The following is a 51,217-nucleotide window of genomic DNA, read 5'->3' as shown; positions in this document are numbered from 1 at the left end:
CCATGAATCTTATAAATATCGACCCACTTATTTACAACACTCTTATGTATTTTGAAAACTTTACCAGTTGATTTGAAACCACCATCGTTAAGATAGTGATGCACAACTTTAAGTTTAAATTCTTGGGAATATTTAGCCATAGAAAAGCACCCTTCAAATTAGACTAAGTGTCCAACTTTCGGGGTGCAGTTCATTTGGTGACTTTTTTATGTTTCTGAATCTGTTGTTTTTATTCCTGACGAATCCAGATTTGAGTACGACCCAAAGCAGAAACACCAATATAGCCACGCAGTTGTAGTCGTTTTCCGTTTGGACTTAACTTGGCTTTCATGCTGTAAATTTTTCCACTTAAAGGATCAATAATTTTACCGCCTTTATAGTCCAGATCTTTATCATGTTGCAGTCCAGTTAAGACATCCATGCCCAAAATTGGTTTATTGGTATATGGTGCTGGACAGTTTACGCAATTTTCTTTTGGGGTATAACCAGGTCGTGGCGTAACTTTAATAATTTTGCCAATATACGCCCCATTTGAATCTTTACGAATTTCGATAAGTGCTTTAGATGATCCTGTTTTATCATCAATATTTTGCCATATCCCCGAAATGTCTTGTGCAAAAACCAAACTACTAAACCCTGATAATAAGACTGCCGCGACTAACTTAAGCTTTCGCATCTTTTAAATTCCTTTTCTGCGTAACCAGATAACTTTTTATGCCATAAATGACAACTACTCCAATATTAGGTGTAATTTAGTCTCTATTCAATGCTTATTTTTACTGCATAAGTTATATATTTTTCATGAAAAGTATAAAAGTTGGCAGCCAAATTGCAGTGAATACACCATTGATTGCCATTCCAAAAGCGGCATAACGACCTGCAACAGCACCACGTTGCCATGCTTGAGCTGTCCCAATAGCATGTGCTGCCAAGCCGAGAGCTAAACCTGATGCACGTTCATCGTTAATATGACGCAGAATAAGAGGGGAAAATGCTGCTCCAATCACACCTGATAAAATGACGATTAAAGTCACTAAAGTCAGTGGGGCGTGCAGTAAGGTTGCAATATTTAAAGCAATCGGAGTTGTGACTGCACGGGTGGCAAAAGCCAAAATAGTGGGTTCGGACATGTGCAGTAAATAGGCAAGCCCCATGGGTAAAGCAACTGCACTGGTGCTAGCAAAAATCAAAATTCCAACCATGGATTTGAGTGGTAAATCGTCATAGCGCATGGCTGCTAGTGGAATCGCAAGCGCCACCGTAACATAGCCCAATAAATGGCTAAATAAATTATTTACAGTGGTCATGTATTGCTCGTAAGGCATGCCTACAATAGACAAAATCGCCACTACAATACACATACCAAATACCAATAACGGTACTTGTGGCAGACGCTTATTTAAGGGTTTTGCACAAAGATAAGCGACTAATGTGATCAAAAAGCCATAAAGAACGGTTAACATATTTTGATCTCCCTAAAGCCAGTGTTTGGCCATTTTGGCGTAAATCCAGAGTGGAATCAGGGTGCTGATCACCAGTACTAATAAAAATAAGGGAATTTCCTTACCCATATGCACGAGCATCATCAATGAACCCGCACAAATGGGTAAAAAGGCAAATCCACTTTCTTTCATGATTTTATTGTTGGTATCGACCAGACGATTTGGAACTTTTTTAAATTTTCGCCAGATAAAAAGTACAATCAGAAGACTAATCAGTCCTGTCAAATTACCTAATTCAGGATGGTTAAAAACCCCCATAATCAAGACAGAGCCTTCTCGAAATACAATAATCAGCGCAATAGTTGCTAACCATGCCAACCAGTCGATCTGTTTTAACCTATCCATGTTGCTCGTCTATTTATCATTTGAATAATCACGTTTTAACCGATCTAGGATTTGATTTCAAATTCTTCGAGTGGTCGTTTAAATTGGCTGGCGCGTTCACCCAAAATTTCTTCAAGCGGTAAATGTGCTTGGCGAATCAATTGTTCAAGTTTATGAGGTGCGATGGAAACCTTTAAATGCAGCTTGCCCGCATCATCATAATGCTCACTTTGAATCACATTTAGCGCATAAAGTTGGGTGCGTAATTTGCCATAAGCAGGTTTTAAATGAAGTTCAAACTCTTGTAGTTGACCCATTAAACATTCTTGTACTGCTTGTTTAAGTAAGTCTAATCCTTGTCCTGAATGTGCAGATACATAAACCCGATCAGGTAAATGAGGTTCAGCATAAATAATTTTGGACTCATCACCACTTAGGTCAATTTTGTTATACACCCTTAAAACAAGTGCATCTGCTCCAATTTCTTTGAGTACACCTTCGACCGCTTCAATTTGTTCATGCATATCGGGACTATGGCTATCAATGACATGCAGTAATAGTGTGGCTTCAAGAGTTTCTTCTAGCGTGGCTTTAAACGATTCAACCAGATCATGTTGCAAGTCACGAACAAAACCGACTGTATCTGCCAGTACTACTGTACCAATCCCATTCCATTGTAAACGGCGTAATGTTGGATCAAGCGTTGCAAATAATTGATCTGCGGCATAAACATCACTGTTAGCCAAGATATTAAAGAGTGATGATTTACCAGCGTTGGTATAGCCAACAAGTGACACGGTAGGAATAGCGGCTTTTTGTCGTGCTGCGCGGCCTTGTATACGGGTTTGCTGTACTTTAACCAATTTATCTTTTAGTTGGGTAATACGTACTTTAATTAAACGACGATCAGTTTCAAGTTGGGTTTCACCAGGTCCTTTGAGTCCAATCCCGCCTTTTTGTTGCTCAAAGCCTGCTGCCCAACCGCGTATCAGACGAGTAGATAAATATTTGAGCTGTGCGAGTTCGACTTGTAATTTCCCTTCATGTGTACGAGCGCGTTGTGCAAAAATATCCAGAATCAACCCTGTGCGGTCTATAACCCGACATTTCATGATCTTTTCCAGATTGCGCTCTTGTGCAGGAGAAAGTGAATGATCAAAAATCACCAGTTCAGCTTCTAGACTCTCTACGAGTTGAGTAATTTCTTCGGCTTTGCCTGAGCCAATAAAAAACTTAGGATCAGGTCTATTACGCTGAACGGTGATGTGTTGAAGCAAGGTAGCCCCTGCGGATTGGGCAAGCAGGCGAAACTCCTCAATATCTAGATCGTCTAGCATATTGACAGCTACACTGACCAGAATGACACGTTCCCTTTGTTGTACTTGTCCTGAATGTTCCACAGATGACTAAACTCGTTTAATTAAAATGTCATGCTAAGATAACCCGAGCAGTCATTTGAATCTAGTTTTATAGCCGAAATGACTAGATTAAAAGATGCAATAGCTAGATCAAATTGCGAAAGACTTGGGCAGTTAGAATCATGGCACCTGCATATAAAATTGAACAACCCAAAATTTGAGCTAAAGTTATTGCTATTGACGCTATAGAATATTGATGGTGTTTCACTGGAGTAGTATGCATGGCATGGCTCCTTTTAATCTTTAATTTCGATAAACAAATAATAATCAATCGCAATAATAAATAGAAATTGAATTTTTAAATGTTCTTGTTCGGTTTTTATCATCAATGCAAGCTGATCAAGTTCAGTATAAAATGGGATGAATTTGCAATTTAAACAAAAATGATATTTTTATGGCTCAATCCAAACCTATGTCCTCAACGAACTTAAATCCTGTAGAAAAAGTTTTTTTATATAGTAAAAAAATGGCGACAGGTTTAGGTGTGATCGGTGAAGGCTTTTATCTGGTCTATCGTCATCGACTGTATAAAAATCCAAATAATCCACTTAATACGCGCTATGTTCAGTATTTTTGTCGTCAATTGTGCAAAGTTTTTAATATTGATGTTGAAGTACACGGCACAATTCCACGTAACCCATCATTATGGGTGAGTAATCATATTTCATGGCTAGATGTCGCAGTATTAGGTTCTGGCGCACGGGTTTTCTTTTTGGCTAAAGCAGAAATTGAAAACTGGCCTGTATTAGGCAAATTGGCAAAGGGCGGCGGTACATTATTTATTAAGCGTGGTTCAGGAGATTCGATTCGGATTCGGGAACAAATCGCGGATTTTCTAAGAAAAGACATTCCAGTTTTATTTTTTCCAGAAGCGACAACGACCGATGGGAAAAGTATCAAACGAGTGCATGGGCGTATTTTAGGTGCTGCGATTGAAGCGCAACGTCCTGTGCAAGTATGTTTAATTTGCTATGTCAATCTACAAGGTGAGCTAGACACCGTTGCGCCATTTATTGGTGAAATGACCTTTGCTGAACATATGCAACAGGTGTTGGAAATGCCGAAAGTGACGGCGCATTTGTTGACTTTACCTGAAATTGAAGTGGCGGGTCATACGGTCACTAGCTTAACAGCAGAGGTTCAGAGAAAAATGGAACAAGGGCTAAAAGAGCTGCACACGAAAGTACTGACTCCTAAATAAGCTGATTATGTATTGAAGGATGTATAGGATTGTTTAAATCACATAAATCCTTCAAGTGGTAGCCAGGATATTATTTTGACGCCTGCACGTTGCCACCATTTCATGCGTGGTTCTTTTTTATAAATTTTAGTGCTAGTTGGAGTCTGACGATACCAATTGATATTGTGATTGGCATCTAGCACTAGTTTATAAGCATAATGCGTCAGTTGTTGGTCCATAGTTTGGTGAATGCTTTTTGCCAAAGTCGGACTATTTAAAACGACTCCAATTTCAGTATTTAAATAGGCTGAACGTGGATCGAAATTAAAAGAACCAATAAACACTTGTTTTTGATCAAGTGTCATCATTTTTGCATGCAGACTTGAATTACTTAAGCCTTTCAGACTAATTTTGGCTTCTTTTGCCAGTTCTTTGGTATTTTTATTTAAATCTTCTTCATCTAAGCTTGGTAAAAATTCATAAAGTTGTACACCATTTTCCAGCAATTCCTTACGGTATTTGCCATAAAAGGCATGCACCACAGAAACATCATTGGCTTTAAAAGAATTGGTGAGTACTCGAACTTGTACGCCATTTTGTGCCAGTTCACTTAAATGTTTTGCACCTTGTTTTTCTGGAACAAAATAAGCGGAAACTAAATCAATATTTTCTTCTGGCTTCTCCAGATTTTTGATCAACTGGAAATTGAGGTGTTGTTCTTTTTTTGCTTTAGCGCGAATTTTATCTGGAGAGTCCTTTACAACCTTAGCCTGAACCCAATCAAATTGAATATTGCTATTGAACCATTGATCAAAGGCATGTGAACGTGCAGCTAGATCAAGATAGTTTTGAACATTCGCCAATTCATAGTGATCATCTAACTGTTGTTTCAACTCTGGATAACGTAAATAATGAGTTTTGGTGTTGACGATATTGATGACAGAGTAGGCATACTTATCATTCCAGTAATCGTCAAAAGAGTGAACAATGTCATCGACAGCAGATCCAACCAACATGACATCGACATCGGAAAATTGATAATTATCACTACTATTATAATATTGGTTGGTCATATTACGACCACCAATCAATGCGATCTGATCATCGGCAATGAAGCTTTTATTATGCATACGACGATTGATACGTTTTAAATCCAGTACCATATCAATTGCGCGAAACTTACGAAAACGATAAGGATTAAAGAGTTTAACTTCAATATTTTGATGTTGCGACAATGCCAGTAAAACACCTTCCATTTGTTTTGCATTGTTATCATCAATCAACAAACGTACTTTTACGCCCCGATCTGCAGCTCGAATAATGGCATGTAAAGCCAAAGCGCCAACGCGGTCGTTGTCCCAAATATAGTATTGCAGGTCTAGGCTTTTCTCTGCTTTATCAATCAACTTTAAACGTGCAGTAAGTGCTTCGAGAGGATCATAAAGTAAGTGATAACCTGTAAGTCCAGGATTTTGCTGACGTAAAGGTTGTACTACTTTGGCAAGCGTGGTTTGTGATGTATCCACTTGGCTTGCCAACTGGATGACTTCAGGGCCAGCTTTGGGGAGTGTACTACAGCCGCTCAAGTTCAATACCAGCATATAGCCGATGCCGAGCAAAAAGTGTCTGCTCATCTGCTTTTTTCCAGCGAAATTAGGGTATTGTGTAGATAAGCGGAATGTTTTTACCATAGTGTATGCATACAATAATGTGGCCTAGAGTATAATTCTTGACTAGCCAAAGATAAACAACTGAAACAAAATCGCCATCCTGATGAGCCTTTCAGTGTTTAAGATGCTATTTAAGATCAATTGAGAATAGCTATGTGGGATTTTAATTCGATTATTTTTTATTTCTATCTGATTTTTGTTGTTCTTGCAATATGGGCGATTTCGCAAGCTTGGCGTAGTCAAGCTTGCACTGAAACGATTCATCCGTTTAAAGCCTTTGTACATTTACTGGTTTTCTATTTATCTTATTTACTTTTCCCTTTAATTGTTTTTAGTGTTTATGCGGGATGGTCAGGTTACTTTTCTTTGCATCAAAGTATTTTCATCTTTCTATTAAGTACATTTCTGATTTATGCACGTTTTATCGAACCGCATCTGGTGCATGTGCGGCAGCATCAGTATCGTTTAAATCCAGATCAACCTTTTACAAAATCTGTCAAAGTAGCTTTGATTGCTGATTTACATGTAGGTTTATATTCTGGTCATGAGCGTCAATTACGTATTATTGTAGAGAAGCTGAATGAGGTAGAACCTGATATTGTAGTGGTTGCAGGGGATTGGACCTATGAGCCTGAACATAAACTTGCTGAAGAATTAGCCGTATTACGTCAAATAAAAGCGCCTGTTTATTCTGTACCCGGAAATCATGATGAACAATATCCTGGACCGCCAATTCAAGAATTACTGAAACATGCGCTAGATGTGAATGATGTCATTGACATAGAAGGAAAAATTGTTGAGTTTGATGAATTTCGTTTGATTGGAATTGGGGACTTATGGGCAGGTAAAACGGATATGCGTTTTATGCCTGAATTACCACAAGATAAACCGTGGCTGATTTTATCGCATAACCCAGATACGGTAGATATGGTACCCGAATTACCTCTGCGTCCTTTAATGCTTTCAGGGCATACGCATGGAGGGCAAGTTGAACTTCCATGGATTACCAATTACATCATGAAAAAAGTTTCGATTTTGGGGCATAAGAAAGGGTTTTATGAGCATGATCATGCTGATGTTTTTGTGACTGTGGGGACAGGAATGGTGGGAATTCCATTTCGGTTTCGAGTACCGCCCACAATTGATATTATTGAGTTGATTTAAAGTCGTCCCATGTATTTTGATAGCTGTAAATCTGGGAATTCATCTTTAGATTAGAGTTTAATATTTTTATTAATAACACTCTTTTAAAGGTGAGAACAAATCAACCTTATTTAGAGGAGACGTAGATGTATATTAAAAAAAAACGACCTATCATTAGGTCGTTTTTTACATGTATTTATTGTGGGTTAAGCTGTTCTATAGGCGAACCGCCTAAGGCTTGCATCAAAGTAACATAAGCATTGTATTGATTCTGCTTAGTATTGACCAGACTCAAACGTGCAGAACGTGTAGTTTCCTGTTGATCCAACAAGTTTTTTAATGCGACTGCGCCGTTACGATAACGTACATCAGTTAAACGCTCGGCTTTTTCTGCAAGCGCCAAATTGCGTTGTTGTAACTGAACTTGTTTATCTAATTCGGTGCGTGCCGAAAGTGAATTTTCAACATCGGCAAATGCCTGATACAAAGTCTGACGATATTGAATAATGGCTTTTTCATAATCCAACTGACTAATTGCAATATTCTTTTTCATATCATTATATTGCAAAAAAGGTAAGCTCAAACTAGCACCTAGAGTCAGGGCAGGGTTTTTGATTAACTCAGTCAAAGAGGTACTACTCGAACCCAGATTTCCAGTTAAATTTATAGAGGGATAATAACTTGCAGTGGTAGCATCTTTGGTTGCTAGACTTTCACGCAGGCGCAGTTCTGACGCTCTTAAATCAGGGCGGCGCGATAATATATCCGCAGGTAAGCCTGCTGCAATCTGCGGTAAGCTGACTTGTGGCAGACGTTGGGGTTCTTGCAAATTTAACTGTTGTACAGGAATATGAAGTAACACAGCGATGGCAGTACGCGTTTCGACCAGACTTTGCTGAATTTGACTTAAATTGGCTTTTTGACTTTGTACTGATTGCTCGGCTTGAGTCAGATCTAAACCTGAAACAGCACCAGCTTTATACTGGCTATTCACTAAACTATACAGTTTCTCAGAAGTTGCCAGACTTTGTTTTGCCGTTGCCAGACTTTCATTCAGATAAGCCAGTTGCCAGTAGAGTTTTGCGGTTGTTCCAATCAAGGTTTGGGCGGTCGCCTGTAAATCTTGTTCAGTGGCTAAAGCTTCCCATTTTGAGGCTTCAGTCTGACGTGCCAATTTACCAAATAAATCTAGTTCATAACTGACACCTGCACTTAAAGATAAACCTTGTGAGCTGTCATCACCAGAGTTGAGATCAATTCGATGTCCCGCCGAGACCCCTGAACTTACTCGTGGGCCTTGTTGATCGGCTGCTAAACCTGCTTTTAAACGCGCCTGTTGGATTGCAATTCCTGCAACAGCCAAGTCAGTATTTTTAGCAATGACTTGATCTACCAATTGATTCAATTGTGGATCACCAAACAATGCCCACCAATGATCTGCATAGCGGTCAAAAGTTGTATTTTTAGCAGTTTGATCATATTGGAACTGTTGTGGCGTTTGCACGGTCGGTGTCTGATATGGCGTTTTAACAACAGCAGCACAACCGACGAGGGTAGATGAAGCAATGATGAGAGCACATAACGGGGTTAATTTAGATAATGACATAATGCTTCCTATTATTCTCGTGCCAACGCTGCAACAGGGTCGAGTTTTGCGGCATTCTTTGCAGGTAAAAATCCAAAAACCACACCAATAAGCGTAGAACATACAAATGCGGCAATAATAGATGTGGTCGAATATGCAACTGCAAAGTTCCCCGCAGCGACTTTATTAATCAGTTGTCCTAAACCAAGTGATAAAAGCACGCCAAGTACACCGCCAATTAAGCACACCAAAATTGCTTCAATTAAAAACTGCTGCAAAATATCACTTTGTCGCGCACCAACCGCCATCCGAACCCCGATTTCCTGAGTACGTTCTGTCACGGATACCAGCATAATATTCATCACGCCGATCCCCCCGACCACCAGTGAAATCACGGCAATCGCAGACACAAGCAAGGTCATGGTGCTGGTAGTTTTTTCAATGGTTTGGCGGATACTGTCACTGTTCATGGTGAAAATATCTTGTTGACCATGTCTTAAGGTCAATAAGTTCACAATGGCATTTTCCGCTGCACTGGTTGAGTATTGATCATTAATCCGAACAATGATATTGCGCACATTGGCTTGACCTAACATACGACTCATGACTGTGGTATAGGGCATATACACGTTTAGCGTATCATCTGAGCCCATTGCACTGGTCTGCGGTTCTACAATTCCAATAATACGTGCAGGCACACTTCCAAGTAAGACAACTTGTCCAATTGGATTGCTTCCATCGGCAAAAAATTGTTTTTGAGTATTGGTATCAATCACAACATCCTGAGTGCGTTCATGCACGCTACGTCCATCAAAACTTTGACCATCTTTAAAGATTAAGCCTTTTACATCAAAATAGTCATTACCTACGCCGTTAATGGTCGCATTGGCTTCATTTTCCTGATAACGAATTGTTTTTGAGGTGCTAACCATCGGTGTAACAGCACTGACATAGGGCTGTGTCGCCAAGGCATCTGCATCGGCAGGAACCAATGTTTTAAAGCTTGCTGTCTTAGAGTTATCACCAAAACCACGGCCCTGAAAGACAGTAATGGTATTGGTTCCAAGACTGCTAATATTTTCCAGAATCTGCTTTTGCGAGCCATTACCCAGAGCTACAACCGTGACCACCGAAGCAATCCCGATGATAATGCCAAGCATGGTTAAAAATGTACGCATTCGATGCGCGTTCATGGACAGTAAAGCCATTTGGAATGCTTCAGAAAGTCGATCTAGTACAGAACGTAAAGCCGAAACACTTTTGCCTTTGGCTTGTTTATTGGCAAGCGCAGGAGCGGCATCTGGGTCTGTATTGAGTTCACTTTCATATTCTGGGGTATTGGCACGGTCTGCAATGATCTCGCCATCACTGATTTCAATGATTCGGGTGGCATTTTTAGCGACCTGCATATCATGAGTAACGATGATAACCGTATGACCCGCAGCATTGAGCTCTCTTAGAATCCGCATCACCTCGACACCGCTATGCGAGTCGAGTGCGCCTGTTGGCTCATCGGCCAGAATAACATCACCACCATTCATGAGCGCACGAGCAATGGAAACCCTTTGCTGCTGACCGCCAGATAATTGACTTGGGCGATTTTGAGTCTTGCTTGCCAAGCCCAATTCTGTCAATAAAGCACTCGCTCGTTGCTTGCGCTCTGCGGGATTTACCCCTGCATAGATGGCAGGGACTTCGACATTACCTTCGGCGGTTAAATCACTTAGTAGATGATAACGTTGGAAAATAAAGCCAAAATATTCGCGACGTAATTTTGCTAAATCATCAGGTTCTAGTTTGCCTGTTTCCTGACCATTGACTTTATAACTACCACTGGTCGGACGATCCAGACAGCCCAGAATATTCATCAGGGTTGATTTGCCAGAGCCTGATTGACCAACAATGGCAACTAATTCACCCTCATAAATTGTGAGGTTAATGTCTTTTAAGATTTGAACGGTGCTATCGCCAGCGGGGAACTCTCGTACCAGATTGCTGACTTCAAGCAAAGCTTGTTGAGTCATGCTTACATTCCCATTGGTCCACGACGACGATTACCACTATTGGCAGAAGCGGCTGAAGTATCAGAGCTATCGGCAATAATGACCTGATCACCTTGTTTTAAACCTGCAAGGACTTGTGCATTGACACGGTTATTAATGCCAACTAGCACTTGCTTCGGTTGAGCAGAACCATCTGCTTGTAAAATACGAACAACGCTTAAACTGGCTTTACCATCTGCAACTGCCTGTTTTTGTTCCGCGTTTAAATTTAGGCGTTCAAAACTTGGGGTGTTTTTGTCTTTATCACGTTGTTTATGTTCTGCATTTGGTGTTGAAGCTCCCGCAGTTTGAGTGTGAGCTGTACGATTTTGTGCGCCTGCTGGTCGACTAGATAATGCAGAAGATGGCACCAATAAAGCATTTTTTACTGAATCCAGTACGATATAGACTTGTGCCGTCATATCAATACGTAATTTGCCATCTTCATTGGGTACATCAAATAAAGCATTATAGTAAATCGCACTGCTGCTGCTTGAGCTTGAAGAACTGGATGAGTTACTTGATTCTGTTGCAATAGAATCAGGTGCTGGCTCAATTTGACGTAACGTTGCATAGCGTTTTTTATCATCACCCAATGTCGTGAAATAGACCTGCTGACCTTTTTCGACTTTCATAATGTCTGCTTCACTGACCTGAGCTTTGATGGTCATATTTTGCAATTTTGCAATTTTGACAATAGTTGGTGCAGACTGATTGGCGTTTACGGTTTGACCTTCTTCCGTCACAATCGCAACCACCGTACCATCAGTCGGCGCGACAATTTGAGTATAACCAATATTCGTCTGCGCCGTTGAGCGAGTGACTTTGGCAGATTCAATTTGAGCATCGAGAGCTTTAATTTGAGCTAGGGCCGTTTTATATGCAGCTTCAGCGGATTCTAACTCTGCTTTTGAAGTGGCATCCTGTGCATACATCTGTTGTTGACGACGAAATTCCAGTTGTTTCTCATTTAAATTTGCTTCTTGCTGTAAACGTTGCGCTTCTAAGTTCTTAATATTCGCATCGGCAGTTTTTAAGCTGTTTTCCTGAGTGGTCGAGTCAATTTGTGCAATGAGTTGACCTTGTTTGACTTCATCTCCCAATTGCACATACATTTTTTTGACCTGACCAGACACCTGCGCACCCACACTAATCAGGCGTGTGGCATCCAGTGTTCCTGTCGCCAAAACTGTATTTTCCAGATCGCCGCGAGAAACTGTTTCGGTAATGTATTGGGGCTGCTGTTGTTTTGGTTTGAGGAAAGTCCAAGCGAGTGCAGCGACAATGGCGACACAAACCAACGCAATCATTATTTTAGACGCTTTTATTTTTGGCATAGCAATATCAGGAGATTGTAATAACTTGCGCCTAGTATAGAAGTGAATTAAGGATAAAACGTGAATATTTTTATTGATTTAATGCAATAAAGCGAAGCGGTGTTAATGTGAAAACAATGTTTTTCCACAGAGCTCAGCAATACCCTGCTGAATGAGATGTTCAGGATTTTCTTTAGACATCCCTTTAATCGCAGCATCAATCTGCAGAAGCATCGTTGGCCAGCTTAAAAATTGTTGCGGATTTAAACGACGCAGTGCTTGTTGATAATGAGCAACTTTGGTTTTCCAAATTCCTAGTTGTAGCGCATTTTGAGGCTGTTCAAATAGTTGCATCAAGAGCCGCATTTCTTTACTTAGCGTCCATAAAATCAAACTATGTGGCTCGCCAGAAGCAACTAGATACTGAAAAATTTTAATGGATTGTGCCAGATTGCCTTCAAGTAAAGCATCACTTAAATCATAGGTGGTGTAACGTGATTGATCCTGCAAACAGGCATAGAGCTGTTCAATCTGAATGAGTGAGTGATCTGGAAAAGTATCATTTACCCGCATTAAGCTATTTTTGGCAGCCAATAAATTATGTTCATGATGCTGCATGAGCCATGCCCAAGCATCCCGATCAAGTTGAATCCCCAATTTTTCAGCTTCAACCGTTAAAATACGTTGACGATCCTGAGGATACGCAGCAGTTAAAGGAACGACAACGCCATTGGCTTCTACAGTCTGAAAAAATGCGGACTTTAAGCTTGAACTATCTTGTTTGGGTAAAATAATCAGTAAAAGATTGGACTCATTATGTTGTAAATAACTTTTGAGTTGTTTAAGCCCATTTGCATCAGGTTTGATATTGCCATGTACTTCAATGGCAAGTTGTTGTGAAAATAAGGAAAGGCTATTTAAAGCATTAAAAACAGTTTTCCAGTCATTTACACTACTGATGTCATAACGCTGACGTTCAATTTCTTGTTGTTGCCAACATTTACGGAATACATCGAGCAGGTTCTGTTCAAGTAAAGGTTCCTGCCCATGCAAAATCCATGCACCACGTGCTTCGGCAGCACGTTTTAATGCTTGTAAATAATCTAGTTTCATAATCGATCAACACAAAGATACATTTAGTTGGATGTACTCTGTGGCGTGACTTTAGGTAAACGGTTGGCAGAAATCTGACGCGCAATCTGTTGTGCTATATCATCAATGACAATATCGTCCAAATAGCTTTCTTCCTGATTTTCCGTATTTACGGTGGCCAAGTCATATTGATAACTACGTGCAGCGGTTAAAGTACGTGGCTCAGTAATCGGGTTGCCTTGATGATCTTCAATTTGGAAGGTAACGGTCAAACGTAATAAAACTTCGGTCAGTTTTCCATTTAATAACTGACGGCGAGGTGTATATTCAAGTACACGCAAAGTATACGCATCACTGGCATTACTCAGTTGTACGCCGCTTGCAGCCAAATAAACACTGAGTTGTTTTTCTAGTTCATCTGTTTTTTTAGGTAAAGCAAGATTTAACTTCTGATAAGCGAGAGGTGCGGCAGTCGGATTGGTTCCTTTTAAATAAAAACCACCACAGCCAACCAAGCCTGCACTTAGACCTAAAGTTAATACAACAGTTGCAACACGTTGAACTAAATGCATGGTTTATCCTCATGTATTCCAAAATATTTGGAATATTTAATTTTTTAAAATTCACGACATTTTAGAATCAAAGCCCATTGAATGACAACGGGCTTTGTTTGGGTTTTGTTTATTGCATTTAGTCCCCCTCTTTTTAAAGAGGGGTTAGGGGAGATTTTTCCATAAAATCTCTCCAAACCTCCCTTTTAGAAAGGGAGACTTAAAAGCTTTTTAAACCACTAAATTTACCAACTTATTTGGCACAACAATTTCTTTTTTGGTTGGACCAGTTAAAAATTGTTGAACTTCTGGTAATGCTTTGGCTTGCGCCAATAACTCATCTTTTGAGATATCGACGGAAACTTCTAACTTACCACGTAATTTCCCATTGACTTGTACCACAATGGTTTGCGTGTTTCGAGTCAATGCTGACTCATCAAGTACAGGAAATGTAACCTGAACTAAATCAAGACCAAATTGGCTCAATAAGGTCTGACTTAAATGTGGTGCAAATGGTGCAAGCAAGGTCAGAAGTGTAGTAATCGCTTCACCTAATACCGCAGAATCATTATCGTTTTGTGCTTCAAACTTATTGCTGGCATTCAGTAATTCCATCAATGCTGCAATAGCGGTGTTGAAGGCATGACGACGTTCAATATCATCACCCACTTTCTGAATCGTTTCATGGGTTTTACGACGTAAATCCTGAGCATCCTTAGACAGATTGGTTGTATCAATCGCCGTTGCCTGATGACCTTGTTCAAGAAAACCAGCAGCTAAACGCCAAACTCGTTTCAGGAAGCGGTTTGCACCTTCAACACCCGCATCTGACCATTCTAATGATTGATCTGGTGGGGCAGCAAACATCATAAATACGCGAGCGGTATCGGCACCGTATTGGTCAATAATCGCTTGTGGGTCAATGCCGTTATTTTTCGACTTAGACATTTTTTCTTGTCCGCCGACAACGACTTCCTGACCATCACCTGAATATTTCGCAGAAAGGATACGTCCTTTTTCATCTTTTTCTAAGATAATGTCAGCAGGATTAAACCAAGTTTTCTTGCCATTTTCAGCTTCACGATAAAAGGTATCAGCTAAGACCATACCTTGTGTTAACAAGTTAGTGAATGGTTCGTTACCTTGTACCACACCTTCATCACGCATCAATTTATGGAAGAAACGTGCATAAAGTAAATGCAGAATGGCATGTTCTACACCACCAATATATTGGTTGACTGGTAGCCAATTTTGCGCGGCTTCAGGTTTGACCATACCACCTGTAAAGTCAGGTGATGCATAACGTGCATAATACCAAGATGATTCTACGAAAGTGTCTAGTGTGTCTGTTTCTCGACGAGCATTACCGCCACAGCTTGGACATTTGGTTTCATAAAATTCAGGCATTTTATTGAGTGGATTTCCCGAACCATCTGGAACAACATCGGTTGGCAATACCACGGGCAATTGATCTTCTGGAACAGGGACTTGACCGCATTTTTCACAGTTGATCATTGGAATTGGGCAACCCCAATACCGTTGACGAGAAACACCCCAGTCACGTAAGCGGAATTGGACTTTAGCATTTGCTAAAGTTTGTGGTTCCAGTTTTGCAAGGAAAGCATCAAATGCCGCCTGAAAATCTAAACCATCAAATTCACCAGAATTGACAAGTTTACCTTCTTTTGAACCGTACCATTCTTGCCACTCAGAAGCAGAGTAATCAGTATCATCTGTACCTTTGGCATCAATCACTTGTTTAATTGGTAAGTTAAATTTATTCGCAAATTCAAAATCACGTTCGTCATGTGCAGGAACTGCCATCACAGCGCCTGAACCGTATGACATTAAGACATAGTTTGCGATCCACACAGGAACAGCTTCACCAGTGACAGGATGCTTTACAAAAAGCCCTGTTGCCATGCCTTTCTTTTCAGCAGTGGCTAAATCGGCTTCAGCAACAGATCCCATACGGCATTCTTCGATAAATGCGGCAAGGGTAGAATTATTTTCGGCTGCTTTCATTGCCATTGGGTGCTCTGCTGCAATCGCAACATAGGTCACACCCATTAAAGTATCAGGACGAGTGGTATAAACCGTTAAACCATCTGCATCTGCGGAAGGGAAGGTAATGTCCATCCCTGTTGAACGACCAATCCAGTTACGTTGCATGGTCAAGACTTGTTGTGGCCAACCATCCTTTAATGTATCTAAGTCGTCTAATAATTCTTGTGCATAATCCGTAATGCGGAAGTAATACATTGGAATATCACGTTTTTCGACCAATGCACCTGAACGCCAACCACGACCATTTTCAACTTGTTCGTTGGCTAAAACCGTTTGATCAACTGGATCCCAGTTTACAGTTGATAATTTACGGTAGATCAAACCTTTTTTATAAAGCTGAACGAATAACCATTGTTCCCAGTGATAATATTCAGGGGTACAAGTTGCAAATTCACGATCCCAATCCACAGACAAGCCCAATTTTTTCAATTGGTCACGCATATAAGCGATATTTTCAAAAGTCCATTTTGCAGGGGCAACTTTGTGTGCAATTGCCGCATTTTCAGCAGGTAGACCAAAGGCATCCCAGCCCATGGGTTGTAAAACAGTTTCACCTTTTAAACGGTGAAAACGGCTAATTACATCGCCAATTGTATAGTTACGCACATGCCCCATGTGCAGTTTGCCACTTGGATAAGGGAACATCGAGAGGATATATCGATGTTTACCTTCAACAGTGTCTGCAACTTTAAATGCCTTGCGAGTTTCCCAGTCTTGTTGAACTTGAGCTTCGATAGCACTGGCTTGATATTCGGGGTCAATGTGAGATGTAGTCATAAACGTATTAAGGACAACAATATAAAGTTAAAAAATATTGCTGCACAGCATAGCGCAAAATCAGAAAAAAAGCGCATATTGTGCAAGGGATTTTCTGCGCAATATAAAAACAGGCTCAGAATTTATCAGGGCCTGTGGTCAATTTTATATCTTGGTTGAATGTTTAAACTGCACGATTTGCCGTTGGTGCAACACTAGGAGCAGTTTGTTCGGTTTTTGGTGTAATGACTTGCGGTGTATTTGTATTAGGCGCTGATGACTGATTTTTACTATTGTTTTCTGTGTTTTTTTGATTTTGTTCATTGTTTTGAACAGGGTGTTGTGAATGTCCATAGGTTTTCACCTGCCCCTGTTTTTTTGAACCTTTCGGAGGTGGTGTAGTGGTGTAGTGGGTCGAGCCTTTACTATCTACCCACTTATAATATTGTTCTGCATGGTTCTGAGTGGTAAAAAGCATCAAGCTTGCCATAATTGCGCTTTGTGCTAAAAAAAATACTTTAGGACGATACAATACTTGCTGGGTCATAGCCTGAATATCCATTAACAACAACCTGATTTTCATAAAGAAAAAGGCAGTAAATAAAGTTGAATGATGATGCTGTAAATTATACTCTTTAAAGTGCGTCAATTGAATAAAAATGAAAAGAGGAAATACGATAAATGGCATCAATAAATCGATTAAAACCAGACTAATTTGGTTTAAAAATATACACACAAAAAATAAACGGCAAAAAGCGTACATTTCGCCTTGACTTTAATAGTTGAAACATAAAAAATGTTCGCTTTAGTTTTATATGCTTTTATTCGATCACCCTTCGAATAAATGTCATGGTTTGTAATGGACATTCTCTCTAGCCGAGAGGGTGTATTTTGCTCAAGATCTGTTTATCCCAACAGTTCTTTAATGAAGCTGAGACAACTTATACGGTTATCAGTTTAGAAATTTTTCCTATTACAGCAAAAACTTGCAAGTATGTGTGCTATAACAGTGCAGAAAGTAAATGAATGACACACTATTTATGTCTCCCATAAATGGTGCAAAAAGACTAGGGTGAATCACGTTGGAACTTTTATCTGGTGGTGAAATGCTCGTTCGCGCGCTTGCGGATGAGGGCGTTGAACACGTTTTTGGATATCCAGGCGGCGCAGTTTTACATATTTATGATGCGCTTTTTCAACAAGACAAAATTAATCATTACCTTGTACGTCATGAACAAGCCGCAGGTCACATGGCCGATGCTTATTCGCGCGTAACAGGTAAAACAGGCGTAGTACTGGTCACTTCAGGCCCAGGCGCAACCAATACCGTCACTCCAATTGCAACAGCTTATATGGACTCAATCCCAATGGTGATTTTGTCTGGTCAGGTTGCTAGCCATTTAATTGGAGAAGATGCATTTCAGGAAACAGATATGGTCGGTATTTCCCGTCCTATCGTAAAACATAGTTTTCAGGTGCGTCATGCCAGTGAAATTCCTGGCATTATTAAAAAAGCATTTTATATTGCATCGTCTGGTCGTCCTGGCCCAGTTGTAATTGATATTCCAAAGGACGCAACCAATCCTGCTGAAAAATTTGCTTATGAATATCCTGAAAAAGTGAAGATGCGTTCATATCAGCCGCCTTCACGTGGTCATTCAGGACAAATTCGTAAAGCGATTGATGAACTCATCTCAGCAAAACGCCCCATGATTTATACGGGTGGTGGGGTCGTTCAAGGCAATGCTTCTGCTTTACTTACCGAATTGGCACATCTTTTGGGTTATCCAGTGACCAACACCCTTATGGGGTTGGGCGGCTTCCCAGGCAATGATGAACAGTTTGTGGGTATGCTCGGAATGCATGGTACTTATGAAGCCAATATGGCAATGCATAATGCCGATGTGATTTTGGCAATTGGTGCGCGTTTTGATGACCGTGTAACCAATAACCCAGCTAAATTCTGCCAAAACGCTAAAGTCATTCATATTGATGTTGATCCAGCGACAATTTCGAAAACGATTATGGCGCACATTCCTATTGTGGGTGCTGTTGAGCCAGTTCTTCAGGAAATGTTAGCGCAGCTTAAACAAATGAATGTGTCTAAGCCAAATCCAGAAGATATTGCTGCTTGGTGGTCACAAATTAATGAATGGCGTAAAGTTCATGGCTTACGTTATGAAGCGGGTCAAAATGGTGTAATGAAACCACAACAAGTGGTTGAAGCATTGGACCGTGTTACCAATAGTGAAGCGATTATTACCTCTGACGTAGGTCAGCATCAGATGTTTGGTGCGTTGTATTATAAATACAAGCGTCCACGTCAATGGATCAATTCTGGTGGTTTGGGCACGATGGGCGTGGGCTTGCCATATGCAATGGCCGCGAAACTCGCATTCCCAGACCAGCAAGTGGTTTGTATTACGGGTGAAGCATCTATTCAGATGTGTATTCAAGAGTTATCAACCTGTAAGCAATATGGCTTGAATGTCAAAATTCTGTGCCTGAATAACCGTGCTTTGGGTATGGTAAAACAATGGCAGGATATGAATTACGAAGGTCGTCATTCAAGTTCTTATGTTGAATCATTACCTGACTTTGCTAAATTGATGGAAGCGTATGGTCATGTGGGAATTACCATTGAACATGCAGATGAACTTGAGTCCAAGTTAGCCGAAGCGATGGCAATCAATGATAAATGTGTATTCATCAATGTCATGGTAGACCGTACTGAACATGTTTATCCAATGTTAATTGCTGGTCAGTCTATGCAAGATATGTGGTTAGGCAAAGGGGAGCGTACATAATGAGACATATTATTTCTGTACTCGTTGAAAACGAAGCAGGTGCGCTTTCTCGCTTGGTGGGTTTATTTAGCCAACGTGGTTATAACATTGAAACGCTAAATGTAGCACCCACTGAAGATGAAACCTTATCTCGTCTGACTTTGACGACATACGGTGATGATCACAAGATTGAGCAAATTACCAAACAACTGAATAAACTGGTTGAAGTGGTTAAAGTGGTCGATCTTTCAGAAGGTTCACACATTGAACGTGAATTAATGTTGATCAAAGTTAAAGCGTTAGGTGCTGCGCGTGCTGAAATTAAACGTACAGCAGACATCTTCCGTGCTCAAATCGTGGATGTCACACCAACGACTTATACCATTCAAATTGCAGGAACAACTGATAAATTAGATGGTTTTATCGATGCGCTAGCAGAGAATACAATTTTGGAAGTTGTTCGTTCAGGTGTATCTGGTATCGCACGTGGCGAAAAAGTATTAAGTATTTAATGGCATCCTCAATTCTTTATATGAAAGAATTGAGGGCTTAAAAGATCTGTCCTTGTAAAACAAGGGAAATGAAAAAATTTTAGTGGAGACAACAGATGCAAATTTTTTACGATAAAGACTGTGATTTATCTATCATCCAAGGCAAAAAAGTAGCAATCATTGGTTACGGTTCACAAGGCCATGCTCATGCGCTTAACCTAAAAGATTCTGGCGTTGATGTTACTGTTGGTTTACGTGCGGGTTCTACTTCATGGAAAAAAGCTGAAAATGCAGGCTTGAAAGTTTCTGAAGTTCCAGCAGCAGTTGCTCAAGCTGATTTGGTCATGATCTTGACTCCAGATGAATTCCAGTCACAACTTTATCGTGATGTGATTGAACCAAACATCAAAGAAGGTGCAACTTTAGCTTTTGCACATGGTTTCTCTGTTCTTTATAACCAAGTTGTTCCACGTAAAGACCTAGACGTCATCATGGTTGCACCTAAAGCACCTGGTCATACAGTTCGTTCAGAATTCCAACGTGGTTCAGGTGTTCCTGACTTAATCGCAATCCATCAAGACGCTTCTGGTAATGCGCGTAATGTTGCACTTTCTTATGCTTCAGGCGTAGGTGGTGGTCGTACAGGTATTATCGAAACTTCTTTCCGTGAAGAAACTGAAACTGACTTGTTCGGTGAACAAGCAGTTCTTTGTGGTGGTGCGGTTGAACTGGTGAAAATGGGCTTTGAAACTTTAGTGGAAGCGGGTTATTCACCAGAAATGGCATACTTCGAATGTTTGCACGAACTTAAATTGATCGTTGATTTGATGTTCGAAGGCGGTATTGCGGACATGAACTATTCAGTATCAAACAATGCTGAATATGGTGAATATGTGACTGGTGTTGAAGTTATTAATGACCAATCACGTGAAGCGATGCGCAATGCACTGAAGCGTATTCAGTCTGGTGAATATGCGAAAATGTTCATTCAGGAAGGCGCTTTGAATTATCCATCAATGACTGCTCGCCGTCGTCAAAATGCGGCACATGGTATTGAAGTGACTGGTTCTAAATTACGTGCGATGATGCCTTGGATTCAAGCGAATAAAATCGTAGACAAAGAAAAGAACTAAGGCTACCGTACCTTGAACAAAAATGGGAAGCGCTGCTTCCCATTTTTGTTCAGATAACGAGAATAACTAATTTCTTTCTTTATTACGTGAAAACCCTGCAATTTAAAGGGTTTTTCTTGATCACAGGTTTTATGGAAACCCGTGATTTAATTCATAAAAACATCTGAATGTGTGTTTTTATTCTGTTGATTTTTAAGATAAAAAAAACTTGACCTTCGTCATGATAGTGGTATTGTTTAAGGACGTCAAAAACTTGATACGTAGAAGGTCTAGATGAGCAGGAAAAAAGCTGTTTATTTAACTTTCAAAATAAAAACAAGTATCTAATAACCATGGAAATTTTGTATGGTACACGTTGATTATGACTATACCTTTGTATTTGGTTCAGTTCTAGTCGCTATTATAGTGTGCTATGTTGCTATTTCTATGGAACAACTGATTTTTAAAGATACTTACAAGCATTTTGAAAAATTAATTCTGACTTCTAGTAGCCTTATTTTAGGTTTTGCTATTTGGTCTATGCACTTTGTAGGCATGTTTGCCTGCCATTTACCTGAAGGTTATTCTTTTGATTTGGGTTTAACTATATTTTCCTACGTAATTGCTGCTGCTGCTTCGCTGTTTGCACTTTGGTTAACCTCACGTCCAACTTTACCATTAGCACGTTTAGTGATTGGTTCTGTGCTGATGGGGTTAGGTATTTCGGGTATGCACTATACGGGAATGATGGGAATCGTCATTGAAAAGCATCAATTGGTTTATGATCCTTTAATCGTTGTATTTTCGGTGCTCATTGCTGTAAGTGGTTCAGGCTTGGCTTTTTTTCTAATTTTTAAATATAAGAATGCGATTGGACGAAAATCAGGTTTAAAACTTGCAATTGCAATCACGATGGCTCTCAGTATTGTAGGTATGCATTATACAGGAATGGCGGCAACGACATTTATTCCAAGTCATACTAACCATATTATGGTTGGTTATGAGGCAGGTCAGGGTTTGCTTTTATTCACGATTATTTTTGTGACGAGCTTAATTTTGGTGGCTGGCTTTTGTGTTGCTGTACTAGAACTTAGACTTGAAGAACGCAATCATGCATTATCTCAATTAAATAAAGAACTTGCTGGGCTAGCGACTAAAGATAATTTAACGAAATTGCCTAATCGTCTGTTTTTGGTTGATTATGCTCAGGTTATATTTGCCCAACATCGTTTACGAGATCAAAAAATTGCATTTTTGTATTTAGATCTTGATCGTTTTAAATCGGTTAATGATGCTTTTGGACATCATGTTGGGGATCAGCTTTTGATTCAAATGGCGAATCGAGTACATCGCTATGTGAATGAACGATCAAAGTTCTTGCGTATTGGCGGAGATGAATTTTTACTGATCATCGAAAATACAACGGTGGCCGAAGCAACAAAACTTGCCGAAGACATCTTACAACAGGTTCAAGAAACTTATCTGATCACGGGTAAAGAAATTAATTTATCCGCTAGTGTCGGAATTGCAATGTATCCTGAACATGGTGCAAATTTACAGGATTTATTGATTAATGCTGATGCAGCAATGCTTATCTCTAAAGAACAGGGGCGTAATACCAGTACTTTCTTTAATTACTCCAGTGTGCAAGATGAAGCAAAAAGTCAGTCAAAATTAATTAATGATTTGTATAAGGCTGTGGAAGATCAGCAGTTTGTCTTATTTTATCAACCAAAATTTACGATTAATCAAAAAATTTGTGGGGTTGAAGCTTTAATCCGTTGGCAACATCCGACATTAGGTTTGTTAACACCACATATGTTTATTGATGGTGCTGAGAAAACGGGTTTAATTGTGCCAATGGGATATTGGGCACTCGAGCAAGCCTGTAAGCAAATCGAGGAGTGGGTGAAGAATAAAGTTCCTTTTTATCCGATTGCTGTGAATCTTTCTGCGATTCAGTTTGAAAATAAGAAGTTATTCTCTACGCTCGAAAACCTTATAGAAAAATATAATATTCAGCCTGATCATTTAATTATAGAAATTACAGAATCAACTGCCATGCGTCATATTGATATGAGTATTCGTACTTTTGAACGCTTACGCGAGTTAGGGATTCGTATCGCGATTGATGATTTTGGTACAGGACATTCTAGTTTTCTATATTTAAAAGATTTACCTGTAGACGAACTTAAAATTGATCGTGGTTTTATTATTAATCTAGAAACAGGCTCTAAAGAAGAAATTATTTTAGAAAGTATTATTCAGCTTGCGACCAAGTTGGGACTATGTGTGACCGCAGAAGGTGTGGAAACGCCTCAACAAGCTGAAATTTTAAGCCGTTTAGGTTGTCATCAACTACAGGGATATTTATTGGGAACGCCTGTTTCTGTAGATCGTCTGGTTATTTATAAAGAAAATCATCATTTTGCCTAAGTTTGATTCTGTCTAATCAAAATCAACTGAATAACTTCATCTGTTTAAAGTTCGCTATTTAAAAGTCATCAAGTTCTATTTTGGAACTTAATTATGTATAGTATTTAGATCTGCTGATTTTGAGGATGAAGGCTCATTTCAATGCAGCAAGATTTATGATTTTAATTATTTGAAAAGATGCTCAGGAGAGAATTGATCATGGATATTAAAAAAATGACAGGTTTTGAAATTATGCAGGCTTTTGCTAAGGGTTTGTTTCCAGCCCCAGGTATTGCTAAAACCATACCAATGCAACCCCTAGAGGTTGAGCATGGTCGGATTGTATTTGAAGCGATTGCAGATGAGCGGCATACCAACCCTTTGGGCGGTGTACATGGGGGGGTTGCTGCGACAGTACTTGATTCAGTGACAGGTTGCGCCACGCATACCGTGTTAGCTGCTGGAGAGGCCTATGGTACGACAGATTTGGCGATTAAAATGTGTCGTCCAATGCCATTTAATACAAAACTCATTGCCGAAGGGAAGGTGATTAATATTGGAAAAAACTTGGTAATTTCTGAAGGCTATTTACGTGATGAGAACGGTAAGCTATATGCTCATGCTACAGCAACAAATATGATTATCCGTGCTAAAGAAGCGTAATTCTGGGCAGTCATATTGGAAAATGATAAACAGACGGGAGAAGGAATTTCCAACTTTGATCAATACAGGATATGATCAATTTGTCTAAATTTAAATTGGGTAAATCCGATGTAAGAGAGCCATAACACATTAATTGGGTTGGTCAGTATGATGGGATTGGTGATTCATATAAGGATCACCTCGATTTCATCAGCAGAAATAAATGTGACGATTTATCCTTTTACTATTTCTGCTACAATTGCGCCAATTTTAGCTTTCCTACATCTGCGTAATAAATATTGTTATCGCAAAGATGTTCAATATGAAGATTTATACATGTTTAAAGATCAATTAGCGCAAGAAGTGAATGCGCGTAGAACCTTTGCCATTATTTCCCACCCCGATGCGGGTAAAACCACCATGACAGAAAAACTATTGTTATGGGGTAAGGCAATTCAGGTTGCAGGTATGGTGAAAAGCCGTAAATCTGACCGTGCTGCGACATCTGACTGGATGGAAATGGAAAAAGAACGTGGGATTTCCATCACCACGTCAGTGATGCAGTTCCCTTATAAAAAACATACTATCAATTTGCTAGATACACCGGGACATGAAGATTTCTCGGAAGATACCTACCGTACTTTGACTGCGGTTGACTCAGCACTTATGGTGATCGATGGTGCAAAAGGGGTTGAGGAACGTACCATCAAGTTGATGGAAGTCTGTCGTATGCGTGATACGCCGATCATTTCTTTTGTCAACAAAATGGATCGTGAAATTCGTGAGCCATTAGAGCTTCTGGATGAAATCGAGAATGTTTTGAATATTCGCTGTGTTCCTATTACATGGCCTTTGGGCATGGGACGCGACTTTGCAGGTGTTTATAATCTTCTTGAAAACAAATTATATGTTTACAAGGCAGGTTTTGGTTCAACCATTACCGATATCGAAGTGCGTGATGGTTATGATCATGCTGATATTCGTGAAAAAGTGGGTGAACTGGCTTGGGCTTCATTTGAAGAATCACTGGAATTGGTGCAAATGGCCAATGAGCCTTTAGATCGTGATTTGTTCCTACAAGGTAAACAAACGCCTGTGCTTTTTGGTACAGCGTTAGGTAATTTTGCCGTTGATCATGTGCTGGATACATTTATTCAGTGGGCGCCAGAACCTAAAGCGCATCCAACACAGGAACGTACGGTTGAAGCCACAGAAGAAGGTTTTAGTGGTTTTGTCTTTAAAATTCAGGCCAATATGGATCCGAAACATCGTGACCGAATTGCCTTTATGCGTATTTGCTCAGGCAAATATGAAAAAGGTTTAAAGATGAATCATGTGCGTATTGGAAAAGAAGTGCGAATTTCTGATGCATTAACCTTTCTTGCTGGCGAACGTGAACATCTTGAAGAAGCGTGGCCAGGCGATATTATTGGTTTGCATAATCATGGCACGATTCAGATTGGCGATACCTTTACCAGTGGGGAAAAACTACATTTTACTGGAATTCCGCACTTTGCTCCTGAAATGTTCCGCCGTGTCCGTTTGCGTGACCCACTTAAATCTAAACAGCTACAAAAGGGTTTAAAAGAGTTATCGGAAGAAGGGGCAACGCAAGTATTTATGCCGCAAAATAGCAATGACTTGATTGTTGGTGCGGTGGGTGTACTTCAGTTCGATGTGGTGGCATATCGCTTAAAAGAAGAATACAAAGTCGATTGTATTTATGAGCCTGTTAACATTAATACAGTGCGTTGGATTTACTGTGATGATGATAAAAAACTCAATGACTTCAAGAAAAAAGCCCATGATCAATTGTCACTAGATGGTGGTGGTCATTTGACTTATTTAGCGCCAAGTCGTGTTAATCTGCAAATTATGCAGGAGCGTTGGCCTGATATTGAGTTCCGTAATACACGCGAACACTAAATTGCATTGAACAGCTTCTTTCGAGAAGCTGTTTTTTATTTTAAAGTAGACGCTTTGATTGGTTTGGGATAAGCATCATGCAGATGACGAAGCAGTTCTTGATTTTCGGTTTAATCGGGACATTGTCCATGCTCGGTGCTTGCACAAAAAATAAAAATGATCCGTCATCTGAGCAGGAAAAAACTGCAATTTCACAGCAAAAAGCAGAAGTTTTACCTTATCTCGATATTCGGGAAAGTAAAGCAAAGTATGCTTTGCCATTTTGTGAAAAGAAAAACTGTATTGATATTGATATACAAAGTATTCAAACCAAAGATACTTGGCTCAATGGCTGGATTGAGCAAAAATTGGCTTATGTCGTGCAGGCACAAATCGGTCAAAATCAAAAGATAAATCTGCAAAAGGCCATAAATGCTTATATCGCCAAGTCGGATGAGTGGCAGGATCAATATTCGCGTAATCAGGCCTATACATTACATATGACGACGCGTGTCGCATCGCAGCGTAATGAATATGTATTATTGCAAGTTGGCCTAAACTCAAAACAAGAAGAAGTTACCGTCAAAGATCGTTATTATTTTTTTGTGGCAAATCGAAAATTGCAAAAAGACGTTAATATTTTGGATATTTTGCAGAAAAATCAGCAAAGTAATATGAATCAGATTGTGCAGGATAATTATCAGAAATGGTTAAAACAGCAGTCTGCTGAAGTACAAGCCGAAGCACCAACAAAACTTTATTGGGGGCAGGCAGATTGGTTTTTTGATAGTGAAGGTATTGGGCTGCATTACCGTGCCAATCAAATTAGCAAGCAAGCAGGTCAATTCGATATTTATTTATCGACCGCGCAAACCAAAGCATTGTTACAACCCGAGATTTATCACAAAATGTTTTAATGTGTATTGAAATTTACATATGACTGGTCAAGCATGATCAAGTTACATTAGCATGAATTGAAAATTATTTTGTCAGGCAATTAAGATGTTGCAATCTAAACTCGCTATGTTTCCGTCTCCACAAAAAAAACAATCTACTGCAAAACTTACTTTGGCAGTTGCGGTCTGTGCGTTACTGCTGACTGCCTGTCAGCCTAAGTCTAAACCTGAGGACGCTGACCAGAAACAGAACGCGGTATCTGAGGTACAGCCGCAGGCTTTAGTACTTGATGGAGCACCAGTTCGTTTAAAGGTGAATTTACCTGATTGTTCTGGAAATAGTTGCCCTGAGTTTGTGGTAGAGCGGTTACAGAGTAATTTCCCATTTATTGATCAAATAATTGATCAGGAAATTTTAAAAAACTTAAACCAAATTTTAGAAATTTCAAAAATTAATCAAAATGAGCAAGCAACATCAGCCCCTGCAATTGCTCAACCAAAATCAGATGCGACAGCAGCAAGCTCAGAGCCTGTCTCCGAGCAGCAAAAAATGCAGCATCAAGTTGAACCTTACGTGCAGTCTTTTGTCGAACTGGATAAAGAACTCAAAGCATTGAGTGCCAATCACCAGATTAATATTATGATTAAGCCTTCGATTTTAAAATCACAGGAACCAATAGTGACTGTAGTTTTAAACACCAGTAGTTATTTGGGGGGAGCGCATGGTTCTTCGGCACAGCAATATTATAATTTTGATCTGAAGCAGCAAAAACAGGTACAGCTCAATGATTTGTTATTGCCGAATCAGAGAAAGGCACTTGAAGCTAAAGCACATGAGGCTTTCAAGGCATGGGTGATGGATTCTAAACTTGCCGATAATGTGAATGATTATGAACAGGCGTGGAAGTTTAAACTTTCAGACAACTTTTTGTTGGGTGAACAAGGTCTAATTCTACAATACGGTGAATATGAAATTGGCCCTTATTCGACAGGTTTACCACGTTTAGTGATCCCATATGATCAACTTGGCGGAATTTTAAAACCTGAGTATTTGCCTAAAGTTCAGGCTGCTTCTGAACCTGTTTCTCATTCATAGAGTGATGTGATGCGCTTTCCACTATTCGATACTCATACCCATTTTGATGTGCCAGATTTTGATTCTGATCGAATTGAATTGGCACAGCAGGCAAAAATAGTCGGGGTGGAGAGACTCATTTTAATTGGATTTTCCGAGTCCAGATTTTCAGATTTGATTCGTACTCAACATGAATTAAATCAGTTGCAGCATGCTCCTATCAGTTATCTGGCTCCAGGTCTGCATCCTTTTTATATTGAGCAGCATGTGTCAGAGCATCTTGAGCGATTAGAGCAGATTTTAAAACAGGAATCCTGTGTCGCCGTGGGTGAAATAGGATTGGATACTTTCTTATCACAGCATAAACAGCCCGAAATTTATCAGAAACAAAAAGACTTTTTTTCCCACCAGCTTGAGTTGGCACGGCAATATGATAAGCCCGTTTTGCTGCATATTCGAAAAGCACATGCAGATGTGTTACACATTTTAAAACAGCAACACTTTAAGTTGGGCGGTATCGCGCATGCTTTTAGTGGTGGTGTTGAAGAAGCCCAAGCTTTTATTCAACTTGGATTCAAATTGGGTATTACGGGGCAGATTACCAATCCAAATGCAAAAAAATTGCATCGCGTCGTTGCAGAGGTTGGCATTGAACATTTGGTTCTGGAAACGGATTGTCCAGATATGACGCCATTGTGTTGTCAACAATCGAGCGAACATCGGACACGAAACACGCCTGTCAATTTGCCTTATGTATTGCAGGGTTTAGCGGCAAGTTTAACCATAGATGAAGAAACAGTGGCCCAAAAAGTATGGGAAAATTCACTTAAAGCACTTCAGCTCACCCAATAAAAAAACAGCTACATTCAAAAGTATAACCAAAAGAAAACACTCCGACTTTAAAAGTGGCATACATTAAAAGAAGCCAATGAAACTTTAAAAGAACATAGCCAAACCGGAGGATAGCCGCATGGCCAGCTATAGCAAAATCAATAGTTTTAATGCTTTAAAAACACTCAATGTCGGTTCAGCTCAATATCAGATTTTTAGTTTGCAACAAGCGAGCCCGAAGCTTGGTGATATTCATAAGCTTCCTAAATCTCTAAAAGTATTATTAGAAAATCTTTTGCGTTTTGAAGATGATAAAACAGTCAGTCCAACACATATCAATGCGTTAGTTGAATGGCAAAAAACCAAAACATCAGATCAGGAAATTCAATATCGTCCTGCACGTGTGTTGATGCAGGATTTTACAGGTGTGCCTGCCGTAGTCGATTTGGCAGCAATGCGTGCAGCTATGGCTCGGGCAGGCGGAGATCCTGAGAAAATTAATCCACTTTCTCCTGTTGATCTGGTCATTGACCATTCTGTAATGGTCGATCATTTTGCCAATGATCATGCTTTTGAAGAAAATGTCGAAATTGAAATGCAGCGTAATGGTGAGCGTTATCAGTTTTTACGTTGGGGACAGTCTGCATTTAACAACTTTAGTGTAGTGCCGCCTGGAACCGGGATTTGCCATCAGGTCAATCTGGAGTATCTGGCTCAGGCGGTTTGGACCGGTGAAGAACATGACCAAACCTTTGCTTTTCCCGATACTTTGGTTGGAACAGATTCGCACACTACCATGATCAATGGCTTGGGCGTATTGGGTTGGGGTGTCGGTGGGATCGAGGCTGAAGCTGCAATGTTAGGCCAGCCGATTTCAATGCTGATTCCAGAAGTGATCGGATTTAAACTGACAGGAAAATTAAAAGAAGGGATTACCGCAACAGATTTAGTGCTAACAATTACCCAAATGCTTCGTCAAAAAGGCGTCGTGGGTAAATTTGTTGAATTTTATGGTGATGGTCTAGCGGACTTACCCTTGGCAGATCGGGCAACGATTGCAAACATGGCGCCTGAATATGGTGCGACATGTGGTTTTTTCCCGATTGATGATATTACCCTTGAATACATGCGTTTAACAGGACGTAAAGCTGATCGTATTGCGTTGGTCGAAGCCTATAGCAAAGAACAGGGTTTATGGCGTAATGCAGGTGATGAGCCAGTCTTTACCGATACTTTAACGTTGGATATGGCAACGGTCGAAGCCAGTTTGGCAGGGCCAAAACGTCCACAGGATCGCGTGGTATTGGCCAAAGTACCTGAAACTTTCCAGTCAGTGATGGATTTGACTTTAAAAGCAGCTAAACCTGAAAAAGAACGTCTGGAAAATGAAGGTGGTGGCGGTACTGCTGTTGATGCACAGCAATCAAATTTTGAGCATGAAACAGCACATTGTGTGATTGATGGTGAGCGTTATGAACTCGATCATGGTGATGTGGTCATTTCAGCGATTACTTCATGTACCAATACTTCTAACCCAAGTGTCATGTTGGCAGCAGGATTACTGGCTAAAAAAGCCATCGAAAAAGGTCTACAACGTAAACCGTGGGTAAAAAGCTCTCTGGCTCCGGGTTCTAAGGTCGTCACGGATTATCTGGCTGCTGCGGGTGTGACCCCATATCTGGATGAATTAGGTTATAACCTTGTTGGTTATGGTTGTACTACTTGTATTGGTAACTCTGGTCCATTACCAGATCCGATTGAGGCCGCGATCCAGAAATATGATTTAAATGTCGCCTCTGTCTTGTCTGGCAACCGCAACTTTGAAGGCCGTGTACACCCTTTGGTCAAAACCAACTGGTTGGCATCACCACCATTAGTGGTCGCTTATGGTTTGGCTGGAACAATTCGTAAAGATTTGACCTCTGAACCCATTGGACAGGGGAAAAATGGCGAAGATGTTTACTTAAAAGATATCTGGCCAAGTAGTGCAGAAATTGCAGAAGTCTTGCAAAAAGTGAACACAGACATGTTCCATAAGGAATACGCAGCTGTATTTGAGGGCGATGAGAGTTGGAAATCCATTCAGATTCCGAAAAGTAAAACTTATGAGTGGGAAGATGATTCGACGTATATCCGTCATCCACCGTTTTTTGAGGGTATTGATCAGCCACCAGAATCAATCACTAATATTGATTCAGCACGGATTTTAGCCGTATTGGGCGATTCAGTCACAACTGATCATATTTCTCCTGCGGGAAATATCAAAAAAGACAGCCCAGCGGGACGTTACTTACAGGAACATGGAATTGAGCCTAAAGACTTTAACTCTTATGGTTCGCGTCGTGGTAATCATGAAGTAATGATGCGGGGTACATTTGCCAATATCCGTATTAAAAATGAAATGCTTGGTGGTGAAGAAGGTGGTAATACCATTTATATTCCAACAGGTGAAAAATTGGCGATTTATGATGCAGCGATGCGATATAAACAAGATCAAACACCACTGGTCATTGTTGCAGGTAAAGAGTACGGCACAGGCTCATCACGTGACTGGGCTGCAAAAGGCACCAATCTTTTGGGTGTGAAAGCAGTCATTGCGGAAAGTTTTGAGCGTATTCACCGTTCAAATCTGGTGGGTATGGGCGTGCTGCCACTTCAGTTCGTAGATGGACAAAATCGACAAGCATTGAATCTTACAGGTAAAGAAGAGTTATCGATTTCTGGACTTTCGGATGATATTCAACCGCATCAAACACTGGATATCACGGTGAAACGTGAGGATGGCTCAACCGATCAGTTTAAAGTGTTATGCCGTATCGATACTTTAAATGAAGTTGAATACTTTAAGGCAGGTGGTATTTTGCATTATGTGTTGCGTAATTTGATTGCTGCTTAGCGGCTTTTCATTCAATAATATTTTTGAAAAAGTCTCATTGTATTGAGGCTTTTTTATTGCGCTTATTTTCAGAATGTTTTAAATGTGAAATCTCATTATTTTTATAAAGAATGATTTCATGGATAAAGACTTAGCGTTTTTACAAGTTCAAACAAAATTAGGTTACGATTTCTCTGGCGATATAAAAATTGGAGGTAAATATAGCTCTTTGATTGAACACAATGGATTGGTATTTATTAGCGGACAAATTCCAAGAGTAGGAGATATAGTACACGTTTGTGGGAAAGTTGGATTAGATGTTGATGTGTCACAAGCACAATTTGCCGCAAGAATTAGCACTATGCGTGCGTTGGCAATTTTAAAACAGCACTATGTAACATTGAATGTGATTGAAAAAGTTTTACAAATGAATGTATTTGTTCATTCAACTGCTGAATTTATACAGCAAAGTGAGGTATCTGATGGGGCTTCTGAAATCCTATACGAAATCTTAGGATGCGAAACAGGACAACACACGCGTTCATCAGTCAGTGTGTATCAGCTTCCCAAAAATGCTTCTGTTGAAATCAACTTTGTTTTTGCCATAAAGACATAATTAAAGATGAATGGAAATCATCTATTTTTATTGAAATCTTCGAGATTTATTTTTAAAGAAGACAAGGTAGAATAGGTTCTTTGTTTTTATGTTTATGATTTAAGATGACCGATCTTCAAGCCGATGAATATGACCGCCGTTTCGCAGGCGTTGCCAAGATATATGGTGATGATGCATTTACTCATTATGAAAAAAGTCATGTCATGGTGATTGGAATTGGTGGTGTTGGAAGTTGGGCGGTTGAAGCATTAGCTCGTACTGGGATTGGAGAGCTAACGCTTGTAGATATGGATGTGCTGGCTGCCTCAAATATCAATCGTCAGTTACCCGCTTTGTCTTCTACATTGGGGCAGGAAAAAGCTGAAGTCATGGCAGAACGTTGTCGCCAGATTAATCCGCATATCAAGGTCAATGTGATTGATGATTTTCTGTCAGCTGACAATGTTGCTGAAATACTTTCCTCAAAACCCGATGTGGTTTTAGATTGTATTGATGACGTCAAAGCTAAACTGGCTTTGATGCTTTACTGTCGTTTTAATAAAATTGCGCTCGTGGTTTCAGGCGGGGCAGGTGGAAAAATTGATCCGCTTAAAATTCGTGTAGCGGATTTGTCTAAAACTGAACAAGACCCGATGTTGGCAAAATTACGCAGTCAATTACGTGCTAAAGGAATCTGTAAAAAACCAAAAGAAAAATTTGGCATTACCTGTGTTTATTCTATCGATAATCCATTTTCCAGTGCAGAAGTTTGTGCAGTATCACTCGAGCATAGCGATCATCTTGCGACAGGGCAAAGCGCAGCTTTGTTTAATCCTGGCTCAGGTTTACGTTGTGGTGGTTATGGTTCTGCAGTCGTGGTGACTTCTAGTTTTGGCATGATTGCGGCGGCTGAAGTTTTGAAAAAAGTAGAAATGAAAAAAACGAAGCTGAAATAGCTTCGTTCATTGTCAAGATGGTATTTTAAGCTTACAGCGGGCGATAATAGGTATATGTGACATTATTATCTTTATATACATCGTAGCTTTGCTGCTTAAAATCAGAGATCCACTGGCTACCGCTGTAACCCGCAATATGTCCATAAACATGATTTGGGGTGCGTTTAATAATATAAATATCACCCTTTTGTGGATGATCAAACTCAGGTTGAATTTGTCGATAACCAATTTTGGTTAAAGTGTCGCCCCAGTCAGAAGCGGCAATAGGGTGACTGACGATCTTGGCACCCGCAGATTGCAAAGCGATTCGAACACTTTTGGCACATTTTGCCGTGCTGTAGTTACCACTAATGCTTTTTAATTTAGCAACAAATTTGTGGATATCAATTTGGCTACGTGAGCCATCCGATCCAAAAGAAAACGGTGCTGATCTTTCCCTGTTCTCACTCACAGTCACATGTGGTGCATTCTGTGTTTGATAACTATCTGCTAATTGTCCGTCATAAATCATCGTTTAAACTCGTTCTTACATCATTCACACATATCAATAACAATGTATTTGCTTGGCTGAGTGATGCTATCTCTTGAACCTTAAAAAGTGTTTTAAGAAATGTAATAATATTTCACAACTTTGAAACATTTATAAAAATATATTGATTTATCATCTAATTATCAAAGTATTTATTGGTTAAATTTTATTAGGATAATATCGAATAATACGTGATTCAGCTAAATTTTTATTTTTAAAACGATCATAAAAATCAAAACAGATATGTTGATTGGTACTGAGCCTTGGTAAATTTTGATCAAAAAGAAAATGACGAATATAACCAGACTGATCCATAAAAATGGCAATACGCTCAAAGCTTTGGCTATGTTTTGTTGAGTAGGAACGATATTGTTTAACTATCCCACATTCTTTACTGGTCATAAGCTCTGAAGAAGGCTGTAGCCATATCGACAAAAATACAATTGCAAATCCGGGCAATACACTTAAATAGTAGATTGTTTTTTGCTCATTGGTGTTTCTGTTTTTATGAATACAATATATGTGAGCAAAAATGGGTAAAAACAAAATAAATATTAATCCCACAATGAAGAAAAAATTACTCATGATTTTGATATCTTTATTGTGATACACCTTAAAAATTGATTTTAAATGATTTTTAAAGTGTATTTGCTTTATTTTGAATGCCAATGATCATAACTTTGAATGTTAAAAAATATGATGGAATAATCATATAAAAAATTGTAGCCTTTTATTAATTGATAACTGTACAAAGGTCAAATACTTTTAAATATGCTGTTCTTGCTGAGATTCTTCTGATCGTTGAATAGCTTCTCGAATATTAATTAGAGCATGTTCAATATCGGTAAGTGACTTGGCATTTCCTCCACTTAGTGCTTGTCGCCATTTGCGTGCACCTGGAAGATTTTGAAATAAACCTAAAATATGTCGAGTAATAATTGAAAGGGGCGCACCTTCAGCTAAACGTTTTTCGATATAAGGCATCATCTGTTGCATGATGTTAAATCGATCTGGCATTTCCAAATCCCAAAACTTTCCCAGTTCTGCAAGTAAGTAAGGATTGTGATAAGCTTCACGCCCAATCATGACGCCATCTACATATTGCAAATGTTGTTGTGTTTCCTCAAAGGTCTTGATGCCACCATTAATTTCAATGGTCAAATTTGGACGTTCACGTTTTAAACGATAGACATCTTCATAGCGTAATGGAGGAACTGCACGATTTTCCTTCGGTGATAAACCTTGCAAAATCGCAATGCGAGCATGTACCACAAAATGAGTACAACCAGTTGTAGCAACGGTATCTACAAAATGCAGCATTTCTTCATAGGACTGCATATCATCTATCCCAATCCGATGTTTGACCGTCACAGGAATAGAAACAGCTTTTTGCATTTGGTCAATACATTCGGCGACTAAATCGGGTTCTGCCATTAAACAAGCGCCAATTTTATTATTTTGTACACGATCACTCGGACAGCCAACATTTAGATTGACTTCGTTGTAGCCCCAATCTTCAGCCATTTTTGTGCAGGTTGCTAAATCTTGAGGGTTTGATCCACCTAGTTGTAAGACCAATGGATGCTCTTGTGAATTAAAATCTAAATGTCTTTTTGCATCGCCATGAATAATCGCGCCTGTTGTCACCATTTCGGTATATAGCACAATATTAGGATTAAATAGTCGCGCAAAAAATCGATAATCACGAGTTGTCCAATCCATCATAGGTGCTACTGATATTCTTGGAACCCTTGATATACCTGTGTTTTGTTTTAAATCAGTCATTTAATTACCTATGCACACTTGTAACATTTACAACTATTTCGTATCTTTTGCTATCTTTTTGTGATGCTTGCTACTATTTTTGATACTATCTTTCGGCATGATTTAAAATAGTAGCAAAAATGGGTTATATCACAGAACTAAAGTCTAAAACAAAAGGCACGAGATACAGAGCTGTCATTAATATAAGAAAAAAAAGTGACGGCATTGAATACTTTGCAACTGAGACATTTAGCACCAAAGCTTTAGCAAAAGCATGGTTGAAAAAAGAGGAAGACAAATTAGAAAAGAATCCTCACTTGTTGTCAACTAATAATAAACTTGCTTCTGGTGCAATGTCACTGGCATCTGCAATTACCAGGTATAAAGAAGAAATTACTGACTATGGCAGGACCAAAGCGTTTACATTGGAAATGTTGAAAAAATACGATATTTCACAGAAATCTCTATCTGAATTGAAACGTACAGATTACGCGGACCATGCTTTACGTCGCAGGGATGGTTACAAAAATGATAATTATGAATTAGATCCAGTTGAGCCAAGTACCATTTTATTTGAATTTCAGTGCATGAAATCAGTTCTTGATCATGCTGAATTGCTCTGGGGCATAGAGATAGATTTCAATGAATATGAAAAGGCTGTAAAAGGCCTAAGAAAATCTCGTGTCATTTCAGAATCTGAAGAACGTACACGATTGCCGACAGCGAAAGAATTGCAAGACCTAACAACTTATGCATACATTGATTTTCATCTAAAAAAATATTCAACTACCCCAATTCATTTGATTATGTGGTTAGATATTTATACTGGCCGTCGGTTGGGGGAAATTGTAAGGCTAAAAGTAAAAAATTATGATCGTGATCATGGTAAATGGTTCATTGAAGGAGTTAAGCACCCCAATGGATCGAAAGGCAATGACAAATGGTTTGTGGTCAGTGTCGAGGCTGCGGAAATCATTGAAGAATTATTAAAGCCTGAAATCCGTAAAAAAATGCTATCACGTGGCGGTGATGAACAATATTTGATTCCTGTTCACGATAATATAATCGACCGAAATTGGCAGAAAATTAAGAAGCTTGCAGGAATTAATGATTTGCGTTTTCATGATTTACGTCATGAAGCAGCTACTCGTCTAGCAGAGCAGGGTTTAACAGTACCCCAGATCCAGCAGTACACATTGCACGATGACTGGAATAGTCTGAAACGGTATGTCAATTTAGACATTATTCGAAAAAATTTGCTCACATTTAAGCAAGCCATAGAAGTTGCAAAAACTACGGGCGTTGCTGAAGCCATAAAAAAAGCCTCTATTTGAGGCTTTAAGATAGTTATTCTCCATTATTTAGATAACCACCGCATTGTTGGCAAGAATCATCTTCGGTGATTTTTTCAAGTGCAACCCATGCACCGCAATCCATGCATGATGTGCATATTTTGTCAGGATTTGCTTTTTCAAATTCAGACCAAGCCTCACCCCAACTTTTATCGGAGGCCGACATACACTCAAATGAATCATGACAATCATCACAAATAAGCATGTTTTTTGAAAAATCAGGATTGTTCAGTTTTACGTTGCAGACTTCACAATTCATAATGCTTGTTCCTTTTCATCAAGCAACTGGGCAAACAGTACGGCACCAGTGCGAACCCGATTAGCAAGTTTCGTCACAGTGGGTTCATCGTAAGTGGCCATATCATTTCTAAACTTAGGTAGTGGTGGACTCATTCCTGCTTTCATGTATTCAGTATTAATGTGAGCGACAATTTTGTTTTCCAGGGCGCGTTTATAGTTTGGATCTTGGAGCTTTTCAAGGTGTGTCATTTTTTAGTTCCATCTCGTTTTATGTTGGGAAGATAAGAGCGAAGTTTTAATGACTCACCAGCTCTTAATCTTTTTTCACAAGATGGGCAATCATATCTTGAACCAGTTGAGCCATCCTTATGAATAAAATCTTTTGGAAAGGGAGCATGTGACCAACCCGCGCAAAGCCAAATACAAGGTTGTCCATCATAACTAGGTGAAACATATTTTGACTTTTTACCACAGCATTCACAAACAGCAGCGACTTTGCCATTTTTTGCCATAAAATAATTTACTGGTCTGCTATTAATCATGTTAATCATTCCTTTATTATTTTTATTGAAGTGATTTAAACCAACTTTCGATCTTTCTATCAAGTTGATCTAGCTGATCAAAAAAAGCATCCATTTCATCTTGTGAAAAATACGGTAATTCAAAAATAGAATCTAAAAAACCACGTACACGGCCAGACGCATAAATATAACTATCTACTTTGGATGATTCTAACTCTTTAAAAAGAATAGATAATTTTTGCAACAAATTAGCTTTTTCATGTTCATTAGCATGCATACGTTTAATTTCAATAAACTGTTTAGCCTGGTGAATTGCATCATCAAGTGCATTGTGCGGCATACCAACAAACGGCAGATCAAATTTAGGAACAGATTTGAGCAACGTGCGGAAGCAAAATTCTTTGGTATATTTCCAAGGATGGGTAATATTGAAATGATCAAGTGCGTTGTTAATCCAGCGTATATCGGCCAGGGAACCTTTAGACCATATTTCAGTGCATTTATTTTCTTCAAAAAAATAAACTAAGGCTTGTAATGCAGCTTTAATTTTTTCTCCTCCGCTAAATGCATCAGCACGTGCAGCTGGATCTTGTTGATCCCACCAATCGAGCGTTGATTGGCTTACTGTAAATCCGTATCGTTTTGAATCCTCAATATCAATACCAATATGAAAATATTCATAGATTCCACGATCATTAAAAACCACAGCACCAATGCTAAGTAGAACAGGGCGTTCACCAACATCTAAGGTTTCACAATCAATCATTAATTTATTTTTCATGCTTCAGCTCCAGCTATAGATCTCAATTGTTGAATGTCGACAAGTGTTGCTGAGTTAGAAATGAAATAACCTTCAGCACTGTGCGGATCACTTTTATCTGTGCCTTCTGCATCAAACCAGTCATATCCCAAACGCCCATTCTCATTTGCATAAATGTAGGGTGCGAGTGGAAATTTATATTCAAAATCAGGTTTGTATCCAAGTTTTGAAAATAAAGTGAAAGCTTCTTTTGATTCGTTGGGATTTTTCGCCTTGAACTTATACTCTTTTAATTTTTTCATACCGCTATTTCCTTTCTTTTTTTGAATATTTCGATTTTGCATGCAATGCAGTGATGCTTATGACTGGATGGATATCCAGTCAGCGCAAATTGATGGTGACAATGCGATTGCTAAACGTGTTGATTTGGTTCAAACAAGTGTTGGTGAGAATACTGCTTCAATTGAAGATGTTACAGAATCAGTAGATGGATTATATGCCCAAAAATTCACAAAAATTGATGTGAATGGAAAGGTGATCGGTTGGGGTGGTGCGAATGATGGTGTTGAGGGTATTTTTATCTTTAATGTTGATTCGCTTGCAATAGGCAGTGGTAATAGTGCGGGGTATTATCCATTTATATTCCGCACAACACCCTTTACTGATCCTGAAACAGGCACGGTCTTTCCAGTTTCTGCATATTTCGCATCTTCAATGATGGATTATCAATCTGTTAAAAGGTCTAATATCCAGAAATTAGCCGTAGGTACGGGACAAATTGATGACTTGGCTGTAAAGCGAGGAAAAATCGATAATTTAGCTGTAGGTACAGGGCAAATTGACAATCTTGCGGTTGATACATTAAAGATCAAAGACAATGCGGTGACTGTGCCTGTTTCGGCATTTGCAGAGGCATCCACATCGGTTGGTGGCGGTTATACAACAGTGCAGACGCTGTCCGTTCCTTCAGATTTGGGGCATACGATTTTGACGTTTGGTGCTGTGTTTAGCTTTGCGTCATACACATCACAGCAACGTCTGTTGTGTCGAGTGCTTAAAAACGGCAATGTCGTGTTTGAAGATTTGGAGGTGCATTTTATTGATTATGCATCCGTGGGTGCAACAACTCAAAACAGTGGCCAGCATCAACATGCAGTGACTGTCAGTGTCAGCGGTACAGCAAGTGATTCTGGATCTCATAACCATAGCTTTAGCGGTTCAACAGCGAATTCATCGGCAGGATCCGTTTCAAACTCGAATCACTCACATAACTATAGTGGTTCAACGAGTTCAGCAGGTTCACATAGTCATAGCTTGAATTTGTCTGCTTCAGCATCAATGGGTCAAGATGGTATTCATAGTCATGGTGTCGAAATTCGGGGAAGTGCTAGAAGTGCAGGCACGCTTAACATTTCGCGTCATGACTCAACTTTGATTTCTGGGACTTTTGAACTGCAATTGCGGTCTGATTCTGGTGGTAATGTGAATGTCTCACAACGTTATATTCATGCGATGACAATGCGTAAATAATAGGAGAATTTATGGCTTATTTTGCAGTTTATGAAACTGAATCGGGTGAGATTCAAAACATTATTGAATCTCCTGAATTTCTTGCAGAAAGTATTCATCATGATGAACATCAAGAAGTGTTGCAGCTTGATCAGCAAGTTTCAGCATTGAAATACAAAATTCTCAATCATGAACTGATTGAAATTTAAGCTGAACCTATGAAGCCGCCGAAAGGCGGTTTTTTATTGCCATTTTTTTAGGGGGCTTTATGCCAGAACCAACAACATCAAGTGGGGCAGGATTTGGGCTTGCAACAAATTTAGCGGGTGGGGGTGTCGCAGTTTTGGGGGGATTTACTACAACTGAGTGGATGGCCATTGTCGGTGGTTTATGTGCAGTTCTGGGCTTGATTATTCAAGCTTGGGCAACGATTCGTAAAGATCGTCGTGATGAATTGGATTATTTGGCACGGCAAAAGCGAAATAAAAAGGGGTGTAACGATGTCGAACAAGACTAAGCTGATTGTCACGTCATTAGCAGCTTCGGCTGTTTTTTTTACGTCTTTAATCGGCTATGAGGGATATTCGTCAAAGCCTTATAAAGATACAGGGGGTGTTGCAACAATTGGCATTGGGTCAACTCAATATGAAAATGGCTCTAAAGTCAAAATGACAGATAAGCCAATTGATCAGAAACGAGCAATACAGATTGCACAAGCACATATCTCTAAAGATGAACAAGTGTTTCGTAAAACATTGCAGGGTGTCAAGTTATCTCAAACTGAATACGATCTATATTTAGATTTTATGTACAACTTTGGGCGAAGCAACTGGCAATCATCTTCAATGCTTTCACACTTAAAAGCGGGTCAATACGTTGCTGCATGTAAGTCGTTGCTGAAATGGAAATACGTTGCAAAGCGAGATTGTTCGATTCGTAGTAATGGCTGCTATGGCGTGTGGACCAGACAAGTTGATCGATATAATAAGTGTATGGCGGTGAACTCATGAGTGAATTCAAGAAAGTTTCAAAAGTCATGTTGGAGTCAAACGGCACTTATTTTATTGAATGCCCAGGCTGCAAATACCTTCATCCGATTCATGTTGGCGAACAGCATAAGATTTGTTGGGATTTTGATGGAAACTTAGAAAAGCCAACATTTAGTCCAAGTTTGATGGTAAATGCAGGTCACACATCACAGTGTCATTCTTTTATTAGAAATGGCCAGATCCAGTTTTTATCAGACTGTTTTCATCAGCTTGCTGGCAAGACAGTTGATTTATCCGAAATTGAGGAATTGTAATGCCAATATTCATAGTCTTATGGAAGTTTAAAAAATGGATCGCAATTGCGGTCTTTATTTTTTTATACCTGGCGCAAATTGCATATACAAATCATCTAAGTGGAAAACTTCAAGAAGCTGAACAGAAATGCTCAGCCAAGGTTCAAAAACTTAAAGATGATCAGCAAAAGGCATTGATCGAAAAACAAAACAATATAAACAAAGTGAGCGCAGATTATGAGCAACTTAAATCAGAACAACGTGTCAAAGTCGAAACAGTTACACGTGAAGTGCAAAAGATCATTGAGCGTCCTGTTTATAACAACGTTTGTATTGATGATACTGGGTTGCAGCACATCAACTCACTTATCTCCAACGATTCCAGCTAATTTGGTTGTACCTTGCCCTAAACTCCTTAAATTAGAATCAGGGCAGGGCAAAGAAATCGCGCTATGGATCATTGATACTGTTGCAAAATACAATGAGTGTAGTGCTTTGAATGATGTAAAAATTAAAATCCTCTAGTGAGGGTTTTAATTTGAAAAAAATATAACAATAATCGGAAAATTTATCTTTAATAAAGAATCATGACTGTGCTATAACTGTTCAAACAATAAATATACAAGTGGGGAGGTAAATGAATGGGCTCAAAATGTTTTAAAGAATATTGAAAATAATTTAACCAATTTTTTTTTCATCGTGTATAATCACCGACCAAATTATAACTTTTTGTAAAGATTCATTGAATTTTCACAAATCATTGCTATATACATAGTATGAGGTTTCCTTTGGACGATGCTATAAAAGATATTTATTTGCGTGTACTTCATATCGCTAATAAATTTTTAAAAGAAAGTAAAATTGTTTCACTCAACATTGAATACCTGAGTCAGATTGATCCTAGTGCAGAAGAAGTAGCTAAGATTATGGAAAAACTCGCTAAAGTTCTTGAAGATCTTGAGTGTGATGATGATATTTCTTTAAATGTTAAGCAATGCATATGGGTAATTAACGGCATTGCTAACGCAATAGTGGCAGGTGAGTCAACTGACGAAATGGAGCAGTTGTATTCTAAGCTCGAAAAACATGTAAATGTACCTGTACTATAGACCTATATTGATTGAGGAATAACTATGAAGAACTTTCAACAAATCCGTCGTGAGCATTTAATCAACAAAGCTAATAAATTGTTAGATCGCGCAGATTTATTGGTTGATCGAATTATTGCTAATGCACATACTGCTGAACAAGCAAAAACTCAAAAGGCAAATAAAGTAGCGTAACTTTTTGCCTATCGAATTCAAAAAACCACTATTTTGATAGTGGTTTTTTTATTTTTAAATATAAATAAAATGATTTAATCCTTCGCCACATTTTTTGCCACAGATATTTGAAATCTAGTGATATACTATCAATCTTAAAAGCTCTAAGTAATTGATTTAAAACACTGTGAATCTGATATGTCTTTATTGAGCATTGTTCTATCGGGTTCAACTCCCTCCATCTTGAATATTAAGAAATTGCATTTGGATAAGTATTTAAATAAATGACTAGAAAGACATATATGGCGTAAATTATTGCAGCCGAAAAAAAAGTGAATTTCTGACACGAATCGTAAATATTAGCTTTACTTATAAGAGTTTCGACGAATTTTAAAGCTGCTTTTAAGTCATGAGAATCATCTAGTTTCAAGTATATGCTATTCGACTTTAATGCTCTCGCCATTATTTCTAAAGCTTTACAGCCAAAAAAGAAACTAAGACTTAACAATATCAAGGTGGTCATTGGTAGGTAAATTAGGTTATTCCAGTTGAGACCCTTCAATTGTGTTATAACAAAAGCAATAGATGCAGTTGATGCTGTTAGGAGCATGAAATTAGTTTTTTCAATTAAGGATACATTTAGTTTTAGCAACTCAGTGTGCATAGTTTGGTTATTGGACATTTCTAAATTTTCATGAGTTAAGTATGAATAATCTTAACTTAAATTCTATTAGATAATTATAAAAAATAATTCTTTAAAAGCGGTCCTATGAAGTGATCCAGTCAATTAAACTTATTAATTAATGCAATTAAAATGCAAACAAATTATATAATTGTTTTTTAAGTTATTGAATTGTATTCTTTAATATTGAGTTTCAGTCCAATCCATCATGGGTGCAACTGAAATCCGTGGTACTAACGATAAAAGTGAAGACATGTCCAAACCCAAAGCATGCTAAAGCGAAAGTGCAGCAGTATACGATTTTTTGCCAAATGACCCTAGCAAAAAATAAGCAAGTTCTATACTCATTATAACCTAAAAACGTAAAATGACTGTAAAGACAAAAGCATTGAAACTTGGTGGAATTTCAAGCTAAGGTGAAATGAGTGAAAACAGAATGATAATAAATAGGAAAAATGATGTTTGTATTTGAAGAAGTTTTTAAAGAGAAAAGGTCGTCGCTTTCTAATGGTGTAGATTTGAGATTACAACGGGCCTTGAGTTGGGTGAAACAAGCAGGCCAACTTAATGGTGAACTTGAAGCAAAACTACTCTATCACTGGATTGGGTTTAATGCTCTTTATCTAGATGAGATTGAATTAAGCTATTCACAAAAGTTACAGCGACTTTCATTATTTTTAACCCGATTAGTTCATTTAGATCATGAAGGTAAAATTATGCATAACTTGAGTTCGAAATTAGATTCGAGCATGCAAACATTTTTAGAAAGCCCTTATTTATCGTATCATTTTTGGCAGTTTCAACATCGGCAGCTTGATGAAGCTCAGTGGCAAGGATATCGATTACAAGAGAAAACTCAACTCAAAAATGCGATACAAGCTTCAAGTAATGCAGAAATTCTCAATTTTATTTTTGCAAGAATTGCGATGTTACAAACACAAATGAGTTTAGGAGGCATGGTCAATCGGAGTCAGGTTTTCCGTCAATTGATTGACTCCGCTTGCCAGATTTTAACGACATTATTGCCTATCTTTATGTATATCATGCTTGAACATGAGCAAAGCTTTGATGGACATGCGCAGTTTTTCCCTGTTGTTCATTTTTCCTAAGTTTGAATATTCTGTTTCTTTTGACAGAAATAGATACGATCGATCATCGCAAATAGGGCAGCAAAAATCATAAGTCCAAGTCCTGCACTACAGGTCATGATCCATCCGCCATGTCGCCATGCAAAGATTCCAATGGCAGAGCCACTTGCTGCACCAGCAAAATACAAAGTCATGTAAATCGCATTTAAGCGTGATTTAGCATCGGGGCGTAGATTAAAAATAATGTTTTGATTACTGGTGTGAATCAATGCCAGTCCCCAGTTAATAAGACCAAAACCGATCACATAAAAAATAAGTGAAACTTTAGCAAAGAAAAAAGATGTCCAACTAATAAGTAGTAAAAAACAACCTGCCCAAGTGAGTGTAAAGGTATAACCACGATCAGCCAGTTTCCCTGCATAAGAGGTAGACAATGCACCGAAAACACCAATTAGACTGATAATACCAATCATAAAATCTTTTAAGTTAAATGGTGGTGAAGATAATAAAAGTGCCATGGTAGAAAATAAGGTGCTCATTGAAGCAAAGGCGCAAGCACCGACCAATGCACGTAAGATCAAACGCTTTTCTTCAAATAGTAAATGGCGCATAGAATTGAAAATCTGAGCGTAATTTAATTTAAAACGCATGACATAAGGCAATCGACCTTTAAGTAAATAGGCGATAAAAAACATCAACATTGCACTGAGCAAATAAATCACCTTCCAGTGAAATAAATTGGATAATAATCCTGCCAAACTTGTGGAAAGCAAAATCCCGACCAATAAGCCACTCATTAAAAATCCGACCACTTCCCCTATTTTTTCTGGTTTCACTGCCATAGTGGCTAAAGGGATAAGTACCTGTGCAGCAACCGAAAAAAGCCCTGTCATAACTGTTCCGATCCATAACATCGGCAAGTTGACTGCAAAGCCACATAGCAATAAACCGATGCCCGCAAGAAACATCAGTAAGGGAATAAATTTGGTTTTATTGACCACATCGCCTAAAGGAACAATAAACAACAGACCAAGTGCATAGGAGACTTGAGCAAAGGTTACTGTAAGTGCAGCTTGAGCTTCTGGTACAGCAAAGTCAGCCTGTATCGAGTGAATCAAGGGCTGACAATAATAATTTGCCCCTGCACAAAGACCACAGGCAATTGCCATCAACCAGAGTAGAGCTTTATTTTGGCTGATGTCAGATGTATGTTGCATTTTTGCTCTCTTATTTAATCTAAGTAGGCTGTTGCTTCAACTTCAAAAAGCATTTCAGATTTTGCAAGTTGTGAAACTGGAATAAGGGTACAGGCTGGAAATTTCTGCTCAGACCAAAATTGCTGCATAATTTCAATCAGAATATGATGCTTTATTTCATTATGACCAACGATCAAGACGCGTAACATGGCAATGTCTTGAAGTTTTGCACCCACGCAGTCTAAAGCGATTTGCACATTACGAAAAGCTTGTTTAACTTGTTGGGCAAAATCTGCGGTAAGTTCTCCGCCTAGATTTTCACCGCCTTGACCCGCAATATGTATGATACGTTGAAACTGCCGTACTTCAACAATATGGCTATATCCGAATGGTTGTGGATTATACAATGTATCTGGATTGATCATGCGAAGATGATGAGGTGATATTAACATTGATGATTTTCTCAAGTAGATTCACGATGCCATGCTAGTATCAAAGCTCAAGTTAACTTGAGGTCAAGCGTATCATGCAAAATAATCATCTCAAGCAATTTATAAGTATAGGTGAGTTAGCAAAACGTAGCGGTGTTAGTGTAGCAACACTGCGCTTTTATGAAGAAAAACAACTGATCTGGAGTGTGCGTACCAATGGTAATCAGCGGCGTTATCTTAGAGCGATGCTCAGGCGCGTGGCAATTATTAAAATTGCACAAGTAGTTGGGATTCGTTTAGACGAAGTCAAACAAGCTTTTTCGGTGCTGCCTCAGGAGCAAATTGCCTCTAAACAAGATTGGCAAAACATGTCCAAGCTTTGGAAAGAGCAACTTGATAACAAGATTTTGACGTTATTACAATTACGGCAACAACTAGATTGGTGTATCGGTTGTGGTTGCTTGTCGATGGATCAATGTCCATTACGTAATCCAGATGATTATCTTGCTCAAGAATCTTCAGGCGCGCATTTTCAGCAGGTATTGCTTGCGTTGGATCGGCTGGATCAAACAGAAACTTAATGTTTAAGTCGATTCTTACTTAAACTAATCATCAGAACCCCAATAATATTAAGAATACATCCTAACCATTGCCATGTATTTAAATGTTCACCTAAAAAAGCAACTGCTAATAGAATGGTTAGAATAGGGCCAATGGATGCAATCATTGCAGATTGAGATGCGCCCAAACGTTGAATACTTTGCATCAATAATACAGTGGGTAAAACCGTGACAAAGAACCCAAGCCCCAGACCGTACCACCACACACTTGGCGGTAATTGTTGTAATAGTTGGATCGGCTGAGCTGTTTCTATAAAAAAATGCAGTAGTGTTCCTGCACAGGCGACGCTCAAAGCGAGACCGGTAAAGTTCCACGAACCAAATTTTTGAATTAAGGCAGGTGTCATAAGTAAATAAGACGCAAAAGCCACAGCACTGGCGAAAACCAGACTAACACCTAGCCAAAAACCGCCCTGAATTGGTGCAATATTGTACTCTTGCAGCATCACCAGAACCGTCCCTCCATAACTCAAAAAAATGGCAAACCAACTTTTTGCATTTATTTTTTGGCGATAGATCAGACTTGAGGCGAGCACAGTGAGCGTAGGATATAAAAATAAAATAATTCGCTCTAAAGAGGCGCTGATATACATCAGCCCTTTAAAATCCAGCCAACTGGCAAAGTAGTAGCCTAATAGCCCAGCTAAAACTAAAAACAGCCAATCTTTCTTGTTGAGACCCTGATTATGATGCCGATTCAACCAGCAAATGATCAGGAAAAACGGTAACGCGCTTCCCATACGTAAAGCCATCAGCACAGTTGCATCGACCAATGGTGAAATGGCATAGGTTTGTTTAATAAAGATTGCTTTGGTACTAAACAGAAATGCAGCACACAGGGCAAATAAAGAGCCGACCTGTGTTGCAGATAAAAAACGTTTCATTTAAAAGCCATGTTGGAGGGCATCGTTTGCCTCAAACTTAAGGCAAAACCGATGAATTGTATATTGGTAAAAAATAAACGTGAATCATTAGTTCAAAATATGGGTATTTATTAAATAAATAATGGGTAGCATTTTCCAAAAGTTTGCTTAAAATCCAAAAATTCAACAAGAACACACTCTGGGGGAAACGTCGTTCATAACGATGTTTGCACTTAAGGAAATTAGCTTGAGGAACGCTCATGCAGATCGGAATCCCAACTGAAACGGTCACAGGTGAAAATCGTGTCGCCGTGACACCTGAGACAGTAAAGAAGTTGATTGGCGCTGGCCACAGCGTAGTCATTGAACGTGGAGCAGGGGTAAAAGCTGCTTATATCGACAGTGCCTATGAACAGGTTGGTGCGACCATTAAGGATGATGCCTATCAGGGCAGCCAATTGATTTTGAAAGTTCGCGCACCACAAAGCGACGAAACTCAAAAACTTTCAGCCAATACCACTGTGGTGGCAATGTTTGACCCATATCGTAATCCTGATTTAGATCAGTTTGCGAGTCAAAACGTGTCTGCATTTGCGTTAGAGCTATTACCGCGTACGTTATCTCGTGCCCAAAATATGGATGTTTTATCATCTCAAGCCAACTTGGCGGGATATAAGTCTGTATTACTTGCTGCGGCTGAATATCAACGTATGTTCCCAATGCTCATGACTGCTGCTGGAACGGTTAAGCCAGCACGCGTTGTAATCATGGGAGTTGGTGTGGCAGGTCTTCAGGCGATTGCAACTGCAAAACGTCTGGGTGCTGTGGTTGAAGCGACTGATTTGCGTCCAACAGCGAAAGAACAAGTAGAGTCTTTGGGTGGTAAATGGTTAGACGTGCCAATGTCGCCAGAAGAACAAGCCCGTGCAGATGAAGCGGCCAAAAATGGTTACGGCTGGACACCGGGTGAACAGTACATCAAGGATCAGGCAGCCATTGTCGATAAAGCGGTATCAAATGCCGATATCGTGATTACGACTGCACTGTTGCCAGGCCGTGATGCACCACGTCTCATCAAGGCTGAAACAGTGGCTAAAATGAAACCAGGTTCAGTCATTTTAGATATGGCAGTTGAAACTGGCGGAAATGTAGAAGGTTCTAAAGTCGGTGAAACGGTATTTACTGAAAATGGTGTGAAAATTTTGGGTGTTCCAAATATTCCATCGACACTTTCGACGGAAGCTTCTGCACTTTATGCACGTAATGTTTTTAACTTTGTTGAGACATTATTTGATGCCGACAAGAATTTCTCAATTAATCCAGAAGAAGAAATTCAAAAAGCCCTATTGGTCACTCATGGTGGTCAAGTACTGCTGAAACGTGGTTAAGGAGATCTCTCATGGTTGAAACGATTACAATTTTCGTCCTTGCCATTTTCGTAGGTTATTACGTGGTTTGGGGCGTTACGCCTGCATTACATACGCCGTTGATGGCGGTCACGAATGCTTTATCTTCGATCATTATCGTTGGTGCGATGATTCAGACGGTGGGTCTGCCTCTGATTGGGGTGGAAGGTAGCGTAGATTTTCAAACAATTAACGTCGTGAGTGTTCTTGGCGCGATTGCAGTGTTCTTGGCAAGTATTAACATTTTTGGTGGTTTCGCGGTAACTGCGCGCATGCTGGAAATGTTTAAGCCGAAGCAGAAGAAATAAGAGGACTGAAACATGGAATTTATTCGAGACAATGCGGGTTGGTTCTACCTGATTGGTGCAGTTCTTTTTATTTTGACTTTGCGTGGTTTGTCTAGCCCCAAAACAGCGATCTCAGGTAACCGTTACGGTATGATCGGTATGGCAATTGCTGTATTGACCACGTTTTTTGTGGCTGATCATCCTGTAGTCTGGATGATTGTGGGGGCAATGGTACTGGGTGCAGTGGTTGGGATTACCCGTGCGCGTACCGTTCCAATGACCCAAATGCCTGAAACGGTTGCTTTAATGCACTCTTTAGTCGGTTTGGCTGCGGTTTTGATTGCGATTGCTGCAATTTTACACAACAATCAACTGACAGCATTATTTTCACAAAATGAAGCAGCGTTGACTGCTGCGGGTGTTCAACATGCCCACATGAGTAAAGTACATTTATTCGAATTGTTTGTCGGTTGTTTCGTTGGTGCGATTACTTTTACGGCTTCTGTATTTGCCTATGGTAAATTGGCAGCAAAGAAATGGGCGAAAACGATTTCTGGTTCATGGGTAAAACCTGTTCAGGCCTTGATTTTTATTGCAATGTTGGCTTGTGGAATTTATTTCTTTACGACAGGCAACATGGCTGCGTTCTGGTCAATGACTATTCTTGCACTTGCCTTTGGTTGGGTGTGGATTGCCCCTGTCGGTGGCGGTGATATGCCAGTTGTGGTCTCATTGCTGAACTCATTTTCAGGTTGGGCTGCTGCGGGTATTGGTTTTACCCTTGAAAATAACATGTTGATCGTTGCAGGCTCCTTGGTGGGTTCATCAGGTGCAATTCTGTCGTACATTATGTGTAGAGCCATGAACCGTAGTATCATCAATGTATTGTTTGGTGGTGCGATGGGTGGTGCTGCGGTTGCAAGTGCTGCTAAAGACGAGCAAGTTCAGCGTAACTACCGTTCAGGTTCCGCAGACGATGCGGGCTTCCTGATGTCAAATGCGGATAGCGTGGTGATTGTACCAGGTTATGGTATGGCTCAGGGTCGTGCACAAAATGCAGTGAAAGAGTTGTGTGAAATCCTGAAAGAACAAGGTGTAAAAGTTCGTTTTGCAATTCATCCTGTTGCAGGTCGTATGCCAGGGCACATGAACGTACTTTTGGCAGAAGCAGATGTGGCTTACGAAGACATTTTGGAAATGGACGAGATTAACTCTGATTTTCCAGCGACTGATGTCGTATTGGTGATTGGTGCGAATGACGTGGTAAACCCAGCGGCAAAAGATGACCCAAGCTCTCCAATTTATGGTATGCCAATTTTGGAAGCACATAAAGCGCGTACGATTATGGTGATCAAGCGCTCTATGGCAACAGGTTATGCGGGTTTAGACAACGACTTGTTCTATAACGAAAAAACTATGATGGTGTTTGGTGATGCCAAGAAAGTTGTAGAAGATATGACTAAAGCTGTTAATGGTGGTGGTCACTAATCTGACTCGATATGAAAGAACCACCTTCGGGTGGTTTTTTTGTTTGGAAATATAATATTTCTAACACTAAAGATAAATTTAATTAAATTTTATTTTATTTTATTTTATAAGTTAAATGGGGGGCTTATGTCTAAATCTGGTCGAATTAAAAATTATAATCAAGAGCGTGGATTCGGTTTTATCTCATTAGAAGAAGGTGGAAAAGATATTTTTTTTCATATCAAGGATTTTCCTAAAGGTATACTTCCACAATTAGGAGAAAAGCTCACATTTAAAATTGTTCAAGATGGTCATAAAACGAAAGCTACTGATATTGTTCGTTTAGATTATCCATCAGAAAAGTATGTTTATACACCACCAGAGCGTTATTCTGCTCCATCTAAAAAAGCAGTACTGAATAAAAACAACAGATCGAAACAGAGTTCAATTTTTTCAACTATGGTGTTCATGGTCTGTGTAGCTGTATTTGCCTATTTTGCAGGCGGATATATTCAAGGCTTTGTTCAACGCTATAAGCTATCAAATCAAGTTGTAAATCAGCAAACTTTAGATCATGCAAATCGACAAGCAATGGTCAGCGATACAAATAACTTTAAATGCGATGGTCGAATACATTGTTCACAAATGACTTCAAAAGCTGAAGCTGATTGGTTTGTGAGGAACTGTCCAGGAACAAAAATGGATGGGGATGGGGACGGTGATGCGTGTGAAA

At 39.4% G+C, this 51,217-nt stretch carries 52 protein-coding genes and 1 pseudogene (1 of these 53 cut by a window edge); 29 read left to right on the top strand and 24 right to left on the bottom strand.

All coding sequences use genetic code 11. The features are described 5' to 3' along the window. Positions 1-229 precede the first annotated feature (229 nt). From A7A69_RS13325 to A7A69_RS16880, 5 genes are all read right to left on the bottom strand, one after another. Positions 230-676 (bottom strand): DUF2147 domain-containing protein, encoded by a 447-nt coding sequence (locus tag A7A69_RS13325; protein WP_120368523.1) that lies wholly within the window; start codon positions 674-676, stop codon positions 230-232. Between the two features lie 112 nt (positions 677-788). Then, positions 789-1,463 (bottom strand): LrgB family protein, encoded by a 675-nt coding sequence (locus tag A7A69_RS13320; RefSeq protein ID WP_152878025.1) that lies wholly within the window; start codon positions 1,461-1,463, stop codon positions 789-791. Positions 1,464-1,475: 12 nt separating this feature from the next. Beyond that, positions 1,476-1,847 carry a hypothetical protein gene (locus A7A69_RS13315; RefSeq protein WP_152878024.1) on the bottom strand — a complete coding sequence of 124 codons (372 nt, stop codon included), beginning with the start codon at positions 1,845-1,847 and terminating at the stop codon, positions 1,476-1,478. 44 nt (positions 1,848-1,891) lie between these two features. Beyond that, positions 1,892-3,226 (bottom strand): ribosome rescue GTPase HflX, encoded by a 1,335-nt coding sequence (gene hflX / locus A7A69_RS13310; RefSeq protein ID WP_187349224.1) that lies wholly within the window; start codon positions 3,224-3,226, stop codon positions 1,892-1,894. 103 nt (positions 3,227-3,329) lie between these two features. Beyond that, positions 3,330-3,467, bottom strand: coding sequence for a hypothetical protein (locus A7A69_RS16880; protein WP_241675260.1), 138 nt, complete (start codon positions 3,465-3,467; stop codon positions 3,330-3,332). 171 nt (positions 3,468-3,638) lie between these two features. Between A7A69_RS16880 and A7A69_RS13305 the strand changes: the two genes are divergently transcribed. Next, positions 3,639-4,445 (top strand): lysophospholipid acyltransferase family protein, encoded by an 807-nt coding sequence (locus tag A7A69_RS13305; RefSeq protein ID WP_152878023.1) that lies wholly within the window; start codon positions 3,639-3,641, stop codon positions 4,443-4,445. Positions 4,446-4,483: 38 nt separating this feature from the next. Here the strand turns inward: A7A69_RS13305 and A7A69_RS13300 are convergent, their stop codons facing one another. Further along, positions 4,484-6,058, bottom strand: a complete 1,575-nt coding sequence (locus tag A7A69_RS13300) for a phospholipase D family protein (RefSeq protein ID WP_171500821.1) — start codon at positions 6,056-6,058, stop codon at positions 4,484-4,486. 189 nt (positions 6,059-6,247) lie between these two features. Here A7A69_RS13300 and A7A69_RS13295 point away from each other — a divergent pair, with 189 nt between their 5' ends. Then, on the top strand, positions 6,248-7,258 hold the full coding sequence (locus tag A7A69_RS13295; protein ID WP_152878022.1) for a metallophosphoesterase: 1,011 nt from the start codon (positions 6,248-6,250) through the stop codon (positions 7,256-7,258). 175 nt (positions 7,259-7,433) lie between these two features. Here the strand turns inward: A7A69_RS13295 and A7A69_RS13290 are convergent, their stop codons facing one another. The 7 genes from A7A69_RS13290 to A7A69_RS13260 all read right to left on the bottom strand — a co-directional run bounded on the left by A7A69_RS13290 (position 7,434) and on the right by A7A69_RS13260 (position 17,193). Further along, a complete protein-coding gene (locus A7A69_RS13290) occupies positions 7,434-8,843 on the bottom strand; it encodes an efflux transporter outer membrane subunit (RefSeq protein ID WP_152878021.1) in 1,410 nt (469 codons plus the stop codon). An 11-nt stretch (positions 8,844-8,854) separates the two neighbouring features. Continuing rightward, complete coding sequence (locus A7A69_RS13285) at positions 8,855-10,846, bottom strand: MacB family efflux pump subunit (protein WP_152878020.1); 1,992 nt, start codon at positions 10,844-10,846, stop codon at positions 8,855-8,857. 2 nt (positions 10,847-10,848) lie between these two features. Beyond that, positions 10,849-12,201 (bottom strand): MacA family efflux pump subunit, encoded by a 1,353-nt coding sequence (locus A7A69_RS13280; RefSeq protein ID WP_152878018.1) that lies wholly within the window; start codon positions 12,199-12,201, stop codon positions 10,849-10,851. Positions 12,202-12,303: 102 nt separating this feature from the next. Continuing rightward, positions 12,304-13,293, bottom strand: coding sequence for a DNA polymerase III subunit delta (holA, locus tag A7A69_RS13275; protein WP_152878016.1), 990 nt, complete (start codon positions 13,291-13,293; stop codon positions 12,304-12,306). A gap of 23 nt (positions 13,294-13,316) precedes the next feature. Then, on the bottom strand, positions 13,317-13,844 hold the full coding sequence (locus tag A7A69_RS13270) for an LPS-assembly lipoprotein LptE (protein ID WP_120368532.1): 528 nt from the start codon (positions 13,842-13,844) through the stop codon (positions 13,317-13,319). Between the two features lie 210 nt (positions 13,845-14,054). Continuing rightward, the gene (gene leuS, locus A7A69_RS13265; protein ID WP_152878014.1) at positions 14,055-16,667 is read right to left on the bottom strand and encodes a leucine--tRNA ligase; all 2,613 of its coding nucleotides are present in this window, start codon (positions 16,665-16,667) and stop codon (positions 14,055-14,057) included. A gap of 163 nt (positions 16,668-16,830) precedes the next feature. Further along, positions 16,831-17,193, bottom strand: coding sequence for a DUF4124 domain-containing protein (locus A7A69_RS13260; RefSeq protein WP_152878050.1), 363 nt, complete (start codon positions 17,191-17,193; stop codon positions 16,831-16,833). Positions 17,194-17,728: 535 nt separating this feature from the next. Between A7A69_RS13260 and A7A69_RS13255 the strand changes: the two genes are divergently transcribed. The 12 genes from A7A69_RS13255 (at position 17,729) to A7A69_RS13200 (ending at position 33,225) form a co-directional block, all read left to right on the top strand. Next, the gene (locus A7A69_RS13255) at positions 17,729-19,453 is read left to right on the top strand and encodes an acetolactate synthase 3 large subunit (RefSeq protein WP_120368534.1); all 1,725 of its coding nucleotides are present in this window, start codon (positions 17,729-17,731) and stop codon (positions 19,451-19,453) included. Continuing rightward, entirely contained in the window at positions 19,453-19,944 is a 492-nt protein-coding gene (ilvN, locus tag A7A69_RS13250; RefSeq protein ID WP_120368535.1) for an acetolactate synthase small subunit, read from the top strand. The genes A7A69_RS13255 and ilvN overlap by 1 nt, the downstream gene beginning before the upstream one ends. Before the next feature lie 95 nt (positions 19,945-20,039). Continuing rightward, entirely contained in the window at positions 20,040-21,056 is a 1,017-nt protein-coding gene (gene ilvC, locus A7A69_RS13245) for a ketol-acid reductoisomerase (protein ID WP_120368536.1), read from the top strand. Between the two features lie 345 nt (positions 21,057-21,401). After that, entirely contained in the window at positions 21,402-23,471 is a 2,070-nt protein-coding gene (locus A7A69_RS13240; protein ID WP_152878012.1) for a putative bifunctional diguanylate cyclase/phosphodiesterase, read from the top strand. A 198-nt stretch (positions 23,472-23,669) separates the two neighbouring features. After that, on the top strand, positions 23,670-24,113 hold the full coding sequence (locus tag A7A69_RS13235; RefSeq protein ID WP_152878010.1) for a PaaI family thioesterase: 444 nt from the start codon (positions 23,670-23,672) through the stop codon (positions 24,111-24,113). Positions 24,114-24,428: 315 nt separating this feature from the next. Continuing rightward, complete coding sequence (locus A7A69_RS13230; RefSeq protein ID WP_120368803.1) at positions 24,429-26,018, top strand: peptide chain release factor 3; 1,590 nt, start codon at positions 24,429-24,431, stop codon at positions 26,016-26,018. A 77-nt stretch (positions 26,019-26,095) separates the two neighbouring features. Next, positions 26,096-26,914 carry a hypothetical protein gene (locus A7A69_RS13225; RefSeq protein WP_120368539.1) on the top strand — a complete coding sequence of 273 codons (819 nt, stop codon included), beginning with the start codon at positions 26,096-26,098 and terminating at the stop codon, positions 26,912-26,914. Between the two features lie 85 nt (positions 26,915-26,999). Further along, positions 27,000-27,989 (top strand): RsiV family protein, encoded by a 990-nt coding sequence (locus A7A69_RS13220; protein ID WP_152878008.1) that lies wholly within the window; start codon positions 27,000-27,002, stop codon positions 27,987-27,989. Between the two features lie 9 nt (positions 27,990-27,998). Further along, positions 27,999-28,820, top strand: coding sequence for a TatD family hydrolase (locus A7A69_RS13215; RefSeq protein ID WP_152878007.1), 822 nt, complete (start codon positions 27,999-28,001; stop codon positions 28,818-28,820). A gap of 118 nt (positions 28,821-28,938) precedes the next feature. Further along, on the top strand, positions 28,939-31,695 hold the full coding sequence (gene acnA / locus A7A69_RS13210; RefSeq protein ID WP_152878005.1) for an aconitate hydratase AcnA: 2,757 nt from the start codon (positions 28,939-28,941) through the stop codon (positions 31,693-31,695). A 118-nt stretch (positions 31,696-31,813) separates the two neighbouring features. Continuing rightward, positions 31,814-32,290, top strand: coding sequence for a RidA family protein (locus A7A69_RS13205; protein ID WP_152878003.1), 477 nt, complete (start codon positions 31,814-31,816; stop codon positions 32,288-32,290). Between the two features lie 104 nt (positions 32,291-32,394). Continuing rightward, positions 32,395-33,225, top strand: coding sequence for a tRNA threonylcarbamoyladenosine dehydratase (locus A7A69_RS13200; RefSeq protein ID WP_152878001.1), 831 nt, complete (start codon positions 32,395-32,397; stop codon positions 33,223-33,225). A gap of 31 nt (positions 33,226-33,256) precedes the next feature. On the opposite strand, the gene A7A69_RS13195 is transcribed toward A7A69_RS13200, so the two are convergent. From A7A69_RS13195 to dusA, 3 genes are all read right to left on the bottom strand, one after another. Further along, positions 33,257-33,736, bottom strand: coding sequence for a hypothetical protein (locus A7A69_RS13195; protein WP_120368545.1), 480 nt, complete (start codon positions 33,734-33,736; stop codon positions 33,257-33,259). Positions 33,737-33,913: 177 nt separating this feature from the next. Continuing rightward, positions 33,914-34,339, bottom strand: a complete 426-nt coding sequence (locus tag A7A69_RS13190; protein WP_152877999.1) for a hypothetical protein — start codon at positions 34,337-34,339, stop codon at positions 33,914-33,916. A gap of 180 nt (positions 34,340-34,519) precedes the next feature. Next, a complete protein-coding gene (gene dusA / locus A7A69_RS13185) occupies positions 34,520-35,539 on the bottom strand; it encodes a tRNA dihydrouridine(20/20a) synthase DusA (RefSeq protein ID WP_152877997.1) in 1,020 nt (339 codons plus the stop codon). 119 nt (positions 35,540-35,658) lie between these two features. Between dusA and A7A69_RS13180 the strand changes: the two genes are divergently transcribed. Then, positions 35,659-36,852 (top strand): tyrosine-type recombinase/integrase, encoded by a 1,194-nt coding sequence (locus tag A7A69_RS13180; protein ID WP_152877995.1) that lies wholly within the window; start codon positions 35,659-35,661, stop codon positions 36,850-36,852. A 13-nt stretch (positions 36,853-36,865) separates the two neighbouring features. Here the strand turns inward: A7A69_RS13180 and A7A69_RS16650 are convergent, their stop codons facing one another. The 5 genes from A7A69_RS16650 to A7A69_RS13160 all read right to left on the bottom strand — a co-directional run bounded on the left by A7A69_RS16650 (position 36,866) and on the right by A7A69_RS13160 (position 38,693). Continuing rightward, positions 36,866-37,036: a hypothetical protein gene (locus tag A7A69_RS16650; RefSeq protein WP_171500820.1), complete on the bottom strand. Its 171-nt coding sequence runs from the start codon at positions 37,034-37,036 to the stop codon at positions 36,866-36,868. Positions 37,037-37,125: 89 nt separating this feature from the next. After that, positions 37,126-37,359 carry a hypothetical protein gene (locus A7A69_RS13175; protein WP_152877993.1) on the bottom strand — a complete coding sequence of 78 codons (234 nt, stop codon included), beginning with the start codon at positions 37,357-37,359 and terminating at the stop codon, positions 37,126-37,128. After that, positions 37,356-37,652, bottom strand: a complete 297-nt coding sequence (locus A7A69_RS13170; RefSeq protein ID WP_152877991.1) for a hypothetical protein — start codon at positions 37,650-37,652, stop codon at positions 37,356-37,358. Before A7A69_RS13170 ends, A7A69_RS13175 begins: the two co-directional genes overlap by 4 nt. A 22-nt stretch (positions 37,653-37,674) precedes the next feature. After that, on the bottom strand, positions 37,675-38,412 hold the full coding sequence (locus A7A69_RS13165) for a 3'-5' exonuclease (RefSeq protein WP_152877989.1): 738 nt from the start codon (positions 38,410-38,412) through the stop codon (positions 37,675-37,677). Next, the gene (locus tag A7A69_RS13160) at positions 38,409-38,693 is read right to left on the bottom strand and encodes a hypothetical protein (RefSeq protein ID WP_152877987.1); all 285 of its coding nucleotides are present in this window, start codon (positions 38,691-38,693) and stop codon (positions 38,409-38,411) included. The genes A7A69_RS13165 and A7A69_RS13160 overlap by 4 nt, the downstream gene beginning before the upstream one ends. A gap of 76 nt (positions 38,694-38,769) precedes the next feature. Here A7A69_RS13160 and A7A69_RS13155 point away from each other — a divergent pair. The 9 genes and pseudogenes from A7A69_RS13155 to A7A69_RS13120 all read left to right on the top strand — a co-directional run. Beyond that, a pseudogene (locus A7A69_RS13155) lies at positions 38,770-39,921 on the top strand (TipJ family phage tail tip protein); the annotation flags it as partial. An 11-nt stretch (positions 39,922-39,932) separates the two neighbouring features. Next, positions 39,933-40,109 carry a hypothetical protein gene (locus A7A69_RS16645; protein WP_171500819.1) on the top strand — a complete coding sequence of 59 codons (177 nt, stop codon included), beginning with the start codon at positions 39,933-39,935 and terminating at the stop codon, positions 40,107-40,109. 59 nt (positions 40,110-40,168) lie between these two features. Continuing rightward, a complete protein-coding gene (locus A7A69_RS13150) occupies positions 40,169-40,417 on the top strand; it encodes a holin (protein WP_152877985.1) in 249 nt (82 codons plus the stop codon). Then, positions 40,401-40,910 (top strand): lysozyme, encoded by a 510-nt coding sequence (locus A7A69_RS13145; protein WP_152877983.1) that lies wholly within the window; start codon positions 40,401-40,403, stop codon positions 40,908-40,910. The genes A7A69_RS13150 and A7A69_RS13145 overlap by 17 nt, the downstream gene beginning before the upstream one ends. Continuing rightward, complete coding sequence (locus A7A69_RS13140) at positions 40,907-41,203, top strand: ubiquitination-like system serine protease family protein (RefSeq protein ID WP_152877981.1); 297 nt, start codon at positions 40,907-40,909, stop codon at positions 41,201-41,203. The genes A7A69_RS13145 and A7A69_RS13140 overlap by 4 nt, the downstream gene beginning before the upstream one ends. Next, positions 41,203-41,571, top strand: coding sequence for a hypothetical protein (locus tag A7A69_RS13135; protein ID WP_152877980.1), 369 nt, complete (start codon positions 41,203-41,205; stop codon positions 41,569-41,571). The genes A7A69_RS13140 and A7A69_RS13135 overlap by 1 nt, the downstream gene beginning before the upstream one ends. 399 nt (positions 41,572-41,970) lie before the next feature. Then, entirely contained in the window at positions 41,971-42,291 is a 321-nt protein-coding gene (locus A7A69_RS13125) for a hypothetical protein (protein WP_152877976.1), read from the top strand. 24 nt (positions 42,292-42,315) lie between these two features. After that, positions 42,316-42,465, top strand: a complete 150-nt coding sequence (locus A7A69_RS16640) for a hypothetical protein (protein WP_171500818.1) — start codon at positions 42,316-42,318, stop codon at positions 42,463-42,465. A gap of 1,119 nt (positions 42,466-43,584) precedes the next feature. Beyond that, positions 43,585-44,235: a hypothetical protein gene (locus A7A69_RS13120; protein WP_152877974.1), complete on the top strand. Its 651-nt coding sequence runs from the start codon at positions 43,585-43,587 to the stop codon at positions 44,233-44,235. Here A7A69_RS13120 and A7A69_RS13115 read toward each other — a convergent pair. Both A7A69_RS13115 and A7A69_RS13110 read right to left on the bottom strand, forming a co-directional pair. After that, positions 44,232-45,431 (bottom strand): MFS transporter, encoded by a 1,200-nt coding sequence (locus A7A69_RS13115; RefSeq protein ID WP_152877972.1) that lies wholly within the window; start codon positions 45,429-45,431, stop codon positions 44,232-44,234. The genes A7A69_RS13120 and A7A69_RS13115 overlap by 4 nt on opposite strands. 14 nt (positions 45,432-45,445) lie before the next feature. After that, positions 45,446-45,862: a RidA family protein gene (locus tag A7A69_RS13110; RefSeq protein ID WP_152877970.1), complete on the bottom strand. Its 417-nt coding sequence runs from the start codon at positions 45,860-45,862 to the stop codon at positions 45,446-45,448. 74 nt (positions 45,863-45,936) lie between these two features. On the opposite strand from A7A69_RS13110, the gene soxR reads away from it, so the two are divergent. Further along, positions 45,937-46,422 (top strand): redox-sensitive transcriptional activator SoxR, encoded by a 486-nt coding sequence (gene soxR, locus A7A69_RS13105; RefSeq protein ID WP_152877968.1) that lies wholly within the window; start codon positions 45,937-45,939, stop codon positions 46,420-46,422. Here the strand turns inward: soxR and A7A69_RS13100 are convergent. Further along, positions 46,419-47,345: a DMT family transporter gene (locus A7A69_RS13100; RefSeq protein WP_120368558.1), complete on the bottom strand. Its 927-nt coding sequence runs from the start codon at positions 47,343-47,345 to the stop codon at positions 46,419-46,421. The two genes, soxR and A7A69_RS13100, sit on opposite strands and share 4 nt — an antisense overlap. Before the next feature lie 239 nt (positions 47,346-47,584). Between A7A69_RS13100 and A7A69_RS13090 the strand changes: the two genes are divergently transcribed. The 4 genes from A7A69_RS13090 to A7A69_RS13075 all read left to right on the top strand — a co-directional run. After that, the gene (locus A7A69_RS13090; protein WP_152877966.1) at positions 47,585-48,712 is read left to right on the top strand and encodes a Re/Si-specific NAD(P)(+) transhydrogenase subunit alpha; all 1,128 of its coding nucleotides are present in this window, start codon (positions 47,585-47,587) and stop codon (positions 48,710-48,712) included. Between the two features lie 11 nt (positions 48,713-48,723). Next, positions 48,724-49,038, top strand: coding sequence for a proton-translocating transhydrogenase family protein (locus tag A7A69_RS13085; protein WP_120368561.1), 315 nt, complete (start codon positions 48,724-48,726; stop codon positions 49,036-49,038). Between the two features lie 12 nt (positions 49,039-49,050). Beyond that, on the top strand, positions 49,051-50,505 hold the full coding sequence (locus tag A7A69_RS13080; RefSeq protein WP_152877964.1) for an NAD(P)(+) transhydrogenase (Re/Si-specific) subunit beta: 1,455 nt from the start codon (positions 49,051-49,053) through the stop codon (positions 50,503-50,505). Positions 50,506-50,631: 126 nt separating this feature from the next. Beyond that, a protein-coding gene (locus tag A7A69_RS13075; RefSeq protein ID WP_152877962.1) for a cold shock domain-containing protein crosses the window boundary here: on the top strand, positions 50,632-51,217 show its 5' portion. It continues 17 nt past the right edge of the window; the window shows 586 of its 603 coding nt (coding positions 1-586); the start codon lies at positions 50,632-50,634; the stop codon falls past the right edge of the window.

The sequence above is a fragment of the Acinetobacter guerrae genome (assembly GCF_009372255.1).
Lineage (GTDB): Bacteria > Pseudomonadota > Gammaproteobacteria > Pseudomonadales > Moraxellaceae > Acinetobacter > Acinetobacter guerrae.
Note: the sequence above shows the minus strand (reverse complement) of the source record. Positions and strands in the feature narration are given on the sequence as shown.

What these genes read in the sequence shown, in the direction of transcription:
- A7A69_RS13325 (WP_120368523.1), bottom strand. Translation starts at nt 676, where the DNA reads ATGCGAAAGCTTAAGTTAGTCGCGGCAGTCTTATTATCAGGGTTTAGT.
- A7A69_RS13320 (WP_152878025.1), bottom strand. Translation starts at nt 1,463, where the DNA reads ATGTTAACCGTTCTTTATGGCTTTTTGATCACATTAGTCGCTTATCTT.
- A7A69_RS13315 (WP_152878024.1), bottom strand. Translation starts at nt 1,847, where the DNA reads ATGGATAGGTTAAAACAGATCGACTGGTTGGCATGGTTAGCAACTATT.
- A7A69_RS16880 (WP_241675260.1), bottom strand. Translation starts at nt 3,467, where the DNA reads ATGCATACTACTCCAGTGAAACACCATCAATATTCTATAGCGTCAATA.
- A7A69_RS13305 (WP_152878023.1), top strand. Translation starts at nt 3,639, where the DNA reads ATGGCTCAATCCAAACCTATGTCCTCAACGAACTTAAATCCTGTAGAA.
- A7A69_RS13300 (WP_171500821.1), bottom strand. Translation starts at nt 6,058, where the DNA reads ATGAGCAGACACTTTTTGCTCGGCATCGGCTATATGCTGGTATTGAAC.
- A7A69_RS13295 (WP_152878022.1), top strand. Translation starts at nt 6,248, where the DNA reads ATGTGGGATTTTAATTCGATTATTTTTTATTTCTATCTGATTTTTGTT.
- A7A69_RS13290 (WP_152878021.1), bottom strand. Translation starts at nt 8,843, where the DNA reads ATGTCATTATCTAAATTAACCCCGTTATGTGCTCTCATCATTGCTTCA.
- A7A69_RS13285 (WP_152878020.1), bottom strand. Translation starts at nt 10,846, where the DNA reads ATGACTCAACAAGCTTTGCTTGAAGTCAGCAATCTGGTACGAGAGTTC.
- A7A69_RS13280 (WP_152878018.1), bottom strand. Translation starts at nt 12,201, where the DNA reads ATGCCAAAAATAAAAGCGTCTAAAATAATGATTGCGTTGGTTTGTGTC.
- holA (WP_152878016.1), bottom strand. Translation starts at nt 13,293, where the DNA reads ATGAAACTAGATTATTTACAAGCATTAAAACGTGCTGCCGAAGCACGT.
- A7A69_RS13270 (WP_120368532.1), bottom strand. Translation starts at nt 13,844, where the DNA reads ATGCATTTAGTTCAACGTGTTGCAACTGTTGTATTAACTTTAGGTCTA.
- leuS (WP_152878014.1), bottom strand. Translation starts at nt 16,667, where the DNA reads ATGACTACATCTCACATTGACCCCGAATATCAAGCCAGTGCTATCGAA.
- A7A69_RS13260 (WP_152878050.1), bottom strand. Translation starts at nt 17,193, where the DNA reads ATGACCCAGCAAGTATTGTATCGTCCTAAAGTATTTTTTTTAGCACAA.
- ilvN (WP_120368535.1), top strand. Translation starts at nt 19,453, where the DNA reads ATGAGACATATTATTTCTGTACTCGTTGAAAACGAAGCAGGTGCGCTT.
- ilvC (WP_120368536.1), top strand. Translation starts at nt 20,040, where the DNA reads ATGCAAATTTTTTACGATAAAGACTGTGATTTATCTATCATCCAAGGC.
- A7A69_RS13240 (WP_152878012.1), top strand. Translation starts at nt 21,402, where the DNA reads ATGGTACACGTTGATTATGACTATACCTTTGTATTTGGTTCAGTTCTA.
- A7A69_RS13235 (WP_152878010.1), top strand. Translation starts at nt 23,670, where the DNA reads ATGGATATTAAAAAAATGACAGGTTTTGAAATTATGCAGGCTTTTGCT.
- A7A69_RS13230 (WP_120368803.1), top strand. Translation starts at nt 24,429, where the DNA reads ATGTTTAAAGATCAATTAGCGCAAGAAGTGAATGCGCGTAGAACCTTT.
- A7A69_RS13225 (WP_120368539.1), top strand. Translation starts at nt 26,096, where the DNA reads ATGCAGATGACGAAGCAGTTCTTGATTTTCGGTTTAATCGGGACATTG.
- A7A69_RS13220 (WP_152878008.1), top strand. Translation starts at nt 27,000, where the DNA reads ATGTTGCAATCTAAACTCGCTATGTTTCCGTCTCCACAAAAAAAACAA.
- A7A69_RS13215 (WP_152878007.1), top strand. Translation starts at nt 27,999, where the DNA reads ATGCGCTTTCCACTATTCGATACTCATACCCATTTTGATGTGCCAGAT.
- acnA (WP_152878005.1), top strand. Translation starts at nt 28,939, where the DNA reads ATGGCCAGCTATAGCAAAATCAATAGTTTTAATGCTTTAAAAACACTC.
- A7A69_RS13205 (WP_152878003.1), top strand. Translation starts at nt 31,814, where the DNA reads ATGGATAAAGACTTAGCGTTTTTACAAGTTCAAACAAAATTAGGTTAC.
- A7A69_RS13200 (WP_152878001.1), top strand. Translation starts at nt 32,395, where the DNA reads ATGACCGATCTTCAAGCCGATGAATATGACCGCCGTTTCGCAGGCGTT.
- A7A69_RS13195 (WP_120368545.1), bottom strand. Translation starts at nt 33,736, where the DNA reads ATGATTTATGACGGACAATTAGCAGATAGTTATCAAACACAGAATGCA.
- A7A69_RS13190 (WP_152877999.1), bottom strand. Translation starts at nt 34,339, where the DNA reads ATGAGTAATTTTTTCTTCATTGTGGGATTAATATTTATTTTGTTTTTA.
- dusA (WP_152877997.1), bottom strand. Translation starts at nt 35,539, where the DNA reads ATGACTGATTTAAAACAAAACACAGGTATATCAAGGGTTCCAAGAATA.
- A7A69_RS13180 (WP_152877995.1), top strand. Translation starts at nt 35,659, where the DNA reads ATGGGTTATATCACAGAACTAAAGTCTAAAACAAAAGGCACGAGATAC.
- A7A69_RS16650 (WP_171500820.1), bottom strand. Translation starts at nt 37,036, where the DNA reads ATGTCGGCCTCCGATAAAAGTTGGGGTGAGGCTTGGTCTGAATTTGAA.
- A7A69_RS13175 (WP_152877993.1), bottom strand. Translation starts at nt 37,359, where the DNA reads ATGACACACCTTGAAAAGCTCCAAGATCCAAACTATAAACGCGCCCTG.
- A7A69_RS13170 (WP_152877991.1), bottom strand. Translation starts at nt 37,652, where the DNA reads ATGATTAATAGCAGACCAGTAAATTATTTTATGGCAAAAAATGGCAAA.
- A7A69_RS13165 (WP_152877989.1), bottom strand. Translation starts at nt 38,412, where the DNA reads ATGAAAAATAAATTAATGATTGATTGTGAAACCTTAGATGTTGGTGAA.
- A7A69_RS13160 (WP_152877987.1), bottom strand. Translation starts at nt 38,693, where the DNA reads ATGAAAAAATTAAAAGAGTATAAGTTCAAGGCGAAAAATCCCAACGAA.
- A7A69_RS16645 (WP_171500819.1), top strand. Translation starts at nt 39,933, where the DNA reads ATGGCTTATTTTGCAGTTTATGAAACTGAATCGGGTGAGATTCAAAAC.
- A7A69_RS13150 (WP_152877985.1), top strand. Translation starts at nt 40,169, where the DNA reads ATGCCAGAACCAACAACATCAAGTGGGGCAGGATTTGGGCTTGCAACA.
- A7A69_RS13145 (WP_152877983.1), top strand. Translation starts at nt 40,401, where the DNA reads ATGTCGAACAAGACTAAGCTGATTGTCACGTCATTAGCAGCTTCGGCT.
- A7A69_RS13140 (WP_152877981.1), top strand. Translation starts at nt 40,907, where the DNA reads ATGAGTGAATTCAAGAAAGTTTCAAAAGTCATGTTGGAGTCAAACGGC.
- A7A69_RS13135 (WP_152877980.1), top strand. Translation starts at nt 41,203, where the DNA reads ATGCCAATATTCATAGTCTTATGGAAGTTTAAAAAATGGATCGCAATT.
- A7A69_RS16640 (WP_171500818.1), top strand. Translation starts at nt 42,316, where the DNA reads ATGAAGAACTTTCAACAAATCCGTCGTGAGCATTTAATCAACAAAGCT.
- A7A69_RS13120 (WP_152877974.1), top strand. Translation starts at nt 43,585, where the DNA reads ATGTTTGTATTTGAAGAAGTTTTTAAAGAGAAAAGGTCGTCGCTTTCT.
- A7A69_RS13115 (WP_152877972.1), bottom strand. Translation starts at nt 45,431, where the DNA reads ATGCAACATACATCTGACATCAGCCAAAATAAAGCTCTACTCTGGTTG.
- A7A69_RS13110 (WP_152877970.1), bottom strand. Translation starts at nt 45,862, where the DNA reads ATGTTAATATCACCTCATCATCTTCGCATGATCAATCCAGATACATTG.
- soxR (WP_152877968.1), top strand. Translation starts at nt 45,937, where the DNA reads ATGCAAAATAATCATCTCAAGCAATTTATAAGTATAGGTGAGTTAGCA.
- A7A69_RS13100 (WP_120368558.1), bottom strand. Translation starts at nt 47,345, where the DNA reads ATGAAACGTTTTTTATCTGCAACACAGGTCGGCTCTTTATTTGCCCTG.
- A7A69_RS13090 (WP_152877966.1), top strand. Translation starts at nt 47,585, where the DNA reads ATGCAGATCGGAATCCCAACTGAAACGGTCACAGGTGAAAATCGTGTC.
- A7A69_RS13085 (WP_120368561.1), top strand. Translation starts at nt 48,724, where the DNA reads ATGGTTGAAACGATTACAATTTTCGTCCTTGCCATTTTCGTAGGTTAT.
- A7A69_RS13080 (WP_152877964.1), top strand. Translation starts at nt 49,051, where the DNA reads ATGGAATTTATTCGAGACAATGCGGGTTGGTTCTACCTGATTGGTGCA.